The organism is Rheinheimera sp. A13L (assembly GCF_000217935.1).
Lineage (GTDB): Bacteria > Pseudomonadota > Gammaproteobacteria > Enterobacterales > Alteromonadaceae > Pararheinheimera.
The window spans coordinates 112812-167761 of record NZ_AFHI01000034.1 but is presented as its reverse complement, the minus strand read 5'-3'; the positions used below and the strand labels follow the sequence as shown (position 1 = coordinate 167761).

At 46.7% G+C, this 54950-nt stretch carries 60 protein-coding genes (2 of these 60 cut by a window edge); 39 read left to right on the top strand and 21 right to left on the bottom strand.

The genetic code is table 11. From position 1 onward, the window contains the following. The 3 genes in view from RHEIN_RS15725 to RHEIN_RS15715 are tightly spaced (at most 36 nt apart) and all read left to right on the top strand, a layout consistent with a single transcriptional unit that may run on beyond the window. On the top strand, nt 1-263 hold the 3' portion of the coding sequence (locus RHEIN_RS15725; RefSeq protein WP_008899968.1) for a Na+/H+ antiporter subunit E. Its footprint begins 247 nt before the window's first position; the window shows 263 of its 510 coding nt (coding positions 248-510); its start codon lies beyond the left edge, outside the window; its stop codon occupies nt 261-263. Continuing rightward, complete coding sequence (locus RHEIN_RS15720) at nt 263-532, top strand: K+/H+ antiporter subunit F (RefSeq protein WP_008899967.1); 270 nt, start codon at nt 263-265, stop codon at nt 530-532. The genes RHEIN_RS15725 and RHEIN_RS15720 overlap by 1 nt, the downstream gene beginning before the upstream one ends. A 36-nt stretch (nt 533-568) precedes the next feature. Further along, a complete protein-coding gene (locus RHEIN_RS15715; protein WP_008899966.1) occupies nt 569-901 on the top strand; it encodes a Na+/H+ antiporter subunit G in 333 nt (110 codons plus the stop codon). Between the two features lie 20 nt (nt 902-921). Here RHEIN_RS15715 and RHEIN_RS15710 read toward each other — a convergent pair whose 3' ends face one another. The 10 genes from RHEIN_RS15710 to RHEIN_RS15665 are packed head-to-tail and all read right to left on the bottom strand — an operon-like array spanning nt 922 to nt 7661. After that, nucleotides 922-1200 carry an HPr family phosphocarrier protein gene (locus RHEIN_RS15710; RefSeq protein ID WP_008899965.1) on the bottom strand — a complete coding sequence of 93 codons (279 nt, stop codon included), beginning with the start codon at nt 1198-1200 and terminating at the stop codon, nt 922-924. Beyond that, nucleotides 1190-2047, bottom strand: a complete 858-nt coding sequence (gene rapZ, locus RHEIN_RS15705) for an RNase adapter RapZ (protein ID WP_008899964.1) — start codon at nt 2045-2047, stop codon at nt 1190-1192. The genes RHEIN_RS15710 and rapZ overlap by 11 nt, the downstream gene beginning before the upstream one ends. After that, entirely contained in the window at nt 2044-2499 is a 456-nt protein-coding gene (gene ptsN / locus RHEIN_RS15700; RefSeq protein WP_008899963.1) for a PTS IIA-like nitrogen regulatory protein PtsN, read from the bottom strand. The genes rapZ and ptsN overlap by 4 nt, the downstream gene beginning before the upstream one ends. A gap of 25 nt (nt 2500-2524) precedes the next feature. Then, nucleotides 2525-2812 (bottom strand): ribosome hibernation promoting factor, encoded by a 288-nt coding sequence (gene hpf, locus RHEIN_RS15695; RefSeq protein WP_008899962.1) that lies wholly within the window; start codon nt 2810-2812, stop codon nt 2525-2527. A gap of 25 nt (nt 2813-2837) precedes the next feature. Then, on the bottom strand, nt 2838-4331 hold the full coding sequence (locus tag RHEIN_RS15690) for an RNA polymerase factor sigma-54 (protein ID WP_008899961.1): 1494 nt from the start codon (nt 4329-4331) through the stop codon (nt 2838-2840). Nucleotides 4332-4378: 47 nt separating this feature from the next. Beyond that, the gene (gene lptB / locus RHEIN_RS15685) at nt 4379-5101 is read right to left on the bottom strand and encodes an LPS export ABC transporter ATP-binding protein (protein WP_008899960.1); all 723 of its coding nucleotides are present in this window, start codon (nt 5099-5101) and stop codon (nt 4379-4381) included. Continuing rightward, on the bottom strand, nt 5101-5595 hold the full coding sequence (gene lptA / locus RHEIN_RS15680; RefSeq protein ID WP_008899959.1) for a lipopolysaccharide transport periplasmic protein LptA: 495 nt from the start codon (nt 5593-5595) through the stop codon (nt 5101-5103). The genes lptB and lptA overlap by 1 nt, the downstream gene beginning before the upstream one ends. Continuing rightward, on the bottom strand, nt 5585-6139 hold the full coding sequence (gene lptC, locus RHEIN_RS15675) for an LPS export ABC transporter periplasmic protein LptC (protein WP_008899958.1): 555 nt from the start codon (nt 6137-6139) through the stop codon (nt 5585-5587). Before lptC ends, lptA begins: the two co-directional genes overlap by 11 nt. Beyond that, on the bottom strand, nt 6136-6693 hold the full coding sequence (kdsC, locus tag RHEIN_RS15670) for a 3-deoxy-manno-octulosonate-8-phosphatase KdsC (RefSeq protein ID WP_008899957.1): 558 nt from the start codon (nt 6691-6693) through the stop codon (nt 6136-6138). The genes lptC and kdsC overlap by 4 nt, the downstream gene beginning before the upstream one ends. After that, a complete protein-coding gene (locus RHEIN_RS15665) occupies nt 6693-7661 on the bottom strand; it encodes a KpsF/GutQ family sugar-phosphate isomerase (protein WP_008899956.1) in 969 nt (322 codons plus the stop codon). Before RHEIN_RS15665 ends, kdsC begins: the two co-directional genes overlap by 1 nt. A 373-nt stretch (nt 7662-8034) precedes the next feature. Between RHEIN_RS15665 and RHEIN_RS15660 the strand changes: the two genes are divergently transcribed. From RHEIN_RS15660 to murA, 7 genes are read left to right on the top strand one after another with little or no spacing between them, the layout of a single operon-like run. After that, nucleotides 8035-8850: an ATP-binding cassette domain-containing protein gene (locus RHEIN_RS15660; protein WP_040555260.1), complete on the top strand. Its 816-nt coding sequence runs from the start codon at nt 8035-8037 to the stop codon at nt 8848-8850. Further along, complete coding sequence (gene mlaE, locus RHEIN_RS15655) at nt 8847-9629, top strand: lipid asymmetry maintenance ABC transporter permease subunit MlaE (protein ID WP_008899954.1); 783 nt, start codon at nt 8847-8849, stop codon at nt 9627-9629. The genes RHEIN_RS15660 and mlaE overlap by 4 nt, the downstream gene beginning before the upstream one ends. Before the next feature lie 3 nt (nt 9630-9632). After that, on the top strand, nt 9633-10100 hold the full coding sequence (mlaD, locus tag RHEIN_RS15650; protein WP_008899953.1) for an outer membrane lipid asymmetry maintenance protein MlaD: 468 nt from the start codon (nt 9633-9635) through the stop codon (nt 10098-10100). 2 nt (nt 10101-10102) lie between these two features. Next, nucleotides 10103-10768, top strand: coding sequence for an MlaC/ttg2D family ABC transporter substrate-binding protein (locus tag RHEIN_RS15645; protein ID WP_008899952.1), 666 nt, complete (start codon nt 10103-10105; stop codon nt 10766-10768). After that, the gene (locus RHEIN_RS15640) at nt 10755-11066 is read left to right on the top strand and encodes an STAS domain-containing protein (RefSeq protein ID WP_008899951.1); all 312 of its coding nucleotides are present in this window, start codon (nt 10755-10757) and stop codon (nt 11064-11066) included. The genes RHEIN_RS15645 and RHEIN_RS15640 overlap by 14 nt, the downstream gene beginning before the upstream one ends. Continuing rightward, nucleotides 11056-11313 carry a BolA family protein gene (locus tag RHEIN_RS15635; RefSeq protein ID WP_008899950.1) on the top strand — a complete coding sequence of 86 codons (258 nt, stop codon included), beginning with the start codon at nt 11056-11058 and terminating at the stop codon, nt 11311-11313. The genes RHEIN_RS15640 and RHEIN_RS15635 overlap by 11 nt, the downstream gene beginning before the upstream one ends. Before the next feature lie 9 nt (nt 11314-11322). Beyond that, nucleotides 11323-12585, top strand: a complete 1263-nt coding sequence (gene murA / locus RHEIN_RS15630) for a UDP-N-acetylglucosamine 1-carboxyvinyltransferase (RefSeq protein WP_008899949.1) — start codon at nt 11323-11325, stop codon at nt 12583-12585. A 298-nt stretch (nt 12586-12883) separates the two neighbouring features. Here murA and RHEIN_RS15625 read toward each other — a convergent pair whose 3' ends face one another. The 3 genes from RHEIN_RS15625 to RHEIN_RS15615 form a co-directional block, all read right to left on the bottom strand. Further along, entirely contained in the window at nt 12884-13906 is a 1023-nt protein-coding gene (locus RHEIN_RS15625) for a trypsin-like peptidase domain-containing protein (protein WP_008899948.1), read from the bottom strand. Nucleotides 13907-14052: 146 nt separating this feature from the next. Next, complete coding sequence (locus tag RHEIN_RS15620; protein ID WP_008899947.1) at nt 14053-15414, bottom strand: Do family serine endopeptidase; 1362 nt, start codon at nt 15412-15414, stop codon at nt 14053-14055. Nucleotides 15415-15490: 76 nt separating this feature from the next. Then, nucleotides 15491-15943, bottom strand: a complete 453-nt coding sequence (locus RHEIN_RS15615) for a YhcB family protein (RefSeq protein WP_008899946.1) — start codon at nt 15941-15943, stop codon at nt 15491-15493. Between the two features lie 124 nt (nt 15944-16067). Between RHEIN_RS15615 and zapE (RHEIN_RS15610) the strand changes: the two genes are divergently transcribed. From zapE (RHEIN_RS15610) to RHEIN_RS15575, 8 genes are all read left to right on the top strand, one after another. Further along, nucleotides 16068-17162 carry a cell division protein ZapE gene (gene zapE / locus RHEIN_RS15610; RefSeq protein WP_008899945.1) on the top strand — a complete coding sequence of 365 codons (1095 nt, stop codon included), beginning with the start codon at nt 16068-16070 and terminating at the stop codon, nt 17160-17162. Nucleotides 17163-17338: 176 nt separating this feature from the next. Beyond that, nucleotides 17339-17767 (top strand): 50S ribosomal protein L13, encoded by a 429-nt coding sequence (rplM, locus tag RHEIN_RS15605; RefSeq protein WP_008899944.1) that lies wholly within the window; start codon nt 17339-17341, stop codon nt 17765-17767. Between the two features lie 12 nt (nt 17768-17779). After that, the gene (gene rpsI / locus RHEIN_RS15600) at nt 17780-18172 is read left to right on the top strand and encodes a 30S ribosomal protein S9 (protein WP_008899943.1); all 393 of its coding nucleotides are present in this window, start codon (nt 17780-17782) and stop codon (nt 18170-18172) included. Between the two features lie 465 nt (nt 18173-18637). Then, nucleotides 18638-19228: a ubiquinol-cytochrome c reductase iron-sulfur subunit gene (gene petA / locus RHEIN_RS15595; protein ID WP_008899941.1), complete on the top strand. Its 591-nt coding sequence runs from the start codon at nt 18638-18640 to the stop codon at nt 19226-19228. Beyond that, entirely contained in the window at nt 19228-20502 is a 1275-nt protein-coding gene (locus tag RHEIN_RS15590) for a cytochrome b (RefSeq protein ID WP_008899940.1), read from the top strand. The genes petA and RHEIN_RS15590 overlap by 1 nt, the downstream gene beginning before the upstream one ends. Next, nucleotides 20502-21239, top strand: a complete 738-nt coding sequence (locus RHEIN_RS15585) for a cytochrome c1 (RefSeq protein WP_008899939.1) — start codon at nt 20502-20504, stop codon at nt 21237-21239. Before RHEIN_RS15590 ends, RHEIN_RS15585 begins: the two co-directional genes overlap by 1 nt. A gap of 70 nt (nt 21240-21309) precedes the next feature. Continuing rightward, nucleotides 21310-21948, top strand: a complete 639-nt coding sequence (gene sspA / locus RHEIN_RS15580; protein WP_008899938.1) for a stringent starvation protein SspA — start codon at nt 21310-21312, stop codon at nt 21946-21948. Then, nucleotides 21948-22403: a ClpXP protease specificity-enhancing factor gene (locus RHEIN_RS15575; protein WP_008899937.1), complete on the top strand. Its 456-nt coding sequence runs from the start codon at nt 21948-21950 to the stop codon at nt 22401-22403. The genes sspA and RHEIN_RS15575 overlap by 1 nt, the downstream gene beginning before the upstream one ends. Before the next feature lie 9 nt (nt 22404-22412). On the opposite strand, the gene ilvY is transcribed toward RHEIN_RS15575, so the two are convergent. Further along, nucleotides 22413-23297 (bottom strand): HTH-type transcriptional activator IlvY, encoded by an 885-nt coding sequence (ilvY, locus tag RHEIN_RS15570; RefSeq protein ID WP_008899936.1) that lies wholly within the window; start codon nt 23295-23297, stop codon nt 22413-22415. A 181-nt stretch (nt 23298-23478) separates the two neighbouring features. On the opposite strand from ilvY, the gene ilvC reads away from it, so the two are divergent. Continuing rightward, a complete protein-coding gene (gene ilvC / locus RHEIN_RS15565) occupies nt 23479-24954 on the top strand; it encodes a ketol-acid reductoisomerase (RefSeq protein WP_008899935.1) in 1476 nt (491 codons plus the stop codon). A 94-nt stretch (nt 24955-25048) separates the two neighbouring features. On the opposite strand, the gene RHEIN_RS15560 is transcribed toward ilvC, so the two are convergent. Together RHEIN_RS15560 and RHEIN_RS15555 are read right to left on the bottom strand one after the other, a co-directional pair. Beyond that, a complete protein-coding gene (locus RHEIN_RS15560) occupies nt 25049-25528 on the bottom strand; it encodes a hypothetical protein (protein WP_040555258.1) in 480 nt (159 codons plus the stop codon). A gap of 143 nt (nt 25529-25671) precedes the next feature. Next, a complete protein-coding gene (locus RHEIN_RS15555) occupies nt 25672-27180 on the bottom strand; it encodes a tyrosinase family protein (RefSeq protein WP_008899933.1) in 1509 nt (502 codons plus the stop codon). Between the two features lie 376 nt (nt 27181-27556). Between RHEIN_RS15555 and RHEIN_RS15550 the strand changes: the two genes are divergently transcribed. From RHEIN_RS15550 to RHEIN_RS15540, 3 genes are all read left to right on the top strand, one after another. Next, the gene (locus tag RHEIN_RS15550; RefSeq protein WP_008899932.1) at nt 27557-27982 is read left to right on the top strand and encodes a methylglyoxal synthase; all 426 of its coding nucleotides are present in this window, start codon (nt 27557-27559) and stop codon (nt 27980-27982) included. A gap of 91 nt (nt 27983-28073) precedes the next feature. Continuing rightward, the gene (locus tag RHEIN_RS15545) at nt 28074-29132 is read left to right on the top strand and encodes a YjgN family protein (protein WP_008899931.1); all 1059 of its coding nucleotides are present in this window, start codon (nt 28074-28076) and stop codon (nt 29130-29132) included. Between the two features lie 6 nt (nt 29133-29138). Then, nucleotides 29139-30170: a M48 family metallopeptidase gene (locus RHEIN_RS15540; protein WP_008899930.1), complete on the top strand. Its 1032-nt coding sequence runs from the start codon at nt 29139-29141 to the stop codon at nt 30168-30170. A gap of 6 nt (nt 30171-30176) precedes the next feature. On the opposite strand, the gene RHEIN_RS15535 is transcribed toward RHEIN_RS15540, so the two are convergent. Then, complete coding sequence (locus RHEIN_RS15535; RefSeq protein WP_008899929.1) at nt 30177-31190, bottom strand: zinc-binding alcohol dehydrogenase family protein; 1014 nt, start codon at nt 31188-31190, stop codon at nt 30177-30179. A 96-nt stretch (nt 31191-31286) separates the two neighbouring features. On the opposite strand from RHEIN_RS15535, the gene RHEIN_RS15530 reads away from it, so the two are divergent. Both RHEIN_RS15530 and RHEIN_RS15525 read left to right on the top strand, forming a co-directional pair. Further along, nucleotides 31287-32192, top strand: a complete 906-nt coding sequence (locus RHEIN_RS15530; RefSeq protein ID WP_202797837.1) for a LysR family transcriptional regulator — start codon at nt 31287-31289, stop codon at nt 32190-32192. A 50-nt stretch (nt 32193-32242) separates the two neighbouring features. Continuing rightward, nucleotides 32243-32830, top strand: a complete 588-nt coding sequence (locus RHEIN_RS15525; protein WP_008899927.1) for a GNAT family N-acetyltransferase — start codon at nt 32243-32245, stop codon at nt 32828-32830. 56 nt (nt 32831-32886) lie between these two features. Here RHEIN_RS15525 and RHEIN_RS15520 read toward each other — a convergent pair whose 3' ends face one another. Then, a complete protein-coding gene (locus RHEIN_RS15520) occupies nt 32887-33627 on the bottom strand; it encodes a DedA family protein (RefSeq protein WP_040555279.1) in 741 nt (246 codons plus the stop codon). A 231-nt stretch (nt 33628-33858) separates the two neighbouring features. Here RHEIN_RS15520 and RHEIN_RS15515 point away from each other — a divergent pair, with 231 nt between their 5' ends. After that, nucleotides 33859-35925: a TonB-dependent siderophore receptor gene (locus tag RHEIN_RS15515; RefSeq protein ID WP_202797836.1), complete on the top strand. Its 2067-nt coding sequence runs from the start codon at nt 33859-33861 to the stop codon at nt 35923-35925. Continuing rightward, the gene (locus RHEIN_RS15510) at nt 35915-37066 is read left to right on the top strand and encodes a DUF1624 domain-containing protein (RefSeq protein ID WP_008899924.1); all 1152 of its coding nucleotides are present in this window, start codon (nt 35915-35917) and stop codon (nt 37064-37066) included. Before RHEIN_RS15515 ends, RHEIN_RS15510 begins: the two co-directional genes overlap by 11 nt. A gap of 16 nt (nt 37067-37082) precedes the next feature. Here the strand turns inward: RHEIN_RS15510 and zapE (RHEIN_RS15505) are convergent, their stop codons facing one another. Together zapE (RHEIN_RS15505) and RHEIN_RS15500 are read right to left on the bottom strand one after the other, a co-directional pair. Continuing rightward, nucleotides 37083-38210, bottom strand: a complete 1128-nt coding sequence (gene zapE / locus RHEIN_RS15505) for a cell division protein ZapE (protein WP_008899923.1) — start codon at nt 38208-38210, stop codon at nt 37083-37085. Next, entirely contained in the window at nt 38207-40240 is a 2034-nt protein-coding gene (locus RHEIN_RS15500) for a S9 family peptidase (RefSeq protein WP_008899922.1), read from the bottom strand. Before RHEIN_RS15500 ends, zapE (RHEIN_RS15505) begins: the two co-directional genes overlap by 4 nt. A 195-nt stretch (nt 40241-40435) precedes the next feature. Here RHEIN_RS15500 and RHEIN_RS15495 point away from each other — a divergent pair, with 195 nt between their 5' ends. The 10 genes from RHEIN_RS15495 to RHEIN_RS15450 all read left to right on the top strand — a co-directional run bounded on the left by RHEIN_RS15495 (nt 40436) and on the right by RHEIN_RS15450 (nt 51127). After that, the gene (locus RHEIN_RS15495) at nt 40436-40921 is read left to right on the top strand and encodes a MarR family winged helix-turn-helix transcriptional regulator (RefSeq protein WP_008899921.1); all 486 of its coding nucleotides are present in this window, start codon (nt 40436-40438) and stop codon (nt 40919-40921) included. A gap of 68 nt (nt 40922-40989) precedes the next feature. Then, entirely contained in the window at nt 40990-41499 is a 510-nt protein-coding gene (locus RHEIN_RS15490) for an arsinothricin resistance N-acetyltransferase ArsN1 family A (protein ID WP_008899920.1), read from the top strand. After that, a complete protein-coding gene (locus RHEIN_RS15485) occupies nt 41496-42863 on the top strand; it encodes an NAD(P)-binding domain-containing protein (RefSeq protein ID WP_008899919.1) in 1368 nt (455 codons plus the stop codon). Before RHEIN_RS15490 ends, RHEIN_RS15485 begins: the two co-directional genes overlap by 4 nt. Before the next feature lie 305 nt (nt 42864-43168). Then, nucleotides 43169-43549 (top strand): BlaI/MecI/CopY family transcriptional regulator, encoded by a 381-nt coding sequence (locus RHEIN_RS15480; RefSeq protein ID WP_008899917.1) that lies wholly within the window; start codon nt 43169-43171, stop codon nt 43547-43549. Then, a complete protein-coding gene (locus RHEIN_RS15475) occupies nt 43542-44756 on the top strand; it encodes a M56 family metallopeptidase (RefSeq protein ID WP_008899916.1) in 1215 nt (404 codons plus the stop codon). The genes RHEIN_RS15480 and RHEIN_RS15475 overlap by 8 nt, the downstream gene beginning before the upstream one ends. A gap of 175 nt (nt 44757-44931) precedes the next feature. Further along, nucleotides 44932-45423: an RNA polymerase sigma factor gene (locus RHEIN_RS15470; protein WP_008899915.1), complete on the top strand. Its 492-nt coding sequence runs from the start codon at nt 44932-44934 to the stop codon at nt 45421-45423. Then, complete coding sequence (locus RHEIN_RS15465; RefSeq protein WP_008899914.1) at nt 45420-46427, top strand: FecR family protein; 1008 nt, start codon at nt 45420-45422, stop codon at nt 46425-46427. The genes RHEIN_RS15470 and RHEIN_RS15465 overlap by 4 nt, the downstream gene beginning before the upstream one ends. Nucleotides 46428-46442: 15 nt before the next feature. Continuing rightward, nucleotides 46443-49454 (top strand): TonB-dependent receptor, encoded by a 3012-nt coding sequence (locus tag RHEIN_RS15460; protein ID WP_237704376.1) that lies wholly within the window; start codon nt 46443-46445, stop codon nt 49452-49454. Nucleotides 49455-49557: 103 nt separating this feature from the next. After that, nucleotides 49558-49848: a helix-turn-helix domain-containing protein gene (locus RHEIN_RS15455; RefSeq protein ID WP_008899912.1), complete on the top strand. Its 291-nt coding sequence runs from the start codon at nt 49558-49560 to the stop codon at nt 49846-49848. Then, on the top strand, nt 49838-51127 hold the full coding sequence (locus tag RHEIN_RS15450; RefSeq protein WP_008899911.1) for a type II toxin-antitoxin system HipA family toxin: 1290 nt from the start codon (nt 49838-49840) through the stop codon (nt 51125-51127). The genes RHEIN_RS15455 and RHEIN_RS15450 overlap by 11 nt, the downstream gene beginning before the upstream one ends. A gap of 95 nt (nt 51128-51222) precedes the next feature. Here the strand turns inward: RHEIN_RS15450 and RHEIN_RS15445 are convergent, their stop codons facing one another. After that, nucleotides 51223-51495 (bottom strand): DUF3297 family protein, encoded by a 273-nt coding sequence (locus RHEIN_RS15445; protein ID WP_008899910.1) that lies wholly within the window; start codon nt 51493-51495, stop codon nt 51223-51225. A gap of 320 nt (nt 51496-51815) precedes the next feature. On the opposite strand from RHEIN_RS15445, the gene RHEIN_RS15440 reads away from it, so the two are divergent. From RHEIN_RS15440 to RHEIN_RS15430, 3 genes are all read left to right on the top strand, one after another. After that, nucleotides 51816-52286, top strand: a complete 471-nt coding sequence (locus tag RHEIN_RS15440) for an FKBP-type peptidyl-prolyl cis-trans isomerase (protein ID WP_008899909.1) — start codon at nt 51816-51818, stop codon at nt 52284-52286. Between the two features lie 213 nt (nt 52287-52499). Beyond that, nucleotides 52500-53249, top strand: coding sequence for an Abi-alpha family protein (locus tag RHEIN_RS15435; RefSeq protein WP_008899908.1), 750 nt, complete (start codon nt 52500-52502; stop codon nt 53247-53249). Between the two features lie 217 nt (nt 53250-53466). Next, nucleotides 53467-54950, top strand: partial view of a TonB-dependent receptor gene (locus RHEIN_RS15430; protein WP_008899907.1) — the 5' portion only. It continues 1219 nt past the right edge of the window; the window shows 1484 of its 2703 coding nt (coding positions 1-1484); it begins with the start codon at nt 53467-53469; the stop codon falls past the right edge of the window.

The window sequence follows — 54950 nt, the reverse complement described above, 5'->3', positions numbered from 1 at the left end:
GGCTTGTGGTGGGGCCGAATAAACGCTTGCGGCCAGCCTTTATTAAGGTACCGCTGGATTTAACAGACAATCTGTCTATTACTTTTTTGGCCAGTACTGTCTCTTTAACGCCTGGTACTGTGAGCGCCGAGGTTTTACCTTTGAATGCAGGTATTGATGAGCCACGTTATTTGCTGGTGCATGTGCTGGATTTAGCCGATGAAGCTGAGTTAATTCAGCAGATCAAAGAGCGCTACGAAGCTCCATTAAAGGAGATATTTTAATGCTTGATCTGATTTTGCAAGGCTGTTTTTGTGTGGTGGGACTCGCCTTATTAATGAATTTGTATGCGGCTATTCGTGGGCCTTCGGTAATAGACCGCTTATTGGCTCTCGATACTATGTATATCAACAGCATAGCTTTGTTGTTGCTGTACGGCATTTATCTGCGGACCAGCTTAAATTTTGAAGTGGCTTTGCTGATTGCGATGCTGGGTTTTGTCAGTACTGTGGCTGTATGTAAGTTTTTACTGCGTGGCGATATCATTGAGTAAAGTGCTGAATAAAACACTAAGACTAAGGAGCGAAATATGAGTTGGCTTGAATGGCTGGTGGCCCTGCTGGCTGTGGCAGGATCTTTATTTGTGTTGTTAGGCTCTGTTGCTCTGGTGAAATTACCGGATTTTTATACCCGTTTGCATGGCCCAACCAAAGCTACAACGCTGGGCTTGGGGGCTTTAGTGCTGGCTTCTATCGTCTATTTTAACTTCGTCAAAGGGGAGTTAAATTTACAGCAGTTACTGATTGCCTTGTTCTTATTTATTACAGCACCTATTACCGCTCATATGTTGGTGAAGGCGGCGCTGCATTTAAAACTGAAGACCTCTGCACACACCTCAGGAAAACAAAACGCCGATCTCTGAGTACTGTATTTACTCTGGTGTTAGTTTTCTTCGTCGAAGCCGTTTTCGATTAAAGCCACTACAGCGGTTAAAGCTTGCTGAGCCTCTGCACCTTGGGTGCAGACTTCCAGAGTTTTACCTTTACTGCTCGCCAGCATTAACAGTGCAAGCACACTGCTGGCATCTGCGGTCTGGCCTTCCTGTTGTAACTCTATTTTGGCATCAAACTGACGGCATAATTGCACCAGCTTAGTGGCAGCCCTGGCATGTAAACCCAGCTGATTCACGATAGTGACTGTTTTTTGAAATTTATCGGCCATGATGTCTTACCAGTTCGCGATGACGAATTTGCACATCCTCGCGTTGTAAGCGGTAACTTTCAGCCAAAGATTCAGCGATATAAACTGAACGGTGTTGGCCACCGGTGCAGCCAATAGCTATGGTCAGGTAGCTGCGGTTGTTACGTTCTAAATGCGGCAGCCAGGTGCCAATAAACTGATTAATTTGCCAGATATACTGAGCTACCACAGCTTGTGAAGACAGGTAGTCCTGTACAGGTTGATCCAGCCCCGTCAGAATTTTCAGTTCAGGTTCCCAATGTGGGTTCGGTAAAAAGCGCGCATCAAATACATAATCGGCGTCTTTAGGAATACCGTATTTAAAACCAAAAGATTCAAACAAAATAACCAGCCGGCCAGTTTTTTGCCCCAGGATCCGCTCCCTAAGCTGTTCTGCCAGCTGATGTACGTTCAGCTCTGTGGTATCCAGATATAAATCAGCACGGCTTGAGATGGGGTCCAGCAGCTGCTGTTCGCGTTGTATCGCTTCATCCAGTGACATGGCCTGATGTGACAAAGGATGCAAGCGGCGGGTTTCGCTGAAGCGTTTAATTAAACTGGTATGGTCGGCGTCGAGGTAAAGAATGGTCAGGTCAACTTTGTGCGGCAGATAAGACAGGATATCTGTGAGCTCTTCGGGGTCCTGCGGTAAATTCCGCACATCTATACTGACCGCGACTCGCTCATATTGTCCCATAACGGCATTAGCCAAAGTGGGCAATAAATTAACCGGGATGTTATCCACACAATAATAACCCAGGTCTTCCATCACGCGCAGGGCAACAGATTTGCCCGAACCCGATCGACCGCTGACGACCAGTAACTTCATTTTGCTATCACCTGTTCAGAGCCCGTCATCAGCAACTGATACAAGTCGTGGCTGTTTGCACTATGACGGATTTTTTTGGTGAAATCTTTTTGGCTAAGCATCCGGGCTATACCTGATAAGGTGGATAAATGGGTTTGACACTGGTTTTCAGGGATCAGGATGGCACAAAAAATATCCACGGCCTGGTTATCAATAGCATCAAACTGTATCGGATCTTTGCTGACAACAAACACCAGCATAGGTGTGGTGACACTTTTTAATTTGCCATGAGGAATAGCAATACCACCACCAATACCTGTAGAGCCAAGCTTTTCACGGCTCATCAGGGCTTCGAGTATGTTGTACTCAGGAATTTCCGGTAACCGCTGATGTGCCAGTTCAGCTATGTATTCCAGAATGCGTTTTTTACTATTAAAAAGGACCGCACTCTTGGTGCAGTCCTCCGATAACATTGAGCTCAGGTTCATAGTTTCAGAATCAATGACGAGAAATTTTCTCTTTATGTTTAATAACTTGGCGATCCAGTTTATCGATAAGCTGGTCTATCGCAGCGTACATATTTTCGTCTTCCGATACAGCGAATACTTCACCTCCGTTGAGGTGCATCTTAGCCTCTGCAATCTGTTTTAATTTTTCCACGTTCAGCACTACATGTACATTATTAATATGATCAAAATGACGTTCAAGTTTGGAAAATTTGCTATCGACGTACTCTTTCAGTGCTTCAGTGATTTCTACATGACGACCAGTTAAGTTGATTTGCATAGACTCTTCCTTCTTTGTAGAGCTGTTAAAGCAAGCTCTTGCGCTGATTAGACGGCGGAATAAACAAGGCTTCACGGTACTTGGCAATGGTTCGCCGTGCGACATTAATTCCTTGTTCTGACAGTATTTCTGCCATCCTGCTATCACTTAAAGGTTTGGCAGGATTTTCCGCCGCCACCAATTTTTTTATAAAGGCGCGGATTGCGGTGGATGAACATTCACCGCCACTCTCTGTACTTACATGACTGGAGAAAAAGAACTTAAGTTCAAATATTCCTCTGGGAGTGTGCATATATTTTTGTGTGGTAACACGGGAAATTGTTGATTCATGCATTCCCACCATTTCAGCTACATCGTTTAATACCATGGGTTTCATGGCTTCTTCGCCGTGCTCAAAAAACGCCTGCTGCTGCTGCACTATGCAGTTGGCAACTTTAAGTAAAGTTTCGTTGCGGCTTTCCAGACTTTTTAAAAACCATTTGGCTTCCTGCAAATGGGAACGGATAAACTGACCATCGGAGGCGTTACGGGCGTTACGTGACATGGCAGCATATTGCTCGTTAATTCTGATCTTTGGCATCGCATCAGGATTTAACTCAACCATCCAGCGTCCTTTAATTTTCGCTACCGAGACATCAGGGATCACATACGACTGTTCTTGTCGAATCACATCTGCCCCAGGTCGTGGGTTCAGACTGTGGATCAGGCGCATCACTTCTTTTAAGTCGTCTTCTTTGAGTTTAGTCACACGCATCAGAGAACGGAAATCTCTGTTCGCTAAAAAGTCAGTATATTCTTTAATAATATGACGTGTTTCTGCCAGATAAGGTGTTTTTGGGTCAAACTGGCGCAGTTGTACCAATAAACATTCCTGAATAGTGCGGGCACCAACACCTATAGGGTCAAATAACTGGATACGTTTAATCACAGCTTCAACTTCGTCGGCTTCCACATCGGGCATGCCCAAAGACTCAAGAATTTCGTCTGTGTCTATGGTCAATAAGCCGTTTTCATCTATGGCTTCGATGATGATCTCAGCAATGGTACGGTCTGTGTCTGAAAAAGGCGTCAGTTGCATTTGCCAGCGTAAATAGTCCTGCAGGGTTTCGCTGGTTTCACCCTGAAATACAGTGTCTTCATCACCGTTGTAATTATTGGCACCTGCCACAGGGGCTGCGCTGACTAAATCATCCCAATGGCTGTCCAGCGGCAGATCTTCTTTGATGTTTTGCTCGGACATCGCTTCGCTGCTGTCCTTTACCTCAGGCTCATAATGTTCATCATGGCTGCTGTCGTAGTCTGGAGCGTCAAACTCAGCGCCGTGATTTAAATCTTTGGAAGAAGGTTCCTGAAATACAGCATAGTCATCTTCAGCTTCCAGCAATGGATTGGCATCCAGAGCTTCCTGAATTTCCTGTTGCAGTTCAATGGTGGACAGTTGCAGCAATTTGATTGCTTGCTGCAATTGAGGAGTCATTGTGAGCTGCTGACCAAGACGAAGTTGCAGAGACGGTTTCATGTACTTCTTATTTTCTCCAAACAACCCTATTCGGATGTTGTTTTAAACTATAACCTGAATTGCTCACCAAGGTAGACATCGCGGACTTGTTGGTTTGCTAAAACCTCAGCCGGTGTACCTGCAGCAATCAGTTCTCCATGACTTACAATATAGGCAATTTCACAGACATCAAGCGTTTCACGTACATTGTGGTCTGTGATCAACACGCCAATGCCCCGTTGGCACAGATGCTGAATAATTTTTTTAATATCTAACACTGAAATGGGATCAACGCCAGCAAAAGGTTCATCTAACAGGATAAATGCCGGATCCGCAGCCAATGCTCTGGCTATTTCCACTCTGCGACGTTCACCACCGGACAAACTCATGCCCAGGCTGTTACGGATATGGCCTATATGGAACTCGTCCAGCAGGGCGTCGGCTTTTTCTTCGCGCTGCTCTTCGGTTAAGTCTTTGCGGTGCTGCAAAATGGCTAAAAGATTGTCGTACACTGTCAGTTTACGGAAAATTGAGCTTTCCTGCGGCAGGTAGCCAATACCAGCACGGGCACGGGCATGGATAGGATCAAAGGTGATTTCTTTGTCATCCAGCGTGATTTTGCCTTTGTCTGATGGGACCAGACCAACAATCATATAAAAAGTGGTGGTTTTGCCTGCACCATTTGGACCTAACAAGCCAACAATTTGACCCGCATTCACTTCCAGACTGACGTCTTTGACCACCTGACGACCTTTATAGCTTTTGGCCAGATGGGACGCGACTAACTTCATTATTCTTTTCCTTCCGGGCTGAACACAGTGGTCACTCTTTCGGTTTTTTTACCGTCAGATTCAGCTTCCAGTTCTTGTTTTTCAAGGTTGTATTTAATGATCGCGCCTTGCACCATGCTGCCATTCTGACTCAGTTCAGCATTGCCTGTCAGCACCAGCGTGCCGTTGGCCACATCGTAGCGAATTTCATTGGCACTGGCTTTAATCGGCTTTTCACCATCCAGTAACTGCGAGTAAGTCGCAGGCTGGCCTGAGGCAATAAACACCTCTTTGCCTTTACCTGCAGTGGCCAGCACTTCGAGTTTGTCTGCTTCAATCAGCAGGCTGCCTTGTTCTACTTTGACGTTATCAACAAAGGTCATGACTTTGTCTTTAATAGAACCAAACTGACGGTCGGAACCTACCTGAATCTCTTTTTTGAAGTCATCAGGACCTGCCAGGCAAAAGCCACTGAAGGCGAAACATAGGCTGAGTAAAATAATGTTACTTTTCATTGTAATAAACCGTTTTTGTGTGCTGTTTCAGCTCAATATTCTGTTCGTTCAAATCGGCCAGCATACCTTTACCTGTGATTTGAAAGCCCAGTCCAAAAATTCGTACCTGCTCATTCGATTGCAGGCTGTTGGTGTTAAACAGAAGCTCAACTGCATTGGTTTCTATTCGGGTAAAAAGTGGGTCTGCGGACATATTGCGCAACTCCACTCTGTGTTCAAGAATGAGTTTGTCATCAGGATAAAGCACAGCCTGCTCGCTTGTCACTTGCCATAATGGCACTTTTTCCTGGTAAATAGTGTAGATAGGGAAATCAAACTGTAAAAAGCCAAAACGTTCGAAGTGCTCCATACGCTGAGCCCGGATCAAATCAGACAAGTGGCCTTCTTTATCATAAATCATCCGGGTCAGGTCGACAGCCACATAGTCTGGCTGATGGTCCTGATTGCCCGGAGTGCTACTTTGCTCCTGGTCCAGTAATTGCCAGCTGTAAAAACCAGCGGCAGCGGCCACAATAAGCACTAACCACAGAAATTGACGGATCATGTACTGCTTCCTGAAAATTCAGCAAATTTGCCCTGACTGGTCAACAGCAAATCACAGAGTTCACGCACTGCACCAAAACCACCAGGTAATTGACAGCGGTAATCAGCATGCAAAGCAAGATAAGGGTGAGCGTCTTGCACAGCAACACTTAAACCACAATGTTGCATCACGGCCCAGTCGGCCAAATCATCTCCGATAAAGGCAATTTGTGAGGCTTCGAGTGCCAGTTTTTGCTGGAGTTCAGCAAAAGCAGCGAGTTTATTTTCCTGACCCTGATAAATGTAAGGCACAGTGAGTGACGTCATACGCTGCTGCACTATCTCTGAGCGACGGCCCGTGATCACTGCCACTTCAATACCGGCGTGGCGTAAGGCTTTAATGCCGTAACCATCCCGGGTATGGAAGGCTTTCAGTTCTTCGCCCTGATTGCCTAAATAAATACGGCCATCAGAAAACACGCCATCCACATCACAAATCAGCAGACGGATTTGCTGAGCCTTTTGTTCCAGTTCCGGGCTGATGGCCTGATACATTTGGGCAAATAAAACAGACATCAGAGCACTCCGGCTTTCAGCAAGTCGTGCATATTTAACGCACCTACAGGTTCATGTTGTTCGTTCACTACAATAAGACCATTAATTTTGCGTTGTTCCATGATTTTCAGGGCTTCTGCTGCCAGCATAGCAGGTTTGGCCGTGATACAGTTTTTGGTCATCAGGCTGGCAATGCTGGCTTTGTGTAAATCCACTTGCTGATCCAGCACCCGGCGTAAATCGCCATCGGTAAATAAGCCTGCCAGCTTACCTGAATCATCCACCACAGACGTCATGCCTAAACCTTTACGGGAGATTTCCAGCAGCGCCTCTTTTAAGCTGACCTGTTGATGCACTAGTGGCAAGGCATCACCAAAATGCATCACATCTTCTAAGCGTAATAATAAGCGACGACCCAGGCTGCCACCCGGATGGGATAAAGCAAAATCATCCGCAGAAAAACCCCGTACATCCAAAAGGGCAACGGCTATGGCATCACCCATCGCCAAGGTCGCTGTAGTGCTGGCTGTTGGGGCCAGGCCTAAGGGGCAGGCTTCCTGTTCAACCCGAACACATAAATGCACGTCGGATAAAGCAGCTAAAGTAGATTCAGGACGGCCTGTCATAGCCACCATTTTAATGCCACGGCGTTTTAATACCGGCACTATCGCCAGCACTTCAGCAGTTTCACCCGAGTTGGAAATGGCCAGCACTACATCCTCTGTGGTGATCATGCCTAAATCGCCATGACTGGCTTCGGCCGGATGAACAAAAAAAGAGGGGGTGCCGGTAGAGGCTAAAGTGGCAGCAATTTTATTGGCGATATGGCCGGATTTACCCATACCAATCACTATGACCCGGCCTTTGCAGTCAAACATCATCTGACAGGCCAGATTAAAACTTTCGTCTATATAGGTGGCCAGCTGGGTTACAGCGGCAGCTTCAATCTGCAACACCTGCAGGGCCTGAGGGCGAAAGTCCAGAGTCATGCAAAAATCCCCTTCAATTAGTTGTTGCCCGCTTTTTTGGATCTGTAGTTCTTTGGAAAGGATCCAGTAAGAGAATCAGTCAGATCATAGAGATAGCTCACATATTAAGCTGCGATTCATTTTCAGCGCGGCACACTTTGCGGCCATGTAAAGGCTGATATTTTCGTGTTTATTGGGCTCAAATGCAAAAGATTACGTAAAACAAATTGATTATTCTGTTTTTGCAATCAGTTGTTACTATTTTTTATAAGGTTGTCGTTGCGAAAAACCTATACAATAGCAGGCCTTTACTAGTCCGCTTGGCTTGAAGTCGCTGTTGTGCATAGGTATATTGCGCGCCTTTAATTTTAGCGATAAACGCTATTGTCTTTAAATGAGGATCAACGTGTCAGATATTCTGGTAGACATTCAGCACCTGACGTTCAAACGTGGTGACCGTGTGATCTATGATGACATGAGCATGCAGTTTCAGCGTGGCAAAGTGACCGCCATTATGGGGCCCAGTGGTATTGGTAAAACCACTCTGCTGCGCCTGATCGGTGGTCAGTTAAAGCCTGAACAGGGAAAAATTCTGGTCAATGGTCAGGATATACCTCAGCTTAATCGTAAAGATTTGTACAAGGCCCGGCAGAAAATGAGCATGCTGTTTCAAAGCGGCGCTATGTTCAGTGATATGTCGGTCTACGACAACGTCGCTTTTCCAATTCGTGAGCATACCCGTCTGCCGGAAGAAATTATCCGTTTGATGGTGTTGATGAAACTGGAAGCTGTTGGTTTACGTGGTGCGCGGGATTTAATGCCGGCAGAACTCTCTGGCGGTATGGCGCGTCGTGCTGCGTTAGCCCGTGCTATAGCTTTAGATCCGCAACTTATTCTGTACGATGAGCCTTTTGCTGGTCAGGACCCTATTTCTATGGGTGTGATAGTGCGTCTGATCCGCTCTTTGAACAATGCGCTGGGTTTAACTTCGGTTGTGGTCTCCCATGACGTCAATGAAGTGATGAGTATTGCTGACTATGTCTATGTGGTTGCTGAGCAAAAAGTCATAGGGCAAGGCACACCGGAGGAGCTGCGAGCTCACCCCTCTGCGTTAGTTCAGCAATTTTTACAGGGAGAGTCTGATGGTCCTGTGCCTTTCCACTTTAAAGCGGCCAGTTACAGTACGGAATTAATGGAGTTAGCTAAGTGATAGTGGATAAGTTACAGCAACTCGGACAAAAGAGCATTGCTAAAATTCAAGGCATGGGCCGGGCAACGATCATGTTGTTTGGTGCTTTAATCGCCTGGCCAACACCACGTAAAAGCTTTCCTTTATTGTTGAAGCAGTTGTATGTGGTTGGTGTGTTGTCTTTGCTGATCATTCTGGTATCCGGTTTGTTTATCGGTATGGTGCTGGCACTTCAGGGTTACACAGTGCTGTCGAAGTTTGGCGCTGAACAAATGCTAGGCCCTTTGGTTGCGTTAAGTTTGTTGCGTGAACTGGGTCCTGTAGTGACAGCCTTATTGTTTGCTGGTCGGGCAGGTAGTGCTTTAACAGCTGAAATAGGCCTGATGAAAGCGACTGAGCAGTTATCCGGTATGGAAATGATGGCTGTTGATCCCTTGCGCCGTATTATCGCGCCCCGGTTTTGGGCTGGTGTGATCAGCATGCCACTGCTGGCAATGATATTTACTGCTGTTGGCATCTTAGGTGGCCATTTGGTGGGGGTAGACTGGTTAGGTGTGGATAGCGGCGGTTATTGGTCGGCTATGCAAGCTAACGTTGATTTCCAGCAGGATATTATGAACGGCGTGATTAAAAGTGCTGTGTTTGCTTTGATTGTGACCTGGATAGCCTTACATAAAGGCTTTGATGCGGTGCCAACCTCTGAAGGCATTAGTCAGGCCACCACACAAACTGTGGTGACATCTTCTCTGGCGGTCTTAGGTTTTGACTTTATATTAACAGCAGTAATGTTTGGTGGATAAAAAATGACATCTCGCAAAATCGAAGTGTTGGTGGGTTTGTTTGTTGCGCTGGCTATAGCAGCTTTTATGTTGTTATCTCTGAAAGTAGCGAATAGCGGTATGGCAGGCACTGGCCAGACCTATATGTTGTATGCCAAGTTTGAGAACATTGGCGGTTTAAAAGTTCGGTCCCCCATTAAAGTGGGTGGAGTGGTGGTTGGCCGTGTGCGTTCCATCAATCTTGATACCGAAGAGTATTCTCCTGTAGTGGCTATGGAAATTGACAGTCAATACAACAATTTTCCTGAAACCAGTTCGGTCGCTATTTTGACCTCTGGTTTATTGGGTGAGCAGTATCTTGGATTACAACCTGGTTTTGTTGATGAAACTGTCTCCATCCTGAAAAGTGGCGATTATGTTGAAGACACCAAGTCCGCTATTGTGCTGGAAGAGTTAATCGGCCAGTTCTTATTTAACAGAGGAAGTAACTAAGCATGAAAAACTTGCTGGTAAAAATTGCAGCTACTGCATTGATTTCATTGGGCCTCATTGCCCAAGCATCAGCCGTGGAAGTCAAAACTTATACTGACCCGTACAAGATGATCGAAGCTGTGGCCGATCAGGCTTTTCGCCGTATTGCCAAGGATCAGCCTGTGATCGAAAAAGATGTTGAGCATTTACGGGTGATAGTCAACGAAGAATTAGTGCCTTACATCGACAGTCGTTATGCGGCTTTCCGTGTTATTGGGAACTACATCAAACAAACCAAAGAAGAAGATCGTGATGCTTTTGTGGTGGCCTTTAAAGATTACATGGTAGCCACTTACGCAGGAGCTTTAACTCAGTATAAAAATCAGAAAGTGATTTTTGAGCCGGCTCGTGCTGTGGGTAACCAAAATATCATCACTATCAAAACCCGTGTGATAGATCCTGGCAAACCAGACATCAATATCGAGTTTAAACTGCGTCGGGCTAAAGATTCTGAAAACTGGCAGGTATTTGATATGGTGGCTGAAGGCATCTCTTTGTTAGACAGCAAAAGAGCAGAGCTGGGCAACATGATCCGTCAACAGGGCTTAGCCAGCGTGACCGCATTGTTAGTGGAGAAATCAAAAGCTCCTATCACAGCTCCTATGCAGGGTAACAATGCTAAAAATTAGTCAACAACAACAGACACTGCTATTTTCCGGAGCTTTGGACCGGGATACAGTACCTACGCAGTGGCCATTTAAGCTATTAAAAAAATTAAGTGGCACCGTAGTTTTTGATTTTAGCGAGCTTGCATTGGTTGACACGGCCGGGCTTGCCTGGTTACTCCATCAGGTAGCACAAGCTGCTAAACTGGGATTAACTATCCAAATGCGTCATGTGCCAGAGCAGTTAATCTCTCTGGCTAAGTTGTCAGATGTTTTGGCTTTGTTGCCATTAGTAGAAGAGGATAAAGGCAATGCAGTGTAATGAGATTGAGCTTCTGTTAACAGAAGAGCTGAAACTGGCTGAAGTTTACGTGAAAGCTGAAGGCAATCATTATGCTGTGACTGCAATAGGGGATTGTTTTGATGGCATCAGCCGGGTGAAACAACAGCAAATGATTTATGCCCCTTTGATGGCAGCTATTGCTGATGGTAGTATCCACGCAGTCTCGATTAAAACTTTCACGCCGACTCAATGGCGTCGTGAAAAATTACTTAACCCACCTGTATAGTAGCTAAAGATGCAACAATTTCTGGTTTCAGGCGGCGCCACCTTAAAAGGTGACGTTGTTATTTCCGGCGCTAAAAATGCCGCACTTCCTATTTTATTCGCCACTATTCTGGCAGAGCAGCCGTCTGTGCTGAGCAATGTTCCTGTACTAAAAGACATTGATACCACCTTCAAATTGTTGCGTATTTTTGGTGCTGAAGTGAGCCGTGACGGTCATCAGGTGACAGTGGACGCAACAGCTATTCACAGTCAGATGGCGCCCTACGAGCTGGTCAAAACCATGCGTGCTTCTATTCTGGCTTTAGGCCCTTTATTGGCTCGTTTTGGCCATGCTGAAGTGTCTTTACCTGGCGGTTGCGCTATAGGCGCCCGTCCGGTGAATTTGCATATAGACGGCCTGCGCAAAATGGGCGCTGAAATCACGGTAGAAGCCGGTTATATCAAAGCCAAAGCAAGCCGTTTGCATGGTGCTCATATCTTTATGGAACTGGTCAGCGTGACCGGCACTGAAAACCTGATGATGGCTGCAGTGCTGGCTGATGGTTTAACCATTATAGAAAATGCTGCCCGTGAACCTGAAGTCGTAGATTTAGCCCGTTACCTGATAGCTTTGGGCGCTGATATTCAAGGCGCTGGCACTGATACTATCCGTATTACAGGTAAAGAAAAGCTGCAGGGTGCTTGTCATACTGTGTTACCTGATCGTATTGAAACCGGTACTTTTTTAGTGGCTGCTGCTGTTACTGGTGGTGATGTCACTTGTTTGAATGCTTCTCCTGCTGAACTGGAAGTTGTACTTGAGAAACTGCGTGAAGCAGGTGCTGAAGTGACAACAGGCTCGGATTGGATCCGTCTGAATATGGCAGGCCGGGCGTTAAAATCAGTCAACGTGAAAACTGTGCCTCACCCTGGTTTCCCTACTGATATGCAAGCCCAGTTTACTGTGTTGAATGTAGTGGCAGAAGGTGTGGGTATGGTGACAGAAACGATTTTCGAAAATCGTTTTATGCATGTACCAGAATTGCAACGTATGGGTGCTGATATACAGCTGGAAGGCAATACAGCACTGATTAAGCACAGCGACAAGCTGACAGGTGCTCAGGTGATGGCAACAGATCTGAGAGCTTCTGCCAGCTTAGTGATTGCGGGCTTAGTGGCTGAAGGTGAGACTGTGGTGGATCGTATCTATCACATTGACCGTGGTTATGAGCAAATTGAGAATAAACTCAAAGGCTTAGGTGCTAATATTCAGCGGATTAATGCTCCGGTTTGATCTGCCGCTTTAAACAAAAAAGCCAGTGCTTTGTCACTGGCTTTTTTATGTCAGCTTGAATGGTTAGTTAACCTGAACTCGGGATAATGAGTGTCGATCTGTCTAGATGTAATAAATTAAATCAATAAGATAAGACAATTCGTCTGAAAAAAAGAATCTATTGACTGACGGAATGTGCAGATTTTTGTGCATATCAAGGCGCTCTGTCGTACGCCATAGCGAGCTATGGTTAGACAGCGCAACGCAGAGAGGCCCGAAAAGATGCCTATTCAGTGGCGCTGCTTATGCCAAGTTCAGGTTAATTAAGTTCTCTGATTACCACAGGCACAGTCAAAGCCTTGCCATTACGTTCAATCGACATTTGTAACGAGGTATCAGGTGCTGTCTCTGCAATCAAATCCAAAGCATGATGCACACTGGTCAGGGTTTCACCGTTGATTTTCTGCAATATATCTCCGACCTGTAAACCCGCTATAGCAGCCGGACTTAAAGGTTCTATGGCTGTGATTTTTACACCAAATAAGGTTTGGGCTGTGGATATCATCGGATCGCCGGCAGGATTCACCACTGGGTCACCACTGACGCCTAAATAACCACGGATCACCCGACCATGCTGGATCAGTTTCTGCAGTACATTACTGGCCAGGTGATAGGGCACCGCAAAAAATATACCCTGAATGTCCTGATTACGCTGGCGCTGAAAAGCCGCAGTATTGATACCCACCAATACGCCGTTGCTGTTAATCAAAGCACCACCTGAGTTACCCGCATTGATGGCAGCATCCATCTGCATAAAGTCGGCATAACCGTTTGCCGGGCTCAAACCACCGCGCCCTGTGGCGCTTATTACACCCTGAGTGATGGCCTGACCCAGATTAAAAGGGTTACCTATAGCCAGTACCACATCTCCAACCTGAGGCTCTAAGCTATCATCCTGTGGGATCACAGGTAAGTTGTCGGCTTCGACATACAACACAGCTAAGTCAGTCAGTTGATCCTGACCAATCAGTATTGCATCAAAGACCCGGCCATCCTGCAAAGCCACTGAAATCTGGTCTGCTCCGTATACCACATGATAATTAGTCAGCACATAGCCCTGAGCATTCATAATGACACCAGAACCCAATTCCTGACGCTCTATAGTTCTGCTTTGGTAAGAACGCGGGTCCTGAGTTGTGCTTTTGGTGTAGACATTGACAACAGCCGGTGCCGCGGCGCGCACAGCTCTGGAATAGGACACAGGCGCTGGCACTGATTCATTTTTCTGCCAGAAATTCAGGTTTAATCCTTGATTCTGGTTGAAAAAAACCAACCACAGCATGGCAAGTGCAAGACCATAAGCAACGCTTTTTAATAGACTAATCAGAAGTTTGGGCACTGGGAGAAGTTATGAAACAAAAGATTTTGCAAGCATAACACTAAATAGGGAGTTGCAGTAGCAAGCCACAGGCTTGCTACTGCAAAAAGTTAACGTATTAATACATACAGGATACGATTACCGCGTTGAACCTGCAGTGCAATGATGCCGGAGCTTTTGCCTAACAATTCACGCAGCTCTTTGGTGTTGTTCACTCTGCTGCGACTCACGCCAATAATCACGTCGCCTTTTTCCAGGCCCAATGCAGCAGCCGGAGAGCGTGCAGCCACTTCATCAATGACGATGCCATTTTCACCATCCGGTGTTTTGCCATCTGTTAAACTGGCGCCTTCAAGCATAGGATGCAGCACTTTCGCTTCAGCTGTGGCGGCTTCTGCAGCTTCCAGCGTCACTTTCACCGTCAACGCTTTATCATCCCGTAAAATACCCAAAGCTATTTCTTTGCCTACACCCAGCGTGGCAATTTTGGCGCGAACTTCAGTAAAAGACTCAACTTTTTTGCCGTTCAGATGGGTAATGATATCACCACTTTTCAGGCCGGCTTTGTCGGCCGCTGAGCCTGGTATCACTTCTTGTACCCAACCACCTTTACTGGTTTTGGTTTTCATAGCCTTGGCAATTTCAGCGTTTAAATCACCGCCACGTACACCCAAAGCACCACGACGCACTTCACCGTATTCGACAAACTGGGCGACCAGGTTTTTCATCATATTCGCAGGAATAGCAAAACCTATGCCTATATTGCCGCCATTAGGGCCTATGATGGCTGTGTTGATGCCGATCAGTTGGCCTTTGAGGTTGACTAAAGCGCCGCCTGAGTTGCCGCTGTTGATGGCTGCATCGGTTTGAATAAAGTCTTCATAGCCTTCAATGCCTAAACCACCACGACCCAAAGCACTGACAATACCTGAAGTGACGGTTTGACCTAAGCCAAAGGGGTTGCCTATAGCTATGGTAAAATCCCCCACTCTTAAAATATCTGAATCTGCCAGTTCAACCTGAGTCAGATCTTCAGCTTCAATTTGCAGCAGGGCTATATCACTTTCCGGATCTTCGCCAATTTTTTTCGCTTTGTAGCTGCGACCATCTTTTAAGGTGACCTGAATTTCAGAGGCTTCATTAATCACGTGATGGTTGGTTACCACATAACCTTTTTTTGCGTCGATGATGACACCTGAACCCAAACCACGGAAAGGTTGTTCCTGACGTAACTCGCCACGACGACCAAGGAATTGCTCTAAACCACCAGGTAAACGTTGACGAACTTCACGGCTGCCGGCCACTGAGATATTGACTACAGCAGGAGTCACATTCTCCAGCATAGGGGCCAGACTTGGCATTTCCTGATCGCCAGCGCCAAAAAACGGCAGCTTGGCCTGAGCTGGCGCGGGTTGCGCCAGCAGAAAGGCGGTTAAAATACTGACAGTAACTAAAGATAACTGCGACTTCATATAGGTAATGCTCCTTTACACGGACGACGCCACTGTACAAATGACGTCTCTAAGAATGCTTTACCAGTCGAAAAGTTCAGTTGTCCGATGAGTTTCGCTCAGTTTTATTTTTCATTAAGCCACTGGCTGTATTGGAATAATCCAATGGCTGATAGGATGGTTCATCCTTCACTTTGCGACGCTCATCCAGTTTATGGATCGACTGGCGTATTTGTGCCGTAGTGTCTGCTGCGAAATAATTCAGCTCGCTACGGTTGTCAAAAGTTGGTCTTTCGATCAACTGCATCTTGGTCTGAGCCATATGGCGGGCAATTTTTTCATAGTTTTCGTGAAGCTGACTCATCAATTGATGAGTGGTTTCCACGTGTTCGGTGACATCGCTACGGTATTGCTGCAGCTGCTGCTTGGTTTCGTTTAGCTCCACCTGCAGTTTGCTTTGATTAAATTGACGCAAACAGTACAAGCGGGTTGCCACTATGCCAACCACTAAGCCAGCTACTAACCAGGCCAAGGCAAAAGTAACAGTCATAACAACTCCTGAAAAATTAGTTAGTTCAACAATAGTTTAACCTATCTTCTTATCCAGAGTGGTAAGGCATGTTACTATTACGACCATTATTTAAGGTTAATTGGCTTATTTTTCAATATCTGGCATGACTACACCACTGCAAAAATATCAACAAGACCTCCAACGTGATGATTTTCTGTTTGATGCCGCTCAGCAAAATGCAGTGCAGCACCTGGAACGTCTGTATCAGCAATTTGTGCAAAAGAAGCCTTTGAAACAAGGTTTTCTGGATAAGCTGCTGGGCAAAAAACCAGAAGCTGAACCCCTGCAAGGCCTGTATTTCTGGGGCGGGGTAGGCCGGGGTAAAACTTATCTGGTGGACACTTTTTATGAATGCCTGCCCACTACACGTAAGTTGCGTATCCACTTTCACCGTTTTATGCACAAGGTGCATCAGGAGCTGAAATCCCTGCCTGGCGTGTCTGATCCGCTAAAAATAGTGGCCGACAGGTTTAAAGCCGAAACCGATATTTTGTGTTTTGACGAGTTTTTTGTCTCCGACATCACTGACGCTATGATTTTAGGCACCCTGATGCAGGAGCTCTTTGCCCGTGGCATTACGCTGGTGGCGACGTCCAATATTGAGCCTGACGGTTTGTACCGCAATGGTTTGCAACGCGCGCGTTTTTTACCTGCTATAGCTTTGATTAAACAACATACGGAAATAGTGAATGTAGACAGTGGTATAGACTACCGTCTTCGTACTTTAACTCAGGCTGAGATTTATCATTCGCCGCTGGATGAAAAAGCTGACTGCAATCTGGCTGAATACTTTCTGGCCTTGTCGGTGGATCCGCGTCAGGATAAAGCACAAATAGAAATAGCAGGCCGGATACTCACCAGTCGCAAAGAAGCGGATGGCATTATCTGGTTTGATTTTACCGAGTTATGCGAGACAGCCCGTAGTCAGTATGACTATATGGAGCTGAGTAAGTGTTATCACACCGTATTGCTGTCGAACGTCACTCAGATGGGGCAAACCCGTGATGATGTCGCCAGACGCTTTATTGCGCTGGTCGACGAGTTCTACGAACGTCACGTTAAACTGATTATTTCGGCTGCTGTGCCTATGGAACAACTCTATACAGAGGGCATTTTGTCCTTTGAATTTAAACGTTGTTTAAGCCGTTTACAGGAAATGCAGTCGCACGATTATCTGGCCAGCGAACATTTACCTTAAATTTTTGCAGAAATGGCTGTTTTTTGTCATTGGTTACTATATAATCCGCGCCCGGCCCACGTTACAGCCTGAAATTGCCGTAGCCTGGCAGTTTATGTACTCGAAGGGGTGCGATAAGCGACACAATGAAGATTGTGTTAGGTGTAACAGTGTTATTTTTTTTGGGTAGTTTTTAGATGAAAACTTTTACTGCTAAGCCAGAAAGCGTTCAACGTGACTGGTTCGTTGTTGATGCAACAGGTAAGACACTTGGTCGTATCGCAACTGAGATCGCTCTTCGTTTACGCGGAAAGCACAAACCAGAGTTCACTCCACACGTTGATACCGGTGATTACATCATCGTTGTAAATGCTGATAAAGTGACTGTCACTGGTAACAAAGCAAAAAACAAAATGTACTACTCTCACAGTGGTTTCCCAGGTGGTATCAAAGAAATTAACTTTGAAAAACTGCTTGTGAAGAAGCCGGAGATGGTATTGGAAGCAGCCGTAAAAGGTATGTTGCCTAAAGGTCCTCTGGGCCGCGCTATGTTCCGTAAGTTAAAAGTATATGCAGGCGCCGAGCATCAACATGCTGCTCAGCAACCGCAAGTTTTAGATATCTAATCGGAGCAGAACATGGCAACTAATCAATATTACGGTACTGGTCGTCGTAAGACCTCTACAGCTCGTGTATTCATCAAAGCAGGTTCAGGTAACATCGTTATCAACCAACGCTCTATCACTGAATACTTCGGTCGTGAAACTGCTCGTATGGTTGTAATGCAACCATTAGAGTTAGTGGAAATGGTAGGCAAGTTTGACTTATACGTCACTGTAAAAGGTGGTGGTATTTCTGGTCAGGCTGGCGCAATCCGCCACGGTATCACCCGCGCTCTGATGGAGTTCGACGAGTCTCTGCGCCCTGCATTACGTAAAGCTGGTTTCGTCACTCGTGACGCCCGTAAAGTTGAACGTAAGAAAGTGGGTCTGCATAAAGCTCGTAAGCGTCCACAGTACTCAAAACGTTAATTCGTTTTTTGTTGCAAAGAACCCGGTCTTGTACCGGGTTTTTTTATGTCCATGGATGGACGGTATGCCGCAACAGTCTGCGTGATAAAGGCCGGATGATTGTTGCGACGATTTATGTTTTGCACAAAACATTCATCGGACTATAGTGGTCTTACTTCGATTTTTCTCTTTTCATTTTTTGTCCGTTAATTTGAAATTCAGTCCATTTTAAAGCCGCTACTTTTGCGTCTGATCACAACACAAAGGTCTTTTTCCGGTTAAAACATGGTGATGCAAAGTTTTACTGACTATTCTGGTTCGGTGTTTTATCGAAAAACTTATGCCATAACAAAGAGAATTCGGCTAAATCCTTGTGTAAAGCAGGGCTTTTCATTATGATCCGCCGTATTTTTCAACTTATAATAATCGCTGTAATTCAGCCGCTTAAAATATCAGTATTTAAGCGTTTAACGTGGAGATGAGTGGATGAGCAATGCGCCTGTAGATCATGGTCGCCGTCGCTTTCTGACCATAGCAACTTCTGTAGTTGGTGGGGTTGGTGCGATTGGAGCTGCTGTTCCCTTTATTGCTTCCTGGAATCCGAGTGAAAAAGCTAAACAAGCTGGTGCTGCAGTCACCGCTGACATTAGCAAACTCGAAGACGGGCAGTTAATTCGGGTTGAGTGGCGGGGCAAGCCGGTATGGATAGTCAAACGGACTCCAGCCATGCTGGAAACTTTGACCAAATTTGATGATAAGCTTCGTGATCCTGCATCTGAAGAACCACAACAGCCTGATTACGCAAAAAATACTCACCGTTCGAAAAAGCCAGAGATTTTTGTGGCTGTGGGGATCTGTACCCACCTGGGCTGTTCTCCAACTTACATTATGAAAGACTTTGAAGCTCAGGTTGAAGGTATGCCTTCAGGTTTCTTCTGTCCATGTCACGGTTCTACTTATGATATGGCTGGACGGGTATTCTCCGGTGTTCCGGCACCAACAAACCTGATGATCCCACCTTATATGTTTGTCGATGACACCACCATTATCATTGGTGAAGATGAGGGGACAGCTTAATGTTTAAAAACCTGATGAGCTGGATTGAGTACCGTATGCCATTTATGGAGAAAATGAATCTCCATGTGATGCAGTACCCGGCGCCAAAAAACTTTAACTTCTGGTACTTCTTTGGTTCTTTAGCCATGTTAGTACTGGTGAACCAAATCCTGACCGGTATCTGGTTAACGATGAACTTCGTGCCAAGTGCCGAAGGCGCTTTCGCTTCTGTTGAATACATCATGCGTGATGTTGAGTACGGCTGGCTGCTGCGTTATATGCACTCTACCGGTGCTTCTGCCTTCTTTGTTGTTGTTTACCTGCACATGCTGCGTGGCATGATGTACGGCTCATACCAGAAACCACGGGAACTGCTGTGGATCTTCGGTATGCTGATTTTCTTAGTCTTAATGGCTGAAGCCTTTATGGGTTATTTATTACCCTGGGGTCAGATGTCGTTCTGGGGGGCTCAGGTTATTATCTCGATCTTCGGTGTTATTCCGGTGATTGGTGATGATTTAACCCTGTGGATCCGTGGTGACTACGTTATTTCCGGTGCAACTTTAAACCGTTTCTTTGCCTTACACGTGATTGCTTTACCATTGGTGCTGGTTGTTCTGGTATTCCTGCACATCATAGCCCTGCATGAAGTGGGTTCAAACAACCCTGATGGTATTGATGTAAAACGTGAAAATAACGGCGAAAAAATCGAAAACAACGTCTCAGACAAATTTACTTTCCATCAGTACTTCACCAAAGGCGGTAAAAAAATTATCGTTGATGCTATTCCTTTCCACCCGTACTACACGGTGAAAGACATAGTGGGTGTGGTGGGTTTCCTGTTTATTTTCTGTTTTGTGATCTTCTTTGCACCTGAAGGTGGTGGTTACTTCTTAGAGCCGCCAAACTTTGAACCGGCAAACCCAATGAAAACGCCTGACCATATAGCGCCAGTCTGGTACTTCACGCCTTTCTACGCCATTTTACGTGCTGTGCCTGATCAGCTGTTTGGTGCGATCTTTATGTTTCTGGCTATTCTGTTCCTGGCTCTGTTGCCTTGGTTGGATCGTTGCCCGGTACGTTCTGTCCGTTACCGCAGCACTTTGCACAAAGCGAACCTGGTGAATTTCTGTATCAGCTTTGTCGCCTTAGGTGTATTAGGCGTATTACCGGCGACGCCGTTCTATACCTTGTTAGCGCAGATTTTCTCTTTCACTTATTTTGCTTACTTTGGCCTGTTATGGTTCTACAGCAAAAATGAGAAAACCAAGCCGTTGCCAGTGAGGTTATCCTGATGATTAAAAAGTTATTTACTGTATTAGCGCTGGTTGCATCCAGCGCCGCTATGGCGGCAGGTCCAACAGTGCCTCTGGATAAAGCACCTATAGATTTGACAGATAAAGAGTCGCTGCAACGTGGTGCCCGCATCTTCCAGAACTATTGTCTGGGTTGTCACCAAATGGAATACCAGCGTTATTCACGTACCTTTCGTGATTTAGGTATTCCGGAAGATATTGGTATGGAAACTTTAGGTTTCACGGCCAATAAAGTCGGTGACCATATTAAAAATGCTGCACCTAAAGCGGATCTGGCAAACTGGTTTGGTGCTGCACCACCAGATTTAACCAACGTTGCCCGTGTGCGTGGACCAGACTGGTTGTACACTTATATGCGTTCTTTTTACGCTGATCCAACGCGTCCATTTGGTGTGAACAACGAAGTCTTCCCTATGGTCGGTATGCCTCATGTGTTGCAGGAGTTGCAGGGTATTCCTTACAAAGCCACTGAAACACGTTTAGTTGACGGTGTATCAACAGAAGTTTATGTAGGTATTAAGACAGATGGTTCTGGTGAGTTAAGCACTGAAGAGTACGACAGTGCCATGGCTGATCTGGTGAACTATCTGGAATACGTAGGTGAGCCTTCCAAACTGGAATCGCGCAGCTTAGGTATTAAAGTTCTGATCTTCTTAGGTATTTTCTTTATCTTCGCTTTCCTGCTGAAGAAAGAATACTGGAGAGACGTCCACTAAGGACACAAGTGTTAGCCTTTAAAGGGGCCGCGAGGCCCCTTTGTATTTTTGCTTATAACCGGAGGATCCTATGGCGATTTCTGCCAACAGACGTGCTGTAATGACCTTGTTTTCAACAGCCAATGACATGTACTGTCATCAGGTCAGAATGGTGCTGGCGGAGAAAGGCGTCACAGTTGATATTATTCAGGTCAGTACAGATAGCCTGCCTGAAGATGTCTACGAGGTTAATCCTTATGGTTCTTTGCCCACTTTGATGGACAGAGATTTAGCTTTATTTAAAGCCGATATTATTAACGAATACCTGGACGAGCGTTTCCCACATCCACCCTTAATGCCTGTCTATCCTGTGGCCCGTGCTAATGCCCGTTTAATGATGCATCGCATCGAAAAAGACTGGTATGGTTTAGCGGACAAAATTCTGAAAAATGCTCCGGATGCTGCTATAGCGCGCCGTGATCTGCGCGAAGGTTTGCTGGCGATGGCACCTTTGTTCCAGGAACATCCGTACTTTATGAGTGAAGAATACAGCCTGATTGATTGTTATCTGGCGGCTTTGCTGTGGCGTTTGCCATTGCTGGATATTGAACTGACCGGAACCGGCAGCAAGTTATTGCAAACTTATATGACCCGTATTTTTGAACGCGATGGCTTTCAGCAATCTTTAACTGAAGCCGAACGTGAGATCCGTCGGGGGCGTGGTTACTGATGGATATGACCCCGAATAAGCCTTATTTAATCCGGGCTTTTTACGAATGGATAGTGGATAACAATTTAACGCCTTACCTGGTGGTGAATGCCAGTATTCAGGGCTGTAAAGTGCCGACCCAGCATATTCAGAACGGTCAGATTGTGCTGAACATATTGCCTTCGGCAGTAGGCAATATGTTGATGGGTAATGATGTGATTACCTTTAACGCCCGTTTTGGCGGTAAACCTTTTGCACTGACTGTACCCATCAAGGCTGTTTTAGCTATTTATGCCCGTGAAAACGGCGCAGGCACTATGTTTGATGCGGAAGAAGATGGCGATGAAGATATGCATCAACTGGACTCTGTAGCAGATGACGACGCCATGGACAGTGCCGGACAGAATGCGTCAGATGACGAACCAACCGATCCAAACAAAGGAAAAAAAGTGTCTCATCTTCGAGTGATCAAATAAGCATCAGCGCTAAATAAGCTCTGATGCAACCTGCCAGAACGCCCTCAATAGCGGCTCATGCAGTCGCTTCGATAGAATACACAAACCTAAATCAAAAGGGGCGAACTCATCGCCTTGCGTTAAATAACGCACTCTGTCCCGTGCCGGGCTTTGCTGCGCCACTATAGCGGGTACCAAAGCCACGCCAGTGCCTAAAGCCACCATACTGACCATAGCCTCATGACCTTCTACTTTGGCCACCACTTTGGGTTCGGTAATACGGGGTTTACGCCACAACTCAAAACGACTACGCACAGGACCATGCTCAGGCAAAATAAAAGGCACCTGCTCCCAGGGTATTGGACTTTGATTGAGCAGATCATTGGTTTTGCAGGGGATCACCGGTGCTATCAATTGCAGTGGTACTTTGGCAATACTGCGAAACGCCATATTGAGCGGAAAATGCTCCGGATAGACAGCCAAAGCTATATCGGCTTCATCTTGTTTTACTTTCTCCAAAGCTGCAGAAGCATCTCCTGTAATAAGCTTAATTTCTGCCAAAGGGCACACCAGACGGAATTTATCCAATATAGCGGGCAAGTGACTGAAGCTGGCGGTGACAGTGCAAAAGAGCCGGATTTCGCCGCTTAGCGACGCACTGGTTTCACTCAGAGCAATTTGTAGCTGATGCCATTGCTCTAAATAATTTTTCACAAAAGTCTGCACTTTTTGCCCTGCCAGCGTCAGTCGTACAGAGCGGTTATCCCGCTGGAATAGTTCCACGCTTAGTTCTTCTTCCATGCGCTGGATCACCCGGCTTAAGGTGGAAGGGCTGACATACATTTGCTCGCTGGTACGGGCAAAATTCAGGCTGCTGGCCAGATGCAAAAAAAGCTGGGCGTTGCGAATATCCATGTCAGTCTCTGTAGTAAAGGGTTGGTGTTGCATAAAGTGAAATACTGTATTGTGAATATATCACTTCACGCAATCATTGCACTGTTTTATTCTCGGTAGCATCAAAACAGTGCATGACCTCTCTGCCCTGTTACGCTGAGCCCAACAGATGGCCTGCTAAAAGAATTCGTCAGGATTTGTTATGAGTAACTACTTCAATACATTAAATTTGCGTCAACAGTTAAAACAGTTAGGTAAATGCCGTTTTATGGCCAAAGAAGAGTTTGCTAAAGGCTCTGATTTATTAAAAGGCTGGAAAGTGGTGATCGTAGGTTGTGGTGCTCAGGGCTTAAACCAGGGCCTGAATATGCGTGACTCGGGCATTGATATCTCTTATGCCTTACGTGCCGAAGCTATTGCCGCCAAACGTAAGTCGTTCCAGAACGCTTCTGACAATGGTTTTAAAGTAGGTACTTACGAAGAGTTAATTCCAACTGCAGATTTAGTATTAAATCTGACGCCGGATAAGCAGCATACGTCAGTGGTTAAAGCTGTTATGCCACTGATGAAACAAGGCTCAACTTTAGCTTATTCGCACGGTTTCAACATTGTTGAAGAGGGCACACAAATTCGTAAAGACATCACAGTAGTGATGGTGGCGCCTAAGTGTCCTGGTACTGAAGTTCGTGAAGAGTACAAAAGGGGTTTTGGTGTGCCAACACTGATTGCTGTGCACCCTGAAAACGACCCTAAAGGTTTAGGTTTAGAAATTGCCAAGGCTTATGCTTCTGCAACAGGTGGCGACCGTGCTGGTGTACTGGAATCGTCTTTTGTGGCTGAAGTGAAGTCGGACTTAATGGGCGAACAAACCATTTTATGTGGCATGTTACAAACCGGTTCTATTCTGGCGTACGACAAGTTAGTCGCCGAAGGTGTGGAACCAGGTTACGCAGCCAAGTTAATACAGTTTGGCTGGGAGACTGTGACTGAAGCTTTAAAGCACGGTGGCATCACTCATATGATGGACCGTCTGTCGAACCCGGCCAAAATCAAAGCTTATGATTTAGCTGAAGAATTAAAAGTAACTTTACGTCCACTGTTTGAAAAACATATGGACGATATCATCAGCGGCGAATTTTCCCGCACCATGATGGCCGACTGGGCCAATGATGATAAGCAGCTGTTTGGCTGGCGCGAAGAAACCCGTCAATCTGGTTTTGAAAATGCACCTGTATCCAGCGAACAAATTCCTGAACAGGATTACTTCGACCGCGGCATTTTGTTTGTCGCTATGGTCAAAGCCGGTGTAGAGCTGGCTTTTGAAACCATGGTTGCTGCAGGTATTGTCGAAGAATCGGCTTACTACGAGTCATTGCACGAAACACCGTTGATCGCCAACACCATAGCGCGTAAACGTTTGTACGAAATGAACGTGGTAATTTCAGACACTGCTGAATACGGTAACTACCTGTTCAGTAACGCCGCAGTGCCGCTGTTACGTGACTTCGTTAACACCTTAAGCACTGACTATGTAGGCAAGGGCTTAAGCTCTGCTGCCAATGGTGTCGACAATATTCGCCTGATTGCTGTGAACGAAGCAATACGCCAGCACCCTGTAGAGCTGGTTGGCAAAAAGTTAAGGGGCTATATGACCGCGATGAAAAAAATCGTCGGTTGATAGATTAACCCAAAGTACCGAGTTTTTACGTGGACCTTGGTTGTTTGCCCGGCTTTGCCGGGCTTTTTTTATCTGATATTTAACAGCTAGCTCGTTAACTCCCTGAACTTATCTGAATTGGGTTCCAGCGAATTGCAACATCCTTTGGCACAAGATGCTCTGCTGATTCCGACACTGATCCCTGAGTGAGTTCAAAACAGACCTGACCCTGGCTATCCGGAATCAGCTGCTGGCCCTGCAGTGTCAACTGGACCTGTTGAGGCAATACAGAACCCTGTTCCTGTCTGTCTGGCTGCAGACCAAAGCTGTGCAGCAACAGACGGTCGCCACCTTCCCGCACTAAGAAAAGCTGAAACGCAGAACTGTAGCGGTTTGAAGCCTGCTGATTACGTATTTGGATCTGCAGCCGGATATTGCCCTTTGAAACTCCGGCCTCTGTGGCAGGGTCAAGCCCGAGGCATAAAGTGACCGGCAAGCGGATATTTTGCAGTGCTGCGACCTTCTGATCTGAGGCGGAACAAGAGTTACAACCTGCTACAGCAACCAGAGCGCTGAACAAAAGGCGGGTCATCATGGATTTACTCCAAAGGACAAACAACGGATAGTCTGGGGTAAGTATATACCTGCAGTGGCCTTGTGGTTAAAGATAACTACGCCCTTAAGCCCTGCAATTGCATGGCTCAAGGGCGCGCTATTTTCAGCTCGTCTGAAGTGTGCTCAGACCACTACAATCTCTATGGAGGCCGGGATTATCGTCGCTCCGGCGCCATCTTTTGCTCCTTCGCGTAACACTGGCACTAACTGTACAGAGATGTTGTCTGTGGTTAACAAGCCACGCTTCGCTAAGTCACGTACAGTGTCTGTCAGTTCAATCAGGGCAGATGGTGGCGTTTTCTGATGACCTGCATGCTCGCCCTCAGCCTCTGGATGTGCCAGGAAACCTATTTCTCCCGCAAAATGTGCGCTGTCCAGTGGGGTGGTGGCTGACAATGCCGGAGCATTAACAAAAACCCGCACTGAAGAAACATCTGGCCCTACTGCCATATCACGAATGATGGCGAACACTTCCGCTGCATCCGACTGGGTTGCTGACTCAGTTGCTTGTGCCATCACCTGATTTTTCAAGGAAGCAGAGAACCGGACGCTCTTCACCAGTGGAGCTTTTAATGTCGCGGCATCTTTGTTGGCTGCAGGTAAAACACGCAACACTTCCAGGGTGTCGCTGGTGCTGCCCGCTGCCAGTAAGGATAACAGGCGGGCATCACGCACCGGGTCGGACAGCAGATTGTCCGGCGTAGGCAGGCCGGGATAAGTGTAGCCAAGAGCTTTGGTGTCCTGCAGATCCCGTGGATAAGCGCTATATAGCTGGCCTGTCGGGGATAGGTAATTATTCTTGAAGTTCATATTCAGCCACAAATTGCGATCCGATGGCGTCATATCTGCAGTATTGCTACGACCCAATGCATTCCACACCGCCCAGATCCTATCGATATTGCTGTGGTGCATCATAAATATTGGATCCCGTGGCGAACCCGCCGTTGGCATAAAAGCACCTATCGAATTGTGGATCAGATTATGAGGGGTACCTTCCAGAAAACCCTGGGTGCCACCGCCTTTGACCACCCAGCTCATGTCCAAATTGTGTTGATTGGGGTTTTTGCTGGTACCAAACAATTGAAAATTTGTTTCAGCGTAGACTTTTCTCGCCAGAACATCAGGGGCTACCCAGGCATCAGGCAAAGGCCAGTTTGGTGTATTGAGCGTGCGTCCTGATACATAAAGCGGGTTGGGTTTGCCCCCATAACTTTGGTCTGTAAAAGCCTTTGGCATCACCCGATCGATACTCCAGTCCCAATAGGGCATAGCAAAGTCTTTTTTGCCTGTAAGGGCTATAACCGCATTCTCATACATCATGACAAACTCGCGATGCCAGGGTAAAAAATACCAGTCACCGTGTGGACAGTAACGGTAATTACCGTTGTAAGCTCCATGCATCAGTGAATACTGCAACCAGCTTACCGGGTCTTTTTGATTTTTGGCCTGCATTATGCCTACAAAATCGCGATAGGCCGACAGATCCGGATCGTTCAGTGCCATATTATGCAGGCTGCGTCTTACACGCAGAGTGTTTTGTGCGAAGGCGCTTAAACCTCCTATTGCACCTGAAAATACCGCTGCGGCTCCCAGGGCCAGACTTGCTTTAAGAATTGTTCTGCGTGTGACCATCGTACTCTCCATGTGAGTTAATCATCATCAGACGTCCTGTTCTGACAGAAACCGAGCACAACCACCAGAAGTGGGGGGTACTCAGACTTTTATATATCAATCAGAAGTTTAACAATGCGAGCGTCTGAATAAGTGTGTTTGTACCTGTTTTTGTAAATTCCCTAAGAGTCTAATCCAGCTTGCATATACCGCAAGTGTTTCGATCAAATTAATACCGAAATCAGATAATTTTTTTCTTAAGGTCTGGCGAGCGGCCTGATTCATCTGTTGCGATGCGTAGCCAGAGTCAGAGTCTTCATATATCCTCTAGGCAGACCAGAAACCTGATTGGTGCAGGCCTGCCATGAAGAATTCTGTAAACTAAAAGGGGGAACGGATGAAGACTATTGCCTTGGTTGCGCATGATGGAAAAAAGGCTGAATTGCTGGAGTGGGTCAAAGCACATGCTGATTTTTTTCAGGATAAACAACTGGTGGCAACAGGCACTACAGGTCGTTTATTGAATGAAGCCTTAAACAAAGACGTCATGTGCCTCGCCAGTGGTCCTTTGGGTGGCGACCAGCAAATTGGTGCGCTAATTGCTGAACAGAAAATCGACTGGCTGGTGTTCTTTTGGGATCCGCTGTCGTCTCAGCCTCATGATCCTGATGTTAAGGCGCTGATCCGTTTAGCCGTGGTCTGGAATATTCCAGTGGCCTGTAATAAAGCAACAGCGGATTTTATTGTGACCTCCAGCCTGACAGGGAAAAATTACCAGCGCACTGTGCCGGACTTCTCTCAGCACAACAATAGGTTGGCTTAATCAAAATGAGTTCTTCGCAGTTACAGTATATTGACAATAATTACTATTTTGGTTTAACTAGCGGCAATTTTTATTTAAAGGACAATTTCATATGGATATCCAAGATGCTGCATCCGCAGCGGCTCCTGCACGTCGTTCAACGGTACAATTTTCTGGTCGGGGAGCTGAGTTTTTTGGCATCTGGATAGTGAATATCCTGCTGACTATAGTCACGCTTGGGATCTACAGTGCCTGGGCGAAAGTACGAACTACCCAATATTTTTATGGCCATACCAAAGTTGATGGTCATAGTTTCCGTTATTTAGCGACCCCTATTCAAATTCTGAAAGGTCGCATTATTGCTGTTATTGTTTTTGCATTGATTTCTGTCTTAAGTACTTTCAGTCCTTTCTTCGGTTTGATGGCTGCTTTGGCTTTTTTAATTGCTTTGCCCTGGATCCTGGTGCAAGGCATGAAATTTAGTTTGCGTATGACCAGCTACCGCAACGTACGTTTTGGTTTTCACGGCACTTATGGTTCTGCCTGTATTTATTACCTGTTATTGCCAATTTTAAGCGTTTTCACTTTGTATCTTGCTATGCCTTGGGCATTGAAGAAGTTGGATCAGTTTATCTTCAGTCATATCAGTTTTGGCGGCAAGCAATTAGAGGTAAGCACCCGCACTTCTGCTTACTACAAAGCCGCATTAACCTCTTTTGCTGTAGCTGTTGGTTTAGGTGTTGTTTGTGGTATTGCTGCTGCAGTGGCTGGTTTTGCTATGCCAGAGCCTGAAGCGGGTTTCAGTATGGCTCTGTTCCTGTTGTACGTGGCTTTTTTTGGCATCTTTATGCTGGCAGGTGCGGTGTACACCGCGATGATCCGTAATCATTTGCTGAACTCAACCCTTTTACCACAAACAGCGGAACTGCATTCGAATTTGGAGGCCGTTGATTTAGTCTGGGTGACTACAACCAATATGTTGTTGGTGTTGTTTACTTTAGGTTTGGCTTATCCATGGACAAAAGTACGTATGACCGCTTTACTTGCGGCTGCCACAGAAGTCACAGTTTATCCGGCTATGGATACTCTGACGGATCCGTTGCAACAGAATTCGTCTGTTTTTGCTGAACAGGCTGCCGATCTGTTTGACGTTGATTTATCCCTGACTTAACAGCAGATGATCATTGTCAAAGGAAAGCTTCAACAAGCCGCCAGTACTGAACACTGCGCGGCCCTGTTGCATTTAACCGAACAGGGACTGGTTCAGTTGTATGCTGAGCAAGACAACTCACTTTTGATGGAAGTCGCAGAAGACCAGTATCAAATGGCTGAAGTTCTGCCAGGCTTGCCTGCCGAGTTGCTGTTTAACACTGGTGCCGTATTCTCACCGGATGACTCCAGCTGGCGTTGGCCTAAAGGGGGGCGTCAGAATGTGACCCTCAAGCTGGAAACCAATAAGTCACTTATTGTGTTGTCAGTGATAGCAGTTCCTATATTGATCTGGTGGTTAACTGCAGTAGGTTTGCCCAAAGCTGCCACGGCAATGGTGCCATTTATCCCTGTTGCTGTTGAAGAAAGTATTGGTAAACAAAGTATGCAGGTGTTTGACCGTACTTTGTTATCTGACTCTGAACTCAGCCCGCAATTGCAGCAGTCAATCCGCAGCCAGTGGCAACAGGCTGTGGAGCAACTGCAGTTAAGCAGCGGCTATCAGTATCAATTGCATTTTCGATCCAGTAAAACCTTGGGAGCCAATGCTTTTGCTTTACCTGGTGGTTACCTGACTATTACCGATGAACTGGTCAGGCGGCTGGAAACAAAACCAGACGCTATCCTGGCTGTCTTGCTGCATGAAGTGGGGCATGTTGAGCATCGACATGGTATGACGCTGGCCGCTCAGGCGACCGCCAGTACTATAGTGATGTCAGTGTTATTCAGTGATCTGGAAGGGGTGACCGAAGCTGTGTTGGGTACTGGTACTTCACTGGTTCAGTCTGCTTTTTCAAGAGACATGGAACGTCAGGCCGATTACTTCTCCACTAAAGCTTTAATAAAGCTCAACAAGTCGCCTCATGCTTTTGTTGAAGCTATGCTGGCTCTGACCAAAGGCCAGCCAAAAGAACAGCTGTCGCCCTGGCTGGAGTATTTAAGTTCGCATCCTGATACCAAAGAGCGGATTGAAAAGGCTACACAACATGCGCAGCCTTAAGCTCTGTTAAGTCGTTGAAAAACCGCTTAATACCAGTTTGCCTATAGTTTTTTGGCTTTCGATCAATTGATGGGCCCTGCGCAGGTTTTCGGCATTAATGTTGCCAAAATCTGCGCTTAAGGTGGTTTTTAACTGGCCTGCATCGACCATATCTGCAACCTGCTGCAATAACTGCTGTTGTGCATTCATATCTTCGGTTTGATACAAAGAGCGGGTAAACATCAGTTCCCAGTGCAGAGATACACTTTTTCGTTTCAGTTGCCGCACATCTATAGGTTCCGGATCGTCAATCAAAGCCAGTTTACCCTGAGGTTTGATTAGCTCCAGAATGTCGTTAAAGTGACGATCGGTGTGAGTCAGACTGATGACATAATCCACTTCAAGGCCCAGCTCTTTGAGCTGCGCTGCCATCGGCTTACGGTGATCCAGCACTAGATCCGCACCTAATGATTTCACCCAGTCTGCGCTTTGCGCTCTGGAAGCTGTGCCAATAACCTTTAACTGAGTTTTTTGCCGTGCCAGTTGCAACAGCACTGACCCAACACCCCCTGCAGCACCAATCACCAACAGTGATTTGTTTTTGGTGTTCTGGTCATGCAGTTCCAGCCGGTCGAATAACAGCTCCCATGCAGTAATGGCCGTTAAAGGCAAAGCTGCGGCTTCGCTAAAACTTAAACTCTTTGGTTTGTGGCTGACGATACGTTGGTCAACCAACTGAAACTCGCTGTTTGAGCCTGGTTTATCAATAGCACCTGCGTACCAGACTTTATCACCTGCCTGAAAGCCTGTTACTGCGCTGCCCACTGAGACCACAACTCCGGCAGCATCCCAGCCCAGGACTCTTGGCTGGCCCTCTGTATCGACATTACGGCGGATTTTGGTATCAACCGGATTTACAGAAACCGCCTTTACTGCGATCAGCAAATCGTTTTCACCCGGTGTTGGGGTAGGCAGCTCTGTGTCGTATAAAGACAAAGGGTCTGTCGCTGGTAAATTCTGGTTATAAACTATGGCTTTCATCTGGAGGCTCCATTGGATTAATGCCTCCAGTTTAAAAGGACTAACTATCTGGAAAAACATGCTAAATTTGGATTAAGTTTCAAAAAATATTTAATAATGATGCTCAGAACCGACGATTTACAACTTTTTGTGCTGACAGCTGACTTAGGTTCTATCTCCGCTGCTGCGCGTGAACTGGGCCTTTCCCCTGCACTGGCCAGTGTGGCGTTAAAACGGCTGGAGCAGCAGCTTAATACTGTGCTTATTTTACGTTCCACCCGCAGTTTAAGGTTAACTTCAGCGGGAGTGGTTTATCTGGAGTATGCACGTCAGGCGATCCAGTTGTTGGGGCAGGGGCAGCAGTTATTGCAACTGGGCAAAGAGCAATTATCCGGTGAATTGACCTTGTCTGTGCCATCGGATTTTGGTCGTAATAATCTGGTGTTATGGCTGGCTGAATTTCAACAGCAACATCCTAAACTTCAGTTGAAAATTCGTGTCAGTGACAGGCTGGCAGATTTAGGTCGTCAGCCTGTGGATCTGGTTTTACGTTACGGTGAACCTAAAGATTCGCAGTTGGTTGCTATGCCTCTGGTACCGGACAATCACAGGGTACTTTGTGCTTCCCCTGAGTATATTCGCCGTGTTGGTGCCCCAGAGCGACCAGAAGACTTAGGTTCTCATCAGGTGTTACAGCTGGTGCTGGGTGATGCCGTGCATAGCAAATGGCAATTCTGGCTGGATGGACAATTGCAGCAGGTTCAGGTACGTGGCGCTTTGGTGGCAGACGATGGTGATGTAGTGCGGCGCTGGGCTGCGGCGGGCTTAGGTATTGCTTATAAATCCCGTTTAGATATTCTGTCCGACTTACGCTCAGGCGCTTTGGTGAAATTATTGCCTGATTATCAAACCGAACAGGCGCCTCTGTACTTGCTGGCAGTACAGCGTTTATCTTCATCCCCCGTACTCAAAGCCTTGTCAGAGTTTTTAGTGCAAAAGTTGCGGTTGTATTGGCAAGGCTGAAGACAGGACCATTTAAAAGGGAGAAAACTAAAAATGACAGGATTAACAGCATGACATGGTTGCATAACGAAGTACTAGAAGGTGAGTTTGTAAAACTGGAACCTCTGGCCGAACGGCATGTAACAGATTTGCAGCAGGCCGTTGCTGATGGCGAAAGCTGGAAGCTCTGGTATGCCATGGTGCCGACAGTCGAAGAAATGCCGGCTTATGTGCAAGCCGCTTTGGCAGGTAAAGTGAAAGGTGATGCACCTTATGTGGTGCGTTGTAAAACTACCGGTCAGATTGTTGGTACCAGTCGTTATTATATGGTCGACGCGGCCAATAAAAGAGCTCTGATTGGTTACACCTGGTATGCAGAGTCTGTGCGGCGCACTCCTATTAATACCGAAGCTAAATTGCTGTTATTACAAAACTTATTTGAACGGCATGGCGCTATAGCTGTTGAGTTTCGCACCCACTTTTTTAATCAGACCTCACGCAAAGCTATAGAACGTTTAGGCGCAAAAATGGATGGTATCTTACGCCAGCATATGATTTTAAAAGACGGCTCAGTGCGTGACACTGTGGTCTATTCCATCATAGCAGCAGAATGGCCGACAGTAAGACGGCATTTGTTGTCGAAATTAGGCAGGGACTAAGGCGTCAAATGTAGGATGCAATCGCCACGTAGTGGCATTGCATCATTCACATAGAATCAAAACATCAGCCCAGATAACTCTTTTAAATACAACGGAGTAGCCGGGTGCTGGCTTAATTCAAAAAACAAAAAAGCGGTCAGAAAAATACTGACTAAAGAGCCCCAGAACCAGTGGCGTTTGGGTTGGTCCTGTTCTTTGTGTTGTAAGTACTTTTTCAGTAAATAACTGCTCACTACAGCCAATAGTACTGAAGCTGCTAACAGGCTGTAAAACAAGGTCAGGTTGGTGCCTTTGAGCTGCCAGGCCACACCAGCCAGAATACCGGGCAGGAAATAAACCACAGGCCATAAGATACAAGCCAGAGTGGCAGCCGGGAAATAACGCGAAGGCGGCAGTTTTAACATGCCTGCTAATAAAGGCAATAAAGGCCGGCTTGGACCAATAAAACGCCCTGCAACTATCGCCAGCCACACATTGTTTTCTAAAGCGCCGCTTATTTTATTCAGCTCTTTTTGCTGGCGGGATAACCAGTTCCAGCCCTCCAGCTGAGGTCTGAATTGGCGTCCTGCCAGATAAGATAATGAATCTCCAACTAAACCCGCTACTGCTGCAATAAGGCAGGCGGTCCAGAACTCCATTTGCTCAGCGCCAATCAGTACACCAAAGCTAAACATCAGCGCTGTACCAGGCACTAACAAACCCAATACAGCCACAGACTCAGCAAAAGTCAGCAGAAATAAAATCAGCAGGGCATAAGCCTGATAGTCAGTCAGCAACTGCTGTAACCATTGTTCCATCTGGTACCACATCTATTGAGAAAAGCCTTTATTAAGGCAGTATCAGGGCTGAGACGGCCTTATTCAAGCGGCTTTATCGCCAGAACAACAAAGAGATCAGATAAATCTGTTGGTGAATGGAGATGTTATATTGTATCATTTTGGCGCTTTCTTTATCGATTCAGCTCGCTTCATTGTTGCTACCGGACTCAAAACATCATGCCAATGCCAAACTTTAAACCTTGTGTTCTTATGTTATCTCTTGGCTTTATTGCCTCTGTCCCTGTAGTTGCAGCGGAATCGACAGAGGATATCGAACGTATCGAAGTGCTGTATCGCCAGGCTTACCGTGGCGATATCCCGGCTCAGTCTTTACCCCAGTCCATCACGATGATCGATAAAGCCTTGTTAAAAGACAACGCCTTAACGCGTTTTCAGGATGCTCTGGATTTTTCAGCCAGTATTTCCCGCCAGAACAATGGGGGAGGTTTATGGGACAGCTTTTCACTGCGAGGTTTTCCGGGCAATGAAAATATGCCGTCCGGTTATTTAATTAATGGCTTTAACGGCGGTCGCGGTTTTAGTGGCCACCGCGACTTATCCAATGTGGAATATGTTGAAATTTTAAAAGGGCCAGGTTCAGCACTTTATGGTCGCTCAGAACCTGGTGGCACCATCAATGTGGTCACCCGTAAACCGCAAAAGGAGCAGGAGGGTTATCTGCAACTCTCTACTGGCCGTTTTGATCAGCACAGAGTAGAAGCTGATTACACCAATGGTGTCAGCGACAATGTGGCAGTGCGGATTAACGGCGCAATGCAGGACTACGGTAGTTTCCGCGATCATGTAACCAGTAAAAAACAAGTCTTTACCCCTTCAGTGCGTATTGATCTGGACGACCAATCCGCTTTGTTGTATGAGTTTGAACTCCTGAAACAGGAGCAATTATTTGATCGGGGTTTAGTAGTACTGAACAGCGATTTTCATACTGTGCCACGCTCCCGTTACTTAGGGGAACCCGACGATGGTCCTACAAAAATCGAAGCGACAGGCCATCAGTTGTCTTATGAAACCAGCCTGAGCGATGACTGGTCCTTTTTAGCAGGTTTAGGCTATCGCGACTCATCGCTCAATGGCTTTTCTTCTGATGCGGAGTTAGCCGCAGCGCGTCAGTCCTTATTTGATGATGGTAAAACACTAACCCGCCAGCGTCGTTACCGTGATTATCAGGCTGAAGATAGGTCTGTACGTTTTGAGTTGAGTGGCCACCTGACTACAGCTGGTATTGTGCATCATCTACTGCTGGGCGCTGATGCCTACGATTATGATTTATATACCTTGTTATCACGTTTTCGTGGGCCCAAAGGCACTCATGCTATAGATATTTTTAACCCTGTTTACGGCGGCACAGCCACAGAACCTGCGCCTTTGTATGAAAACCAGGAATCGCAACAAGCCTGGGGTCTGTATCTGCAAGATCAGATGGATTTAAGTCAGAGCTGGAAGTTGCTGCTGGGCATACGCTTTGACAGTTATCAGCAGGACATTCAGGAGCTGTTAAAAGCCACCCGATCAGATAAAAAAGGCTCTCAGCTTAGCCCTCGTATTGGTTTAGTTTATGAAGTAAACCCGCAATTAAGTTTTTACAGCAGCTACTCTGAAGGTTTCCTGCCGTTAAGTGGCACCGACTATGCGGGCAATTCCTTTGACCCAGAACAAAGCGACTCCTTTGAAGTGGGAGCCAAATTTGTAGCTGCAGGTATCACGGGCACAGTCGCTTTATTTGATGCAAAAAAATCTAATATTCTGACTTCAGATCCGGTGAATGTCGGTTTCTCTGCCACTTTAGGTGAAGCCAGCAGCCGTGGTATTGAACTGGACTTACAAGGCCAGCTGACAGATCAGTTATCTGCCCAATTGTCTTATGCCTTTTTAGATACCCAAACCGCCAAGGATATGATTAACCTGGAATGGGGTGTGAATGTGCCTGCGGGCAGCCGTCTGGTCAATATTCCTAAACACAATGCCAGCCTGATGCTGACTCAGGTTCTGGCTTTGGGCTCTGTTGAAAGCCGCTTAGGGCTTAGGGTCAATCATGTGGCGAAACGATTAGGTGATTCAGTCGACAATAGCTATATGCTGCCGTCTCATACTTTATTTGGCCTGTCATGGGCCGCTGATCTGGACCAGAACTGGAAAGCTCAGCTAAATGTCGACAACCTGTTTGATAAGTTCTATATCCATAACTCTTATTCAGCACTGTGGACAGTGCCTGGTGAACCACGTAGCTACAGAGTGAGCCTGACCTATGCCTTCTGATCAAGCCTTTGTCCGTAGTCGTATTCAAAGCATCGATATGATGCGGGGTCTGGTGATGCTGATTATGTTGCTGGACCATGTGCGGGAGCGGTTTTTTTATCACCTGCAGGTGTCGGATCCTATGGATCTCGACATTACCTCTGCTGGCTTATTTTTCAGCCGTTTTGCTGCACATTTATGTGCGCCGGTTTTTGTGTTTTTAACTGGTTTGTCAGCCTGGTTGTATGCCAATCCAGCTCATGGCCCTGCGCGTTCCCCTCGCAGTTTTTTGCTAAAAAGGGGGCTCTTCCTGATAGCACTGGAATGGATAGTGTTGCCCCTTGCCTGGATGGGAAACTATGACACTATTTGGTTGCAGGTGATTTGGGTCATTGGCCTGAGTATGGTGGTGCTGGCGCTGGTCAGTCAGTGGCCAAAAGCTGTACTGGCTCTGCTGGGTTTTGGCATCGTTTTTGGGCACAACCTGCTGACGCCTATCAACTTCCAGCCGGATGAATGGGGCTATACGCTCTGGACTATTTTGCATGATCGTAATTATCTGGTGAGTGAAGGCGCTATTAAAATTAGGGCAAGTTATCCGGTATTACCCTGGATTGGTGTGATTCTTCTGGGTTATCTGGCGGGGCCTTTATACAGTAAAACAATGTCTGCAGAACGTCGTGGCACTTTATTGCTGCAGATAGGAGCCAGCTGTTTAGTGCTTTTTATGCTGCTGCGTGGTTTTAACATCTATGGTGAAACTTTGGATTGGCAGCTCTATCCGGATTTGGTCACAACCCTGATGTCGCTATTAAATCTGACTAAGTATCCACCTTCGTTAAATTTCCTGCTGGTGACTTTAGGTCTGATGTTTTTACTGCTCTGTGCGCTGGAGAAACGACAAGGTCGGTGGAGCCAAATTCTGGTGAACTTTGGTTCTGCTCCTATGTTTTTCTACATACTGCATTTGTATGTATTGCTGGCGCTGCACTGGGGTTTATTAACGCTGTTTGGCGCGAATCAGGGAGACAGGTTTGGGATGGAGCATATGGGCTGGATCTGGCTGACTAGCGTTTTGTTAGCCGCAGCTTTGTATTACCCAACCAAGCAGTTCTCTTTGTATAAAAAACGCAGCCAACAGGCCTGGATACGTTATCTGTAAGTAGATTATTTATAAATCAGGACAACGCAGCTTCTGCGGTTTGGCTTTGACCAGCCGCAGCAGCTTGCCACTGTTGCATTTCATATAAACGTGACTCACAACGGGCAAAAGCAAACTCCAGCTGTTTCGCCTGATACAAGTCTGAAATAGCCACAGCAGAGGTCAGTAGCAATAAACAGCCTCTGTCATAACATTCATCCACTAACGCAATAAAACGCCGGGCTTCGTTATCCAGCTTACTGATATAAATATCCTGATGCTCACGCTGATAGCTGTCTTCCACACCATGCAAAATGGCAGTGTCCGACACAGCGCTGAATTGCGGTACATCAAGCACTGCTATAGCTTTATAGCGGCTTGCCAGCTGCATATAATCCAGCTGACTGCGTGGCCCGGAGCAGAGCGCCATAAAATCAAAAGCTATGATTTGTCCGTTACTCCACAAGGCCGGAAAACTCCGACCCAAGAGTTCAAAATCGGGCAGGGGCTGTACTTTACCAAACAGCTGCTCTGCCTGCTGTTTTAGCTCTGCTTCAGTACCAGCTTGCTGATAATACCGCATCGGGCTTTGTTTTAAGCGGCGGTAATCTATGCCGTTATCCAATGCCAAAACCCAGCAATGCTGACGCAGCAAATCAATAGTGGGCAAAAAGCGCTGCCGTTGCAGGCCGTTTTTATACAGCTCTTCAGGGGCGGCATTTGATGTGGTGACCAGCACCACGCCACATTGAAACAAATAACGCCATAAGGTGCCCAGTAACATGGCATCCCCTATGTCATTGACAAAAAACTCGTCAAAACACAGCACTTTGTACTTGAGTGCCCAGTCCCGGGCTATTTGCAATAAAGGATCGGCTTCGCCCTGATGCTGTTTTAATTCCTGATGCACCCTCGCCATAAAATGATGAAAATGCAGCCGGATTTTGCCATCCAAAGGCAACTGCTGATAAAACAAATCCATCAGCATGGTTTTGCCACGTCCGACAGGGCCGTGCAGATACAAGCCCAAAGTTGGGATGCTGGAACACAGTTGATCTGCAATCTGCTGTAGCGCCAATACCGCCTGATATTGTGGCTCGTCATATAACAACAGGCCCTGTTGGACCTGCTGCTGATAAAGCGAGGTTAAAGCAGCAGAACTCAATCTGTTGGACCCGCCGGTACATAACGTTGCAACCAGTTGGTGAATTCGTTAAACCAGAAAATGGAGTTATTCGGTTTTAAAATCCAGTGGTTTTCATTCGGGAAGTACACCAAACGTGCATCCAGACCTTTGCCTTTGTAGACGCCATAAATCTCCAGCCCCTGAGTCACAGGGACACGGTAGTCTTGCTCACCGTGCATAATCAGCATAGGGGTGACAAACTTATCGGCAAACATAGCCGGGCTCCACTGCAACATAGTGTCCAGTCCACTCCAGGGCGCGCCACCATAAGCGTGCACCCGGTGTGATGTACCATCTGAAGCAAACTGGCCCATCAGGTTATACACACCAGCATGGTTAATCAGCGCCTTATAACGTTCGGTATGACCTGCAATCCAGCTAACCAGATAACCACCATAACTGCCGCCTGCTGCAGCTAAACGGGTGGCGTCGATAAAACCACGCGAAATCATATAATCCACAGCGGCTTCACTGTCCATAAAAGGTTTAGTTGGGTGTTCGCCATGAATAGATTCGGCAAACGCCTGACCAAAACTGGTTGAACCGTGGAAGTTGGGCTGGATCACTACATAACCAGCAGCGGCAAATACCTGTGAGTTCCAGCGGTAACTAAAGCTGTCGCCTGAGTAACTGTGTGGGCCGCCATGTAATACATTCAGCAATGGCCATTTTTTAGTGGGGTCAAAGTTAGGCGGATAGGTAATGTAAGCCTGCACCATTTTGCCATCGGCTCCGGCAAAGCTGATATCTTCGGTTTTACCCCAGCTGATCTTCTGTTGCAGTTCCTGATTTAGCCGGCTGAGCTGTTTTAAAGTACGGCCTTTATTGTCCAGACTATAGACTTCCGGCATCTGGTTCATGCTGTGTTGCACCATGTACAGCTGCTGCTGTTGACCCACTTGCAGCTGACTGATATCAGCCTGACGCAACAGTTGTTGCACCTGACCACCAGCCAGCGGCATGCTATACAGCGCAGATTTTGCTTTGTCCGCAGCGCGGAAATACAAAGTACCGTTTGGACCAAACTCCCAATCATCCGCCGAAATATCCCAGTCTTTGGTTAAATTGGTTTTTTGTTGAGGTTTGAAATCAAAACGGATTAGCTGGTTATTGTCTGCGGTAAAAAAGGTGCTGCGCCGGGCGCCATACACCAGGCTTTTACCGTCCGGGCTGAATTTAGGGTTGTTATCACTGGCCGGGTTATCTGCTGTGATATTAACAAACTCACCTGAGCCGTCGGTTTTAACAATCAAAATATCGTGATTAATCTGATCATAAGGCGGCGCACTGGTGACTGCGCTGACGGCAATCTGACGGCCATCCATCGAAATATCAAACTCTGCGTCGCCATTTAAGCTAAACCAGCGATCCCAGCCAGGGGTTAAATCGGCAATTTCGCCTGTGTGAATATTGATACTGAATAAATGCGGATAACTGTCGTCGGTTAACCAGCGATCCCAGTGCCGGTAGACTCTGTTTTCCGTCACTTTGGCTGTTACTTTATTGTCTTTCCGTTGTTTTAGTTGTTCAGCTAAAGCCGCAAAATCGCCATTAAAACCTTTAGGCACATTGGCCAGAAACAAAATACGCTGGCCGTCCGGAAACCATTTTGGCTGCTGCACTGCGACAGGTAATTTGGTTAAAGCTTTGGCTTCACCGCCAGTTAAAGGTAATAAAAACAGTTGATTATGTTCATTGCCACGTTTGGATAAAAACACCAGCTGACGACCGTCCGGGCTCCAGGCTGGCGCACTGTCTGAATCCGGGTGTTGAGTCAAGGCGGTCAGTTGCTGGGTACGGAGATCCAGAATATGAATATCGGCATCACCTTTATCTGTCGCTAAGTCGTAACGTGTGACTGTCAGCGCCAGTTGTTGGCCATTGGGAGATAAAGTTAAAGCGCCGGGTCTGGCGACCTGCCATAAATGCTGGGCTGTTAAAGATTCAGTCGAGGCCTGAGCGACACCTGCCGCCACCATCATAATCAGGGCTGAAAAACTAAATTTCATACACACTCGCGTTTGGTCAATCAAAGCAATAAGTTGACGCTAGCATAGGCCAGTGGCGTTATAAATAAAACCCTGATGAACACCATAAAACTACAGATCAACTGACATTGTTGCAACTGACAACAAATTTAGCTTGATCTTTCGCCAATTGGCTTTTATATTAGTTGCAACTAACAACAAATGAGTTTTTGATTGATGTCACAACAGGATCTGCAACTGCAACAAGATGCAACGGCTTTATACGAAGCTGTGAATCAATTGGTGCGTTTATACCAGTTTCGCGACCGGGATCTGATTTGTTGTCATGATGTGTCCGTCACTCAGTGTTATGCGCTGGAGTTTTTGGCTGAGCATGGCTCTTTACGCTTGCAGCAATTGGCCGAACTGATGCTGCTGGATAAAAGTACCAGCAGTAGGGTAGTGGATAGCCTGGTGAAAAAAGGTTATGTCACCCGTATTGCCGATACCGACGACAGACGTGCTGTGGCCTTAACTGCGACTGATACAGGTGTGGCTTTGTATCAGCAAATCCGTGCTGAACTGATAGCGCAGGAGCAGCAACTGATTGCACATTTAAGTCCGGAAATGCGACAAGCCAGTATTGAAGTGATCCGCGCTTTAAGTGCGCAAGTGAAGCAAAGAAACACGAATAGCTGCGCTGTCAGGCCCTGTTCAGACTAAAAATTTTAACTAATTAGTTGTTACTGACAATAGTTGGTTTCAGCAAGTAGATGCTAAAGGAGTTGAGTATGCTGATCCGTTTACTACAAGAGGCAGATCTTCCGGCGATTTGCCAGATTTACAATCAGGGCATTGGCTCAGGCAATGCAACCTTTGAAACCCGACTGCGTACCGAAGCTGAGCTGCAAAGCTGGCTGGAACAGCTTGATCAGTACCCTGTACTGGTGCTGGAACAGCAAGGGAGAATCACTGGCTTTGCAGCTCTGAGCTCCTACCGCAGTCGCGACTGTTACCGGGGTATTGCCGAATTTTCTATCTACCTTGACCCCACAGTGCAGGGCAAAGGCTATGGCTTGCCACTGCTACAGGCCTTACTGCATCAAGCACAGCAACAAGGTTTCTGGAAAGTGTTATCCCGTATTTTCACCTTTAATTCGGCCAGCCGGGCTTTATGTAAAAAAGCCGGTTTTCGCGAGGTGGGTATTTATGAAAAACATGCACAGCTCAAAGGTCAGTGGCTGGATGTGGCCATTGTTGAATACCTGATCCCAACCAATCAAAACGGAGAACAGCAATGAAAACTCAAGACTTAATTTCGCTTTATCCTGCAGTGGTCTTAGGCGCAGGTCCTGTCGGCTTAGCTGCCGCCGCTCAGCTGGCACAACGTGGCTTATCCTTTTTAGTGCTGGAGGCTGCTGATCAAGTGGCTGCCAATATCAGGCAATGGGATCATGTCAAAATGTTTTCGCCCTGGCGTTTTAATACCGAGCCTGCCAGTGTTGGCTACCTGATACAACAAGGCTGGCAAAAACCAGATCAGGATGGTTTTCCAACAGGTGCTGAACTGGTAGAAAAGTACCTTGATCCTCTGGCCGCTTTGCCTCAAATTGCGCCTTCTTTACGTTTGTCGCATAAAGTGTTGAGTATAAGCCGGTTAGATACCGATCTGATGAAAAATAGAGACAGAACAGCTCAGCCCTTTGTGGTTTTAGTGGATACACCGGATGGCCAGCAGGAGTTACTGGCGTCTGCTGTCATTGACTGCACTGGCACTTACCAGAGCCCTAACCCGGCAGGCAGTCATGGTTTAGCTGCTATGGGCGAGCTTAAACATCAGGCGCAGATTTTTTATGGCATTGTAAACCAGCAAAAAGACCAGACTCGTTATGCCAATCAACGGGTATTAGTCTTAGGTGCTGGTCATTCAGCCTTTAACAGTTTGCAGGAATTGGTGGCTTTAAAACGTCAGTATCCGGATACACAAATTCACTGGGCTATCCGCGGCGCTAATGTGGATAAAATCTTAGGGGGTGGTGCCAACGACCAGCTAAAAGAGCGAGGCGCATTGGGACTATTAGTGGGCCAATGGTTAAAGCAGGGTTTGATTAGCTTGCACCCTGAATTCCGTTTGCGCCGTATTGCTGATTCTGCCGAAGGCTTGTTGTTATCGTCGGCTCAGCAGACGTTACCAGCTATTGATCAGTTAGTCGTGAATACAGGGTTCAGGCCGGATTTGTCTATCTTGTCTGAGCTACGCTTAGGGCTGGATCCTGCCACTCAAAGCCCGGTAGCGCTGGCTCCTATGATTGATCCAAACGAGCATAGTTGTGGCACTGTGCGGCCCCATGGCTATCTGGAACTGAGCCATCCTGAAACGAACTTTTACAGTGCAGGCATCAAAAGTTATGGCAGAGCTCCAACCTTCTTATTGCTAACGGGTTATGAGCAAGTGCGTTCTATAGTGGCGGCTCTGGCTGGTGATATGGAGGCGGCACAAAGGGTTGAGCTGAAGTTGCCGGAAACAGGAGTATGCAGCACTGGCTTTGTGGTGCCAGCTGTTACTTCTTCCTGTTGTGCGACAACAGCGGAAACAGCTTCGGCAACTTGCGCTGACAGCAGTTGTGGCACAAAACCCAAGGTGAAAGCGGCCTGCTGCGGCTAAGCGTCTATACTTAAAGGGCCATAGCAACACAGTGGAGGTATTTATGTTAAGCCGTGAGTTTTGGCAAACCTTTGTACAACTCTTGAGTTTTAACGGCTATATACTGCCGGAAGAGTTACATCATTATCCAACAGAGGATAAAAAGTCGGACCAACAGCCTTAAGTCTCTCTTGTACAGAGTGAGGGGGAGCCTGGCTCTCCTTCTCCTTCATTTTCCCGCACATTATTTTAACTTTGTACTTGCGCTTATCGATTACAGGTGTAATAGTTTATGTATTACACTTGTAATCAATGGGTGATCTGCAATGAAAGATATCAGTCAGGCCGAGCTGGAAGTTTTAAAAGTGTTGTGGCAACAATCGCCTGCCACAGCTAATCAGGTGGTGGAAGCTTTGGCCGATGCCAGCCAGTGGCATGAAAAAACAGTCAAAACTCTGCTGAACCGCCTGGTGACTAAAGGCGCTGTGTCTTTTGAAAAAGACGGCAGAGCTTATTTATACAGCCCTGTATTGCAACAAAGCGATTATCAGTTAAAAGAAAGCCAAAGCTTTATTCAGCGGGTTTTTTCAGGCCGTATTGCGCCTTTGGTCGCAGGTTTTGCACAGCATGACAAACTGGCAGAACAGGATATAGCTGAGCTGAAACAGTTGATTGCCCGTTGGGAGCAGGAGAATAAAAATGATTAGCCTGCTGCTGGAATTACTGTTACCGCTGTCGTTGATGCTACTAACATTGCTGGTGCTTCGGCCTTATTTGTTAAGGCGGCTTGGAGCCCGCACCTCATACGCCTTGTGGTGTCTGGTGCCTTTATTGCTGCTGTGTTTTGTCCTGCCGTTGCAGTTAGGCAGCAACTCCACTTCGACAGTCATGCAGGTGTATCAGGTGGGTTTACAGCAGGCAGAGCAGCAGTTTAGTACTGGCTCTTTGTGGCTGTGGTTGTGGCTATGTGGAGTTCTGCTGTTTTCAATGACTGTGCTGCGCAGCCAGTTGCAGCTTCATAAAGAAAAAGCCGCTGCCAAATCTGTTGATCTCGATTCGGCAGAGCTGGTGTCTGATTTGCCTTGTTTGTTAAGTCACAAAGCGCAGGGACCTTACATCAGCGGGCTGTTTAAAGCAGAAATTCTGTTACCAACCGACTTTTTTCAGCGTTTTTCGCCCACTCAACAACAACTGATTATTCAGCATGAACTGACACACTGGCGTCGTGGCGATTTGTTTTGCAACCTGCTGGCGCTGGTTTTGTTGATGCTGTTCTGGTTTAACCCTTTGTGCTGGCTGGCGTATCGCGCCTATAGGCATGATCAGGAATTAGCTTGTGATGCGCTGGTGTTAGCCAATGCATGCAAAGCCGACAAAATTGCTTACGGTAAAGCTTTACTAAGCAACTCAGAGCCAACGCCAGTCAGCTGGCAGGGGCTTACCACTCACTATGGAGATATAAAACAAATGAAACAACGTATACAGCAATTACAAAATCAACGGGGATTTAGCAAAACTACTTTGATAGCAGCAGTAGCGGCCGTTTTAGTGGCAGGCCTTTGGTTACAACAACCCGCTCAGGCTGCGGCCAGTGCTACAACTGCGAAAAATGAGCCGGCTCCTGTAATGCGGGTTGAACCTAACTATCCGGTTCAGGCCGCCGAACAACAAATAGAAGGTTATGTGGATGCTAAGTTTGATGTATCAGCTGAAGGTAAAGTCAGCAATGTGCGTATTGTACGTTCTGTGCCTGAAGCGACTTTTGACAAAGTCAGTGTCACAGCTTTGGAACAATGGCAGTATGCAGCCACAGGCCATGAGCATAAAGATATGTTGGTGAGGCTGGAGTTTGCTATGGACTTACTAGATGCCAACATAGAAAGAGTGGGCGTGATACCTACAGCAAAACACTAATTAAGCTGCAGTTTTAGTCTAAATAGCAAAGGGGCCACTGGCTCTTTTGCTGTTTGGATTGATTTAACACAACTGTATCTGTACCTAAGCTCTTTTCCTGCTCTGGTATCCTTGTCAACCTACTGTCATATCTATCAGTTATGGTTTGCCCCCTGAGTGAAAACATGGGGGCTTTATGTCTACAGCTGAAAAGCCGGAGCAGGATGTGCATCAGGCGTTAAAAAATGCAGCTCCTCTGGCACGTTATCTGGAGCGTAATGCCAGTAGTGCAGATGCCGCTGATATTTTTCAGGAGTCTATTGCCCGTGTGTTGGAGCAGGCAAAACAACGGCCTATTTTAAATCCTCTGGCTTATGCTTTTACCGTGGCCCGCCATATGCTGATGCGATTAAAACCAGCCGCTGCAGAAGAGCCGGATGAAGTGGTATGCCAAAGCGCCAACCCGGAAGAACTGGCCAGTATGCAGCAAACTGTGGATCTGTTTAGTCAGGCTTTAGCCGCTATGCCCACATTAAGGCGACAGGTATTTGTGCTGTACCGGATGGAAGGCAAAAGCCGCAGCGATATTGCGGCTTTACTGCAGATCAGTGAGGATGCAGTATCTAAACATGTCAGCAGGGCGCTGGCAGATATTCAGCGTCTGATCGATCAGCAGCGTGTTGTGTGAGTCCTATTTTGAGTGAACAAGAAAAGTTGAATGCAAAAGAACAGGCAGAGCAGGACTTGTATCTGCAAGCCGCCAGTTGGGTGGAAAAACTCGCCAGTGGTGAGCTGGACAGCCTGAGTAAAAGGCGGTTCAGTAATTGGCTGGACGCCGATGCCAGACACCCAGTGCTACTGCAATCTATGGTCGAAACCTGGCAGGACCCGGCTTTAACTAAAGCTTTGGCGGCCTATCAGCTTTCGCCATTAAAACGCCTTTTGCCTCAATGGCCAAAAGTGCAGATGGCTGCTGTTGCTATGGCGTTCAGTTCAGTGCTGGTGATGCTGTTCTATTTTGGCGATAGCAGCTTCTTTGCACCTGCAGCCCCTTACGAGCTAAAAACAGCTCAGGCCAATAGCATGCAACAAGCTCTGGATGATGGTTCTGTAGTGGATATAGCGCCAGATAGTCAGCTGACGGTATTTTTTACTGCAGATAAACGCCAGGTGCTGCAAGGTCAGGGCGCAGCTTATTTTGCTGTGGCCAAAGACAAACAACGGCCTTTTGAAGTGCGGCTGGATCAAGCCAGCGTGGTGGCCGTAGGCACCGAATTTAATATTGACCGCGACCCGGATCTGATTGATATCACAGTGTACGAAGGTGCTGTACAGGTACAAGCCACTGCGGCTGGCCCAAGCGTGCTGCTAAAAAGCGGCGAGCGAATTCGTATTCAGCAGCATCAATTATCAGCGGTGCAAAAAGTGGATTTGCAGCAGTTAGTCGACTGGCGCTCTGGCTGGATTGAAATTGAAAACGAAACCTTGGCGTATTTGCTGCACCGGCTCAATCGTTCTGCTTTGGTGCCTGTCAGCGCCAGTGCTGAAGTAGCAGATTTACGGGTAGCTGGCCGTTTTGAACTGGCTAATACCCAACAAACTCTGCAGGCACTTAGCGAAGCTTATGATTTAAAGCTAGAACAAAACAGCAGTGGCATCCGGCTCAGCCGAACGCCCTCTCTACTTCAGTAAGAATGGGGGCGGGTTGTGTGGTTACGACCTGAACTCTGTTTGGCGTTTTTCTTGCTGTTGTGCTGTTACCAAAGCCCTATGGCATGGGCTGCTGCGGCGCAGCAGAAGCCTGAGCAGCACCAGTTCTACAATCTGCCTGCCCAACCTTTATCCGCTGCTTTGCTGCAATTTGCCCGCAAGGTGAATCAGCCGTTAGTGTACGATCCGGCTTTGCTGGAAGGGCTGTCCGCTCCTGCTGTGGTGGGTGAGTTTTCAGCCACAGAGCTATTAAATCAGCTATTAGCGCAGCACCCTTTAGAAGCCATTCCCCGAGCCAAAGGCTGGTTCATTAAAACCAAAGCTGTGGCAGTTAAACCTGAAGTAGCAGCGCCAATTGTTGTCACTACAACCCAGGCCCCTGCAGCGCCTTTAGAAGTGATAGCGGTACGCTCCAGCTCCATAGGACAACAACAGGATCGTGCTACAACGCTGTTACCCTCGGCTAAAACTCTAAAACGCCAGGCCATGGTTCAACAGGATTCGCTGGTGGGAGAAGACATTACCCACTTTCCCGCATTGAACTTAGCCAATTCATTACTGCGGATCCCAGGTATTACCATCAACAGAGAGTGGGGCGAAGGCCGGCAAATTTCGTTACGGGGTTTAAGTGCTGATTTTACCCGAGTGCAAGTGAATGGTATGGAAGCTTTGGGCACGTCCTCTTCACCTATGGATGCGCGTGGTGCAGTGTCCAGAACCCGGGCTTTTGACTTTAATATTTTTGCCTCTGAGCTGTTTAACCAGATTGATGTGAAAAAGTCTTTTTCTGCGGATCAGGAAGAGGGCGGTATAGCGGGCACTGTTGACTTACACACCGCCAAGCCTTTTGACTATGACGGCGCAAAAACCAGTATTTCTGCTCAGTTGGGCAGCAACAGCAACACCCAAAGTACAGATCCTCGTTTTTCTGCCTTGTTTTCGCACCTCTGGTCAGATTTTGGCGCTTTGGTTTCTGTCACGCACAGCATTCGATCCACCAACGAATATGGCAGCAACACCACGCGCTGGCGGCGCGAAAGTGGCAAACAAGCAACAGACAACAGCACTACTGAACTGCAAAACTTACTGGATTCAGGCGAACTGTGGTTTCCACGTGGCCAGCGTTTTTCGGTTTGGGAAAATGAGCAAAACCGCTTAGGTGTCACAGGCGCTTTGCAATACAAACCCAATCAGGATTTCAGTCTGGTGCTGGATTGGATGCACGGCACACTGGAAAATCAATTGTCCGAACATCATATGGCGGTGAAAGATAACAACCTGGTGAACTCTCTGATCTGGCGTGAAAGTGCGACAGGAGACAAAGAGGTGGTGTATGCCAGCTACCAAAATGCCAGTTGGCGTAATGAAAACCGCGAAGATTATAACGAGTCGGTGTTTGATCAAATCAGTTTAGCCGCAGACTGGGCAGCAACTGCTGATCTAAGCATCAAAGCTATGCTGGGGAATAGTTCATCCGACTACCGTCAACCCCGCCTTTTGAAGCTGAATATCGAAGCAAAACATAAAGCTAACATCATCACAGACTTCACTCAGGACGCTTTTTATGGCCGTAGTTATTCGCCGGATTTTGACGTAACGGCTATCGAAGGCTACAGAGTAAGAGATCTGTTTTTCCAGTCGAACTTTATCTATTCCAGCTTCGACAATGCCAAGCTGAATTTTGATTACCGCTTAAGCGACAGCAAAGCGCTGCTTTTTGGTGTGCATCATAAAAAGTTCAGCAATTCAGGTTTTGAGCAAGAAGCCAGTGGTTTCCCACTGAACAGTGCTACACCAGCGAATCAGGGCATTTTAAACCTGACACCAGAGCGGGTGCAGCTTTATAGCGGCCATCCGGGCCAAAGCTGGCTGCAAGGCAATATAGCTGCAGTGCAGAGCTTTTATGGCCTGAGCGATTTTGTGTTAACAGAGGCTGATACCATCAACAGCTCGGTTTATGATTTAAAAGAACAAACCAATGCCGTTTACCTGCTGTACCAAAGCGACTATCAGCTGGCCGGTTCGCCTTTACGCTCCAGCCTTGGCTTGCGTTTTTTCGACACTCACATGAGCTCAGAAGGTTATGCTGAAATGCAGCCCACCGGCATCAAGCGGCGGTATTCAGGTTATTTACCCAGCCTGGATTTAGCCTATGAGTTCGCTGAGGATCTGATTTGGCGCACAGGCCTGAGTAAAAACATGACTCGCCCGGCGTTAAGCGCTATGGCGTTTTCAGTCAATGTCAGCCAAACCTCGCTCGGCGAAAACGATATAGGCCAAATTTCAACAGGCAACCCAGAGCTGCAACCTTATGGATCCGACAACTTCGATATGGCGCTGGAGTGGTATTTTGAACAGGCGGGTTTGGCATCTGTAGCGGTGTTTTACAAAAACATTGATCACTTTATTGTGACTAAAACCCAGCAAAGGTTATACAGCGAACTTGGGCTGCCTGCTTCTTTATTGCCAGCGGGAAAAACAGTCAACGATATCTTTAATATATCGTCGCCGCAAAACTCAGACTCATCCAGCATTCGGGGTTTTGAACTGGCACTACAACGTGATCTGGATTTTCTGCCTGCACCTTTTGATCAACTGGGTGTACTAGCCAACTACACCTGGGCTGATGGCACCACTTTGTATCCAAACGTAGAGAACTCAGGCGAAGATCAGCGAAAAGCTTTTCCGGGCCTATCGAAACAAAGCTATAACCTGACGCTGTATTACGAAACCCAAGGTTGGGGAGCCCGTATAGCTACAGCCTACAGAGACAAGTACATCACAGGAGTGGAAAGTGGATCGATTGACGATGACGAACGTGGTTATCACGCCACCACCCACCTCGATTTTTCAGCCTATTATCGGCTAAACCAGCATATCAAACTGAACCTCGAAGCCATCAACCTGACCAATGTTCGTGATGAGTTATACAGCGACTCCAGCAACAGAGCCTACAACAGCACCTACAGCGGCCGCACTTATATGTTTGGGGTGACTGCGGAGTTTTGAGCTCCAGTGGGGCCTGGTGTTTCCTATTAAATGGATATTATTGTGTCCATAAAGTTACTAATTGAACTACAATGGACATTATAGTGTCCATTGTGAGGTTGCCATGAAGTATCTGTTGCTTGCTGAAAATGATGTGCAAAAGGCTTTTTCTGAACATTTGCGCAAACTAAGGCAACAAGCCAAACTCTCCCGGCTGGATTTGGCAGAGCGCAGTACTGTGCCTGCTGCCACCATCAAAAAATTTGAGCTGACAGGGCAAATTTCATTTCGCCAGTTGCTTCTGCTCTGGCAAACACTGGATGACTTAAAGCGCCTTTATGGACTAACCCAACAACAAGCCCAAAGCCTTACAGCTCCGTTATCTATTGAGGAGGTATTGCGAGATGGCCGTTAAACCCGTGCAAAAACTGAATGTATCCCGTACGCTGGAGTCAGGCCAAAAAGTGTCGGTTGGTGTGCTTGCTCAAAACCGCCACGGCGTGTTTTTTCAGTATGATCAGGATTATCTGAGCCAGTTTGAAAACTTGTCGCCTTTTGTCATCCACTTTAATTCTGCAGTGCAACAAGCGCCAAAAACGCCACATGGCGGCTTACATGGAGTATTTGCCGATGCCTTGCCTGATGGCTGGGGATTGTTACTGCAGGATCGTGTTTTTCGTCGTCACGGCATCTTACCGGCAACTATCACAGCCATGGACAGGTTGGCCTTTGTCGGTGATTCCGCTCTTGGCGCTTTATCCTTCAGCCCTGTTTCTGAGTATATTGAAGAATCAGCGGCAGACATTAGTCTCGACAGCTTGGGGCTGAATGCTCAGGCGATTTTTGATGGGCAAACCGAAGACGTATTAAGCGAGTTAATTGCTGCAGGCAGTGCCGGTGGTGCAAGACCCAAAGCACAACTTTATTTCCAGGGCGACAACTATAGGGTATGCCGGACCATACCTATAGCCAATGATGATGCATGGTTAGTCAAATTTACCTCTGCCAATTTAGCCTTGGGCCATGAAGAGGGCTTATGTGAAGCCGCTTATTTAACCCTGGCAGAGCGGGCAGGGTTAATGCCCCCAGAGTGGAAGTTATTAAATGCGCCTAAAGGGTCTGGTGCGACTAAATGGCTTGCATTGAAGCGTTTTGATTACATCAATAACCCGGATGGAAGCAGCGGGAGGCGTCATCTGCATAGTGCCTGTGGTCTGCTGGATGCTGATTTTCGGGTACCAAGTTTAGATTACGAAGACCTGATTAAAGCGAGCCGTATTTTATGTAAATCGCCTGCCGCAGGGCAACTGCAATTTAAAAGGGCTATGTTTAATTTACTGCTCTGCAATCAGGATGATCACAGTAAAAACTGGGCCTTTATGCAAAAAGACAACGGGGAATGGCAACCAGCACCCTTTTATGATGTCACTTTTAGTCCAAATCCTTTTGGTGAGCATGCCACTTCTTTTTGTGGTTTCGGCAAGCACCCCCCCCTCAAAGCCCTGCAAAAACTGGCTGAAGCAGCAGGCTTCGCGCGTTGGTCAGTTGCAGAACAACTAATCAGGGAACTGATGGATCTGGTATCAGGTTTTAATCAGGTGGCCAATGAATTAGCGATTAAACCTCAGACCACTGCTTTAATAGCAACACAGATAAACAGTTCGCGGCAGCATCTGGCCGATATTCTTGGTTAAATCACTGCAGGGCTTGTAGGGGCAGGGCTTGCCCCTGCCCGTCTCGCGTCCAAACGAAAGTCTGAGCGAGCTGTACAGTCAACAAAACTGCGGTTTTAAGCAGGCTCGGTATAAAAAGCTTCTACTTTACCTTTTAAAGTCATCAGTAACGGCTGGCCACGACGGTCAAGCGCTTTGGCTGCTGCCACTTTCACCCAACCTTCGCTGATGCAATATTCTTCCACATCAAAACGCTGTTTGCCGTTCAAACGAATACCCACATCATGTTCAAAAATTGCCGCTACATAATGCGGGCTGCGTGGGTTGGTGCAAAGGCGATCCGGTAAATCCGGGCGTGCTGCTGTGTCTTGAGTGGTAGTGTCTGTCATGGCTCTGGCCTGTAATAAATAAAACGTGCGCCATTGTAGGCAAAGCCAGCAGTGGGCTCAAGAGCGGCGGCCAGAAACAAAGAAAAACAAAAAGAAACAAAGAAAAATGGAAGACTTTTGCCGCAAGACCTGTTTCTATCAAGGTGTTGTAGTTTGCTCTCGCCGGGCTGTAGGTTGCACTCGACGCGAAGCGGCAGTGCAACAATCCACAATCAACAACCCGCAACCCGCAATCAACAATAGAACTTCACCTCATCTTTGACCAAAACCAACATTAACAATAAGATGGCTGCTACCTAGCTTAATTAACCGGACTCACCATGAAAATTGCTTTAATTGTTTTAGTTCTCGCTTGTGTCGCTTATTACTTCTACAACAGCGCCAGTTCTAAAAAGGCCGCTCTGCTGAACCATGAAAAAGGCAGTGCATTTTTAGCTGAAAACTCTAAAAAAGAGGGCGTAAAAACCACAGCTTCAGGCCTGCAGTATGAGGTTTTACAAAGTGGCAGCGGCGAAATCCATCCAAGCGCCAGCAGCACAGTACGAGTGCATTACCACGGCACGCTTACCGATGGCACAGTGTTCGACTCTTCAGTTGAGCGCGACGAAACTATATCTTTCCCGTTAAACCGAGTTATTCCGGGCTGGACCGAAGGTTTGCAACTGATGAAAGTGGGCGATAAATTCCGCTTTTTTATCCCATCAGGCTTGGGTTATGGCAACCGCAGCGCTGGCAAAATTCCGCCAGGTTCTGTGCTGATTTTTGATGTGGAATTATTTGAGATCCAATAAGACAGTGGGGCAGATTTGCCTCACTTTTTAAGTTCCCTTTCTCTTTATTTGCGTTTGGTTTGAACATTGATTACTTTGTTTAAATGATTGATTTTTAATTATAGATATAGCCAGAGTTAAGCGTATTGTTTGGCACGCGCGAAATCTAACCATAGTTATGTTCATTTGCCTTTCAGTAGGTGAGCACTTAAATAGCGCTAATGGAGTCAAGTGATGACGACTGATAGTGAAATAAAAATCGACTCTAACGGTGTTCATCTTAAGGGCGAAATTGTTAATGATATCCGTAAACCGATTAAGCGCTTATCTAGTACAACCGACGCGGTCTTAAGATTAATAGATAATATCGTTGGTTTACCTGCTGATTTTATTAGTTCTCACCTCGAGGTTTTTAGAGAGAAATATCGAGAAAATGTTGAGCGTATACCTGAAGATAAAAGGGTTGAGCCAAGCTTCAGACTTGGATGCTCGGTGCTCAAAAATGTTGCTTATTCAGTGGAAGAGCCCCAGCTACAGAAGTTGTTCGCAAACTTACTTGCTTCAGCATCAAATAAAGATATTGCCGATACCGTACACCCCGGGTTTGCAACGGTAATAAATGAACTTACTTCAGATGATGCGAGGCTATTATCTGATATCAACGGTAGCGGTCATTTCATCAAAACTCTTAATTTCGCAGAAAACTCTCGCAGCATATCAAACTTGATTCGATTAGGGCTCCTGAAGTGGAACGCTAAAGCTTATGATGCCAATGAACTAAACAAATTCGTTGGTAATTCTCACTACAATGCGCCTAGCTCACAAAATGATCTTTATAAGATCACCGTAACACTAATTAATGATGTGCAAAAATTAAAGAACAATCTGGTGAAAGACCGCCAGTATAGCCACAGAAGGGAAGAGCTAAGTTTGTCAGAATTTGGTCGCGATTTTATCAACACAGTCATTAAGTCAGATGGTTAACACATCAAGTCCTTTAACACGTCCCGTTTCACAGGGTCTTAATTGGTCATCCCTAAATACGGCTTAAAGCAAGACCACCCCCTAACACTGTAAAAAAACCTTCATAAAATTCTCTGTCCATAAATCACTGGTCGTTGCTCTTTAGGGGGACTGCTGCGCATTTGCGCCTGGCAGATTTACTTAATCAGCTTAACTAACCAGGAATAATGGATTAATTATGAAGACGAATCTTCGCAAGAGTCATCTGGCTTTGGCCGTTCTGGCTGCACTTCCGACTTTTTACAGCCCTGTAGTGTTGGCCCAATCTGCTGCTGAAGCTGCTGCGGCAGAAACAGAAGTTATTGAAGTCAAAGGTTTTCGCAGCTCCATTATCAAAGCAAAAGATCTGAAGCGTGAAGCGATGATCGCGCAGGATTCGATAGTGGCGGAAGATATTGCGGATTTCCCTGATCTGAACCTGGCTGACTCACTGCAACGTGTGCCTGGTGTCACTATTACCCGTGAAGGTGGTGAAGGGCGGCAGATTTCTTTGCGTGGTTTAGGCCCAGATTTCACCCGTGTTCAGGTCAACGGTATGGAAGCTTTAGGTACTTCGTCTTCGCCTATGGATGCGCGTGGTGGTGTGTCCCGTACCCGGGCTTTTGACTTTAATATTTTTGCCTCTGAGTTGTTTAACCAAATTGATGTAAAAAAATCCTTTTCTGCCGATCAGGAAGAAGGTGGCATAGCCGGTACTGTCAATTTACGTACCGCCAAACCTTTTGATTACGACGGCGCTCAGGCAGCTGTTTCTGCTCAGCTTGGCACCAACAGCAACACCGACAGCACAGACCCTCGTATCGCGGCTTTATTGTCACAAACCTGGTCAAATTTCGGTGCGCTGGTGTCTGTAGCGTATAGCGACAGAGCCACCAATGAATATGGTACTAATACCACGCGCTGGCGCCGTGAGGGTGGCAAAAAAGCTGCCGATGCCAGCAACACTGAACTCCAGGCCGAGCTGGATTCAGGCGAATTATGGTTCCCGCGTGGTCACCGTTATTCGGTTTGGGAAAACGATCAAAATCGTTTAGGTATTACTGCTGCTTTACAATACAAACCTAGTCAGGATTTCAGTCTGGTGCTGGATTTAATGCACGGTAAACTGGAGAACCAGTTGTCTGAACATCACATGGCGGTGAAAGATAACTCTGTAGTCAACGACTTAGTCTGGCGTGAGAAGAACGGCGAAAAAGAAGTGATTTATGCCGATTATAAAAATGCAACCTGGCGTAATGAAAACCGTCAGGATCGCAACGAGTCGGTATTTAATCAACTGAGTTTAACGGCTGACTGGACTTTAACTGACGACTTAACAATGAGCGCTATGCTTGGCCACAGTTCGTCAGATTACGAGCAACCGAGAGTCAATAAACTGAATATCGAAGCCAGTAAAAAAGTGAATATTATTACTGATTTCACGCAAGACGCTTTTTATGGACAGAGTTATTCACCTGACTTTGATGTGGCCGCTCTGGATGGTTACACAGTCAAAGACTTGTACTTTCAGTCGAACTTTATTTACTCCGACTTTGACAATGCCAAACTGGATTTTGAATACCACTTAACCGACAGCTCGAGCCTGAAATTTGGTGCGAATCATAAGAAATTCACCAACTCAGGCTTTGAGCGGGTAGCGCAGAATTTCCCAACCAATGCAGC

What these genes read in the sequence shown, in the direction of transcription:
- RHEIN_RS15720 (WP_008899967.1), top strand. Translation starts at nt 263, where the DNA reads ATGCTTGATCTGATTTTGCAAGGCTGTTTTTGTGTGGTGGGACTCGCC.
- RHEIN_RS15715 (WP_008899966.1), top strand. Translation starts at nt 569, where the DNA reads ATGAGTTGGCTTGAATGGCTGGTGGCCCTGCTGGCTGTGGCAGGATCT.
- RHEIN_RS15710 (WP_008899965.1), bottom strand. Translation starts at nt 1,200, where the DNA reads ATGGCCGATAAATTTCAAAAAACAGTCACTATCGTGAATCAGCTGGGT.
- rapZ (WP_008899964.1), bottom strand. Translation starts at nt 2,047, where the DNA reads ATGAAGTTACTGGTCGTCAGCGGTCGATCGGGTTCGGGCAAATCTGTT.
- ptsN (WP_008899963.1), bottom strand. Translation starts at nt 2,499, where the DNA reads ATGTTATCGGAGGACTGCACCAAGAGTGCGGTCCTTTTTAATAGTAAA.
- hpf (WP_008899962.1), bottom strand. Translation starts at nt 2,812, where the DNA reads ATGCAAATCAACTTAACTGGTCGTCATGTAGAAATCACTGAAGCACTG.
- RHEIN_RS15690 (WP_008899961.1), bottom strand. Translation starts at nt 4,331, where the DNA reads ATGAAACCGTCTCTGCAACTTCGTCTTGGTCAGCAGCTCACAATGACT.
- lptB (WP_008899960.1), bottom strand. Translation starts at nt 5,101, where the DNA reads ATGAAGTTAGTCGCGTCCCATCTGGCCAAAAGCTATAAAGGTCGTCAG.
- lptA (WP_008899959.1), bottom strand. Translation starts at nt 5,595, where the DNA reads ATGAAAAGTAACATTATTTTACTCAGCCTATGTTTCGCCTTCAGTGGC.
- lptC (WP_008899958.1), bottom strand. Translation starts at nt 6,139, where the DNA reads ATGATCCGTCAATTTCTGTGGTTAGTGCTTATTGTGGCCGCTGCCGCT.
- kdsC (WP_008899957.1), bottom strand. Translation starts at nt 6,693, where the DNA reads ATGTCTGTTTTATTTGCCCAAATGTATCAGGCCATCAGCCCGGAACTG.
- RHEIN_RS15665 (WP_008899956.1), bottom strand. Translation starts at nt 7,661, where the DNA reads ATGACTCTGGACTTTCGCCCTCAGGCCCTGCAGGTGTTGCAGATTGAA.
- RHEIN_RS15660 (WP_040555260.1), top strand. Translation starts at nt 8,035, where the DNA reads ATGAGGATCAACGTGTCAGATATTCTGGTAGACATTCAGCACCTGACG.
- mlaD (WP_008899953.1), top strand. Translation starts at nt 9,633, where the DNA reads ATGACATCTCGCAAAATCGAAGTGTTGGTGGGTTTGTTTGTTGCGCTG.
- RHEIN_RS15645 (WP_008899952.1), top strand. Translation starts at nt 10,103, where the DNA reads ATGAAAAACTTGCTGGTAAAAATTGCAGCTACTGCATTGATTTCATTG.
- RHEIN_RS15640 (WP_008899951.1), top strand. Translation starts at nt 10,755, where the DNA reads ATGCTAAAAATTAGTCAACAACAACAGACACTGCTATTTTCCGGAGCT.
- RHEIN_RS15635 (WP_008899950.1), top strand. Translation starts at nt 11,056, where the DNA reads ATGCAGTGTAATGAGATTGAGCTTCTGTTAACAGAAGAGCTGAAACTG.
- murA (WP_008899949.1), top strand. Translation starts at nt 11,323, where the DNA reads ATGCAACAATTTCTGGTTTCAGGCGGCGCCACCTTAAAAGGTGACGTT.
- RHEIN_RS15625 (WP_008899948.1), bottom strand. Translation starts at nt 13,906, where the DNA reads ATGCTGTGGTTGGTTTTTTTCAACCAGAATCAAGGATTAAACCTGAAT.
- RHEIN_RS15620 (WP_008899947.1), bottom strand. Translation starts at nt 15,414, where the DNA reads ATGAAGTCGCAGTTATCTTTAGTTACTGTCAGTATTTTAACCGCCTTT.
- RHEIN_RS15615 (WP_008899946.1), bottom strand. Translation starts at nt 15,943, where the DNA reads ATGACTGTTACTTTTGCCTTGGCCTGGTTAGTAGCTGGCTTAGTGGTT.
- zapE (WP_008899945.1), top strand. Translation starts at nt 16,068, where the DNA reads ATGACTACACCACTGCAAAAATATCAACAAGACCTCCAACGTGATGAT.
- rplM (WP_008899944.1), top strand. Translation starts at nt 17,339, where the DNA reads ATGAAAACTTTTACTGCTAAGCCAGAAAGCGTTCAACGTGACTGGTTC.
- rpsI (WP_008899943.1), top strand. Translation starts at nt 17,780, where the DNA reads ATGGCAACTAATCAATATTACGGTACTGGTCGTCGTAAGACCTCTACA.
- petA (WP_008899941.1), top strand. Translation starts at nt 18,638, where the DNA reads ATGAGCAATGCGCCTGTAGATCATGGTCGCCGTCGCTTTCTGACCATA.
- RHEIN_RS15590 (WP_008899940.1), top strand. Translation starts at nt 19,228, where the DNA reads ATGTTTAAAAACCTGATGAGCTGGATTGAGTACCGTATGCCATTTATG.
- RHEIN_RS15585 (WP_008899939.1), top strand. Translation starts at nt 20,502, where the DNA reads ATGATTAAAAAGTTATTTACTGTATTAGCGCTGGTTGCATCCAGCGCC.
- sspA (WP_008899938.1), top strand. Translation starts at nt 21,310, where the DNA reads ATGGCGATTTCTGCCAACAGACGTGCTGTAATGACCTTGTTTTCAACA.
- RHEIN_RS15575 (WP_008899937.1), top strand. Translation starts at nt 21,948, where the DNA reads ATGGATATGACCCCGAATAAGCCTTATTTAATCCGGGCTTTTTACGAA.
- ilvY (WP_008899936.1), bottom strand. Translation starts at nt 23,297, where the DNA reads ATGGATATTCGCAACGCCCAGCTTTTTTTGCATCTGGCCAGCAGCCTG.
- ilvC (WP_008899935.1), top strand. Translation starts at nt 23,479, where the DNA reads ATGAGTAACTACTTCAATACATTAAATTTGCGTCAACAGTTAAAACAG.
- RHEIN_RS15560 (WP_040555258.1), bottom strand. Translation starts at nt 25,528, where the DNA reads ATGATGACCCGCCTTTTGTTCAGCGCTCTGGTTGCTGTAGCAGGTTGT.
- RHEIN_RS15555 (WP_008899933.1), bottom strand. Translation starts at nt 27,180, where the DNA reads ATGGTCACACGCAGAACAATTCTTAAAGCAAGTCTGGCCCTGGGAGCC.
- RHEIN_RS15550 (WP_008899932.1), top strand. Translation starts at nt 27,557, where the DNA reads ATGAAGACTATTGCCTTGGTTGCGCATGATGGAAAAAAGGCTGAATTG.
- RHEIN_RS15545 (WP_008899931.1), top strand. Translation starts at nt 28,074, where the DNA reads ATGGATATCCAAGATGCTGCATCCGCAGCGGCTCCTGCACGTCGTTCA.
- RHEIN_RS15540 (WP_008899930.1), top strand. Translation starts at nt 29,139, where the DNA reads ATGATCATTGTCAAAGGAAAGCTTCAACAAGCCGCCAGTACTGAACAC.
- RHEIN_RS15535 (WP_008899929.1), bottom strand. Translation starts at nt 31,190, where the DNA reads ATGAAAGCCATAGTTTATAACCAGAATTTACCAGCGACAGACCCTTTG.
- RHEIN_RS15530 (WP_202797837.1), top strand. Translation starts at nt 31,287, where the DNA reads ATGATGCTCAGAACCGACGATTTACAACTTTTTGTGCTGACAGCTGAC.
- RHEIN_RS15525 (WP_008899927.1), top strand. Translation starts at nt 32,243, where the DNA reads ATGACATGGTTGCATAACGAAGTACTAGAAGGTGAGTTTGTAAAACTG.
- RHEIN_RS15520 (WP_040555279.1), bottom strand. Translation starts at nt 33,627, where the DNA reads ATGGAACAATGGTTACAGCAGTTGCTGACTGACTATCAGGCTTATGCC.
- RHEIN_RS15515 (WP_202797836.1), top strand. Translation starts at nt 33,859, where the DNA reads ATGTTATCTCTTGGCTTTATTGCCTCTGTCCCTGTAGTTGCAGCGGAA.
- RHEIN_RS15510 (WP_008899924.1), top strand. Translation starts at nt 35,915, where the DNA reads ATGCCTTCTGATCAAGCCTTTGTCCGTAGTCGTATTCAAAGCATCGAT.
- RHEIN_RS15500 (WP_008899922.1), bottom strand. Translation starts at nt 40,240, where the DNA reads ATGAAATTTAGTTTTTCAGCCCTGATTATGATGGTGGCGGCAGGTGTC.
- RHEIN_RS15495 (WP_008899921.1), top strand. Translation starts at nt 40,436, where the DNA reads ATGTCACAACAGGATCTGCAACTGCAACAAGATGCAACGGCTTTATAC.
- RHEIN_RS15490 (WP_008899920.1), top strand. Translation starts at nt 40,990, where the DNA reads ATGCTGATCCGTTTACTACAAGAGGCAGATCTTCCGGCGATTTGCCAG.
- RHEIN_RS15485 (WP_008899919.1), top strand. Translation starts at nt 41,496, where the DNA reads ATGAAAACTCAAGACTTAATTTCGCTTTATCCTGCAGTGGTCTTAGGC.
- RHEIN_RS15480 (WP_008899917.1), top strand. Translation starts at nt 43,169, where the DNA reads ATGAAAGATATCAGTCAGGCCGAGCTGGAAGTTTTAAAAGTGTTGTGG.
- RHEIN_RS15475 (WP_008899916.1), top strand. Translation starts at nt 43,542, where the DNA reads ATGATTAGCCTGCTGCTGGAATTACTGTTACCGCTGTCGTTGATGCTA.
- RHEIN_RS15470 (WP_008899915.1), top strand. Translation starts at nt 44,932, where the DNA reads ATGTCTACAGCTGAAAAGCCGGAGCAGGATGTGCATCAGGCGTTAAAA.
- RHEIN_RS15455 (WP_008899912.1), top strand. Translation starts at nt 49,558, where the DNA reads ATGAAGTATCTGTTGCTTGCTGAAAATGATGTGCAAAAGGCTTTTTCT.
- RHEIN_RS15450 (WP_008899911.1), top strand. Translation starts at nt 49,838, where the DNA reads ATGGCCGTTAAACCCGTGCAAAAACTGAATGTATCCCGTACGCTGGAG.
- RHEIN_RS15445 (WP_008899910.1), bottom strand. Translation starts at nt 51,495, where the DNA reads ATGACAGACACTACCACTCAAGACACAGCAGCACGCCCGGATTTACCG.
- RHEIN_RS15440 (WP_008899909.1), top strand. Translation starts at nt 51,816, where the DNA reads ATGAAAATTGCTTTAATTGTTTTAGTTCTCGCTTGTGTCGCTTATTAC.
- RHEIN_RS15435 (WP_008899908.1), top strand. Translation starts at nt 52,500, where the DNA reads ATGACGACTGATAGTGAAATAAAAATCGACTCTAACGGTGTTCATCTT.